31 protein-coding genes and 7 tRNA genes (1 of these 38 running past the window's edge) are annotated in these 43,038 nt (G+C 49.3%); 34 read left to right on the top strand and 4 right to left on the bottom strand.

The features are described from left to right. Positions 1-30 precede the first annotated feature (30 nt). From A7975_RS29195 to A7975_RS29155, 9 genes are all read left to right on the top strand, one after another. Positions 31-121: transfer RNA gene (locus tag A7975_RS29195), tRNA-Ser, on the top strand. A 106-nt stretch (positions 122-227) separates the two neighbouring features. Next, a tRNA-Glu gene (locus tag A7975_RS29190) sits at positions 228-302 on the top strand. A 49-nt stretch (positions 303-351) separates the two neighbouring features. Beyond that, positions 352-427: transfer RNA gene (locus tag A7975_RS29185), tRNA-Lys, on the top strand. Between the two features lie 54 nt (positions 428-481). Next, positions 482-566, top strand: a tRNA-Leu gene (locus tag A7975_RS29180). 178 nt (positions 567-744) lie between these two features. Next, positions 745-1,059: a hypothetical protein gene (locus A7975_RS29175; protein ID WP_053372193.1), complete on the top strand. Its 315-nt coding sequence runs from the start codon at positions 745-747 to the stop codon at positions 1,057-1,059. A 102-nt stretch (positions 1,060-1,161) separates the two neighbouring features. Next, positions 1,162-1,236, top strand: a tRNA-Glu gene (locus tag A7975_RS29170). 50 nt (positions 1,237-1,286) lie between these two features. After that, a tRNA-Lys gene (locus tag A7975_RS29165) sits at positions 1,287-1,362 on the top strand. A gap of 58 nt (positions 1,363-1,420) precedes the next feature. Then, a tRNA-Leu gene (locus A7975_RS29160) sits at positions 1,421-1,505 on the top strand. A gap of 156 nt (positions 1,506-1,661) precedes the next feature. Beyond that, positions 1,662-2,813, top strand: a complete 1,152-nt coding sequence (locus A7975_RS29155; protein ID WP_065387463.1) for a Gfo/Idh/MocA family protein — start codon at positions 1,662-1,664, stop codon at positions 2,811-2,813. A 6-nt stretch (positions 2,814-2,819) separates the two neighbouring features. Here the strand turns inward: A7975_RS29155 and A7975_RS29150 are convergent, their stop codons facing one another. After that, positions 2,820-3,719, bottom strand: coding sequence for an AraC family transcriptional regulator (locus tag A7975_RS29150; RefSeq protein WP_255314603.1), 900 nt, complete (start codon positions 3,717-3,719; stop codon positions 2,820-2,822). Positions 3,720-3,802: 83 nt separating this feature from the next. Next, positions 3,803-4,141, bottom strand: a complete 339-nt coding sequence (locus A7975_RS29145; protein ID WP_065387462.1) for a L,D-transpeptidase — start codon at positions 4,139-4,141, stop codon at positions 3,803-3,805. A gap of 157 nt (positions 4,142-4,298) precedes the next feature. Between A7975_RS29145 and A7975_RS29140 the strand changes: the two genes are divergently transcribed. The 21 genes from A7975_RS29140 (at position 4,299) to A7975_RS29040 (ending at position 34,283) form a co-directional block, all read left to right on the top strand. After that, entirely contained in the window at positions 4,299-5,438 is a 1,140-nt protein-coding gene (locus A7975_RS29140) for a GntR family transcriptional regulator (protein ID WP_053372189.1), read from the top strand. Between the two features lie 225 nt (positions 5,439-5,663). Continuing rightward, on the top strand, positions 5,664-7,220 hold the full coding sequence (locus A7975_RS29135) for an S-layer protein (RefSeq protein WP_065387461.1): 1,557 nt from the start codon (positions 5,664-5,666) through the stop codon (positions 7,218-7,220). Between the two features lie 165 nt (positions 7,221-7,385). After that, a complete protein-coding gene (locus A7975_RS29130; RefSeq protein WP_065387460.1) occupies positions 7,386-8,357 on the top strand; it encodes a carbohydrate ABC transporter permease in 972 nt (323 codons plus the stop codon). Then, positions 8,354-9,268 carry a carbohydrate ABC transporter permease gene (locus tag A7975_RS29125; RefSeq protein ID WP_065387459.1) on the top strand — a complete coding sequence of 305 codons (915 nt, stop codon included), beginning with the start codon at positions 8,354-8,356 and terminating at the stop codon, positions 9,266-9,268. The genes A7975_RS29130 and A7975_RS29125 overlap by 4 nt, the downstream gene beginning before the upstream one ends. A gap of 38 nt (positions 9,269-9,306) precedes the next feature. Further along, positions 9,307-10,692 (top strand): extracellular solute-binding protein, encoded by a 1,386-nt coding sequence (locus tag A7975_RS29120; protein WP_082198522.1) that lies wholly within the window; start codon positions 9,307-9,309, stop codon positions 10,690-10,692. A gap of 32 nt (positions 10,693-10,724) precedes the next feature. Continuing rightward, on the top strand, positions 10,725-12,953 hold the full coding sequence (locus A7975_RS29115; RefSeq protein ID WP_065387458.1) for a GH92 family glycosyl hydrolase: 2,229 nt from the start codon (positions 10,725-10,727) through the stop codon (positions 12,951-12,953). Then, complete coding sequence (locus tag A7975_RS29110; protein WP_065387457.1) at positions 12,950-15,052, top strand: GxGYxYP domain-containing protein; 2,103 nt, start codon at positions 12,950-12,952, stop codon at positions 15,050-15,052. Before A7975_RS29115 ends, A7975_RS29110 begins: the two co-directional genes overlap by 4 nt. Before the next feature lie 87 nt (positions 15,053-15,139). Beyond that, complete coding sequence (locus A7975_RS29105; protein ID WP_065387456.1) at positions 15,140-16,681, top strand: GxGYxYP domain-containing protein; 1,542 nt, start codon at positions 15,140-15,142, stop codon at positions 16,679-16,681. Positions 16,682-17,098: 417 nt separating this feature from the next. Continuing rightward, entirely contained in the window at positions 17,099-18,391 is a 1,293-nt protein-coding gene (locus tag A7975_RS29100) for an ABC transporter substrate-binding protein (protein WP_053372181.1), read from the top strand. A gap of 80 nt (positions 18,392-18,471) precedes the next feature. Beyond that, positions 18,472-19,371, top strand: a complete 900-nt coding sequence (locus A7975_RS29095) for a carbohydrate ABC transporter permease (protein ID WP_053372180.1) — start codon at positions 18,472-18,474, stop codon at positions 19,369-19,371. Positions 19,372-19,412: 41 nt separating this feature from the next. Next, positions 19,413-20,240: a carbohydrate ABC transporter permease gene (locus tag A7975_RS29090; RefSeq protein WP_053372179.1), complete on the top strand. Its 828-nt coding sequence runs from the start codon at positions 19,413-19,415 to the stop codon at positions 20,238-20,240. Between the two features lie 81 nt (positions 20,241-20,321). Then, positions 20,322-21,443, top strand: coding sequence for a GntR family transcriptional regulator (locus A7975_RS29085; protein WP_053372178.1), 1,122 nt, complete (start codon positions 20,322-20,324; stop codon positions 21,441-21,443). Between the two features lie 211 nt (positions 21,444-21,654). After that, positions 21,655-24,798 (top strand): alpha-mannosidase, encoded by a 3,144-nt coding sequence (locus A7975_RS29080; protein ID WP_065387455.1) that lies wholly within the window; start codon positions 21,655-21,657, stop codon positions 24,796-24,798. Between the two features lies 1 nt (position 24,799). After that, on the top strand, positions 24,800-26,083 hold the full coding sequence (locus tag A7975_RS29075) for a glycoside hydrolase family 125 protein (protein WP_065387454.1): 1,284 nt from the start codon (positions 24,800-24,802) through the stop codon (positions 26,081-26,083). A 16-nt stretch (positions 26,084-26,099) separates the two neighbouring features. Further along, on the top strand, positions 26,100-27,059 hold the full coding sequence (locus tag A7975_RS29070; protein ID WP_065387453.1) for an aldo/keto reductase: 960 nt from the start codon (positions 26,100-26,102) through the stop codon (positions 27,057-27,059). A gap of 20 nt (positions 27,060-27,079) precedes the next feature. Continuing rightward, positions 27,080-27,844, top strand: a complete 765-nt coding sequence (locus A7975_RS29065) for a sugar phosphate isomerase/epimerase family protein (protein WP_053372174.1) — start codon at positions 27,080-27,082, stop codon at positions 27,842-27,844. 103 nt (positions 27,845-27,947) lie between these two features. Further along, on the top strand, positions 27,948-29,813 hold the full coding sequence (gene iolD / locus A7975_RS29060) for a 3D-(3,5/4)-trihydroxycyclohexane-1,2-dione acylhydrolase (decyclizing) (protein WP_065387452.1): 1,866 nt from the start codon (positions 27,948-27,950) through the stop codon (positions 29,811-29,813). A gap of 42 nt (positions 29,814-29,855) precedes the next feature. Beyond that, positions 29,856-30,866, top strand: coding sequence for a 5-dehydro-2-deoxygluconokinase (gene iolC / locus A7975_RS29055; protein ID WP_065387451.1), 1,011 nt, complete (start codon positions 29,856-29,858; stop codon positions 30,864-30,866). Positions 30,867-30,897: 31 nt separating this feature from the next. Continuing rightward, positions 30,898-32,343, top strand: coding sequence for a CoA-acylating methylmalonate-semialdehyde dehydrogenase (locus tag A7975_RS29050; RefSeq protein ID WP_053372171.1), 1,446 nt, complete (start codon positions 30,898-30,900; stop codon positions 32,341-32,343). 123 nt (positions 32,344-32,466) lie between these two features. After that, positions 32,467-33,276, top strand: coding sequence for a 5-deoxy-glucuronate isomerase (iolB, locus tag A7975_RS29045; protein ID WP_065387450.1), 810 nt, complete (start codon positions 32,467-32,469; stop codon positions 33,274-33,276). A gap of 104 nt (positions 33,277-33,380) precedes the next feature. Next, positions 33,381-34,283 (top strand): metallophosphoesterase family protein, encoded by a 903-nt coding sequence (locus A7975_RS29040; protein ID WP_065387449.1) that lies wholly within the window; start codon positions 33,381-33,383, stop codon positions 34,281-34,283. Positions 34,284-34,626: 343 nt separating this feature from the next. Here the strand turns inward: A7975_RS29040 and A7975_RS29035 are convergent, their stop codons facing one another. Further along, on the bottom strand, positions 34,627-37,653 hold the full coding sequence (locus tag A7975_RS29035) for a glycoside hydrolase family 2 TIM barrel-domain containing protein (protein WP_065387448.1): 3,027 nt from the start codon (positions 37,651-37,653) through the stop codon (positions 34,627-34,629). A gap of 117 nt (positions 37,654-37,770) precedes the next feature. On the opposite strand from A7975_RS29035, the gene A7975_RS29030 reads away from it, so the two are divergent. Continuing rightward, positions 37,771-38,655 (top strand): AraC family transcriptional regulator, encoded by an 885-nt coding sequence (locus tag A7975_RS29030; protein ID WP_065387447.1) that lies wholly within the window; start codon positions 37,771-37,773, stop codon positions 38,653-38,655. Here the strand turns inward: A7975_RS29030 and A7975_RS29025 are convergent. Beyond that, entirely contained in the window at positions 38,652-40,346 is a 1,695-nt protein-coding gene (locus A7975_RS29025; protein WP_082198520.1) for a LamG-like jellyroll fold domain-containing protein, read from the bottom strand. The genes A7975_RS29030 and A7975_RS29025 overlap by 4 nt on opposite strands. A gap of 223 nt (positions 40,347-40,569) precedes the next feature. Here A7975_RS29025 and A7975_RS29020 point away from each other — a divergent pair, with 223 nt between their 5' ends. The 3 genes from A7975_RS29020 to A7975_RS29010 all read left to right on the top strand — a co-directional run. Further along, the gene (locus tag A7975_RS29020; RefSeq protein WP_053372167.1) at positions 40,570-41,364 is read left to right on the top strand and encodes a DeoR/GlpR family DNA-binding transcription regulator; all 795 of its coding nucleotides are present in this window, start codon (positions 40,570-40,572) and stop codon (positions 41,362-41,364) included. A gap of 348 nt (positions 41,365-41,712) precedes the next feature. Then, the gene (gene hisJ / locus A7975_RS29015) at positions 41,713-42,570 is read left to right on the top strand and encodes a histidinol-phosphatase HisJ (protein ID WP_065387446.1); all 858 of its coding nucleotides are present in this window, start codon (positions 41,713-41,715) and stop codon (positions 42,568-42,570) included. A 10-nt stretch (positions 42,571-42,580) separates the two neighbouring features. Next, positions 42,581-43,038: the start of an ABC transporter permease gene (locus A7975_RS29010; protein WP_065387445.1), read on the top strand. Its footprint extends 466 nt past the window's final position; the window shows 458 of its 924 coding nt (coding positions 1-458); it begins with the start codon at positions 42,581-42,583; its stop codon lies beyond the right edge, outside the window.

The raw sequence follows: 43,038 nt of genomic DNA, 5'->3' as shown, positions 1-43,038 counted from the left end.
GGTTCGAGTCCTGTTCGGGGAGCCAGATTTGGAGAGATACCCAAGTGGCTCAAGGGGACCCTCTGCTAAGGGGTTAGACTGCGTAAGTGGTGCGAGGGTTCGAATCCCTCTCTCTCCGCCACATTTTTTTCACAAGTGCTGTAACGGGAAGACCGTTCATCCGGTCTTTTTTATTTGCCGCTTAAGGTTGCGACATTGTGAGAAGCTATTATTGATGTGACACATACGGCCCGTTGGTCAAGTGGTTAAGACACCTCCCTTTCACGGAGGTAACAGGGGTTCGAGTCCCCTACGGGTCACCAATTTCCTCAAAGTGTACCAGCTCTAAGGAGCTCGATTCATTCACAGCGAGAGCCATTAGCTCAGTTGGTAGAGCACCTGACTTTTAATCAGGGTGTCGAAGGTTCGAGTCCTTCATGGCTCACCATTTTCTTAGCAAGTTTGAGGGAATGTGAGCGAAGGATGTTCGACTTATAAATGTGCGGTAGTGGTGGAACGGCAGACACGCTATCTTGAGGGGGTAGTGTCCCATGGACGTGCAGGTTCAAATCCTGTCTACCGCACCATAACTTACTCTTTGCCGATGTATATAGGTGAACTTAGAAGGTGTCATAACGCACTTTTCTGATAGATGATGCCACTTTATATTCAGATCATAAAAATCTGACTAGAGAGTGGTTTTTTCGTTATAAGTTACTCGAACCGTCCAAACAGATGCATCATTAGAGATGAGGAGCTGTAAACATGAAAATAAACTTAAACTTTACGAACAAGGGACAAGCGGCGATTGGGAAATTTAATAACGAGGAATTGCTTGAGATTTTTGGCCGTTACAGCAACACGTTAATGAAGAAATATTCCATTGAGGTAACGGTGCCTGCTGAAGGCAACGAAGCGATTATCGAAAAAGGCACGCTTTCGGTTTATGTAGACAAAATCGAATGTGATGTTGAGACGTTCTTCAAGGAATTGGGCAGAGATGTTAAGGTGCCTTTGAAGAAAAGACTTACTCCTGAAGACAAGTTGGACAACGTGTTTAAAGCGGAGACGATTGAATAATCGCGCTCAAATATTTTTTGAAAAAAATGCTTGTACTTCAGCTAAATAGCTGATATAATCATTTTTGTTGTCTCAGACAGCATTTGATTTCAAGTTATAAACGGCCCGTTGGTCAAGTGGTTAAGACACCTCCCTTTCACGGAGGTAACAGGGGTTCGAGTCCCCTACGGGTCACCATTTTCCTCAAAGTGTATCAGCTCTTGAGAGCCTCTATACAGTCACATTGAGAGCCATTAGCTCAGTTGGTAGAGCACCTGACTTTTAATCAGGGTGTCGAAGGTTCGAGTCCTTCATGGCTCACCATTTTCTTAGCTAGTTTAAGGGAATGCGAGCGAAGGAACGACATTCAAACTTAAAATGTGCGGTAGTGGTGGAACGGCAGACACGCTATCTTGAGGGGGTAGTGTCCCATGGACGTGCAGGTTCAAATCCTGTCTACCGCACCATATCAAATACATTCAAGTCCTTGCGGAAGCAAGGGCTTTTTTTATTTATGCGTCGCGGAAAACCGCAAAGTAGCGTTATTTTCGCACAAGGTAAACATACATTTGAAATCGCATGCTTGGTAAGCTGATTGCAACATGCTTAAGGGGGATTCCATTATGCTAAAAGTTGCGATTATAGGTGCAGGTGCGATTTCGACTGCTCATATTGAAACGTATTTAAAGTTCCCGGAGCGCTGCCAGGTGGTGGCGATCAGCGATATTTATGCCGAGAAGGCGGAGGCTCGCATCCGGCAGCATCAGTTGGAAGCCAAAGCGGTTTCAGACTATACGGAGCTGCTAGGGCAGGATATCGACCTTGTATCGATTTGTACGCCGCCTTACACGCATGCGGAGCTTGCTGTCGCATTTCTAGAGGCTGGCGTGCATGTGCTCGTAGAGAAGCCTATGGCTTCCTCCTTAGAGGAGTGCGACCTGATGAACGAAGCGGCTAGTAGGAGCGGAAAGCTATTGTCAGTTGTCGCTCAGAACCGCTTCAAGACGCCTATGATGAGACTGAAGTCGATACTGGAGAGCGGCCTGATGGGGGATATTGTACATGCCCAGGTCGACTCCCTCTGGTGGCGCGGCCACTGCTACTATGACTTATGGTGGAGAGGAACATGGGAGAAGGAAGGCGGAGGCTGCACGCTGAACCATGCGGTTCATCATATCGATGCTTGGTTGTGGATGATGGGGCAGCCGGCCGACGTGCAGGCGTTCATGACCAATACGTCCCATGACAATGCCGAGGTCGAGGATTTATCGGTTGGCATTTTTCGCTATAAGAGCGGTGCGCTCGCGCAGGTGACAAGCTCAACCGTGCATCATGGGCAGGAGCAGCAGCTGATTTTTCAAGGGACGAGAGCTCGTGTCTCCGCCCCATGGCAGGTGAAGGCGTCTACGGCGCTGACTAACGGCTTCCCGGAGGACAATCATGAGCTGGAGGCGGAGCTTCAGCGCTGCTATGAGGCGTTGCCAGAGGTCGTCTATGAGGGGCACGCCGGTCAAATCGATAATGTGCTCACTGCCATTGAGGGCGGCGGTCCTGTGCTTATAGATGGATTAAGCGGCCGCCAGACGCTGGAGGTTATCATCGGGATCTATAAGGCAGCCAGTACGGGATTGCTTGTGAAATTTCCGATACAAAAGGATGATCCGTATTATACGCGAAGCGGCATGCAGGCGAATGCGACTCATTTTTATGAGAAAAAAACCTCGGTGGCAAGCTTCGCCGACCTGAAGATTACGACGGGAAGCGACTACAAATAAAGCTTTTTAGCGCGGCAGCGGGTACAGCTTGCGATGGAACTGCTTGCGGTATTGATGCGGCGTGATGCCCATTTGCGCTTTGAACATTTTGCAAAAATAAGAGCTATTCGTAATGCCGACCTCCTCGCCAATTCGGGCAATCGACTGCTCGGAGGCGGTTAGGAGCATAATCGCTTGCTGCATTTTTTTGGCGGTAACGTAGTCGGAAATGCTGCTCCCCGTACAAGCCTTGAACAGATGGGAGAGGTGGTAGGGGGAGAGATGAAGCTCGCTTGCCATATGCTCCAGCCGAAGCGGCTCCTTGTAATGCTTATCCAGCCATTCCAGCATAAGTTCCGCCTGATGGGGCTTGCGCGATGCATTTCCACTATGGGGCGGTGCCGGCTGCTGCTCCCATAGCTGCTTGAACGTTCTCAGGAAACCTACGAGAAATAAAGAAAACTCCTCGAAATAATCGCCTTTGGCTAACTGCGGCAGAGTCTGCTCCCAGCTTCTCAGCAAGCTGTGCAGCAGCTCTGCATCTCCCGTATGATACAAGCAAGGCTCAGGTAAAACACCCGTATGAATACGCTTATAAAAAGCTTGCAACATAGGCCATTTGTCAAAATAGCTTTCGTATAAGCTTGGCTCAAAATGAACGATGGAGCGAATAAAGGGCGTCTCGGCGCTCAGTTCCACCTGAACGTGATGCAGCTGATAGGGCTGAAATATGCATAGCATCCCAGGAGAGAGCGAATAGCTTTTTTGCTCGATGATGAGCGTGACTTTGCCTTCATGGACGATCAATATTTCGACTCCTTGATGGGCATGAAAGGTCCCTTGATAGTGATCGGGCTCCTTGCTTGTGCGTTTATATGCAAAATAAAGCGGGACATCCCGCAAGTTAACGGTATGGATGTAAGACACCTCAAGCACATCCTCGCTAAAAAGTAGTTGCGCTCTATTAGTTTAACATAAGGGCACGGCTTTTTTTTGGAGGATGCGGAAGCTTATGGCCTGATTGTTACACGCGTGTTGAGGGGGACGATTCTGGACAGCGCGAGGACGTCGTCGTTATACATTCGGATACAGCCATGTGAAACGATATGACCGATAGACGAAGGGTCGTTAGTGCCATGTATGCCGTAATGAGGCTTCGAGAGTCCCATCCAGAAAGCGCCGAACGGACCGCCGGGGTTAGGCTGCTTGTTGATGATCGTATATTCGCCGACAGGCGTTTGGGTGAGCATTTTGCCAATGCCAACGGGATAGGCTTGCGTAACGATGTCGCTATCCAGCAAATACAGCTGACGATCGGAAAGATCGACGATAATGCGGTAGTCGGGCATAAGGGCTCCACTCCTTTTTCTCTTATGTTATGTAGAGCGGCGGAGCTTTGCTTCAATTGTTAATATTAAGGTTACTTCGCACATTTATTAATGCTATGTTATATTTATATATAATCATTATAGTAAACTTTAAATTTAGCCTTGGAGGCTTGGGAAGATGAGCGTAGATAGAGAACCTCTTTACATACAAATTCAGAACTATTTTAAAGAACTCATCAGCACGAGGCAGTTGAAGGAAGATGAAAAAATTCCGACGGAGAAAGAAATGATCGAGCAATTCAAAGTGAGCCGGATTACGGTAGCGAATGCGCTGAACGAGCTCGCGAGGGAAGGCTGGATTTACCGAATACCCGGCAGGGGAACCTTCGTTAAAGGGGTGCCTGAGCAGGAAATCACGCCAGAGAGAGCTGCTTCTGCTCCTGTTTTGGACAGCTCGATTAAAGCGGAACGACCTAAGATTGGTCTCATTTTTCCTTTTGTAGACGATTATTTTGCGATTCGGCTCATACGGGGAATTACAGACGCGCTGGAGGATAGCGAATATTCGCTGGTGATGATGTTCAGCTTTAACTCCAAGGAACGAGAGAAGGAAATTATCCGCGATTTAAAAAGCAAAGTCGAGGGCTTGATCATCTTTCCTGTTGATGCAGAGATCTATAACGAGGAAATTATAGCGCTCAAAATGTCGGAATATCCCTTTGTGCTTATTGATCGCTATCTTCCAGGCGTAGAGACGAATGCCGTATACTCAGACAGTCTGCTAGCGGCCAAGCTAGCGGTTGATCACCTATGGAGCCTAGGGCATCGAGAAATCGCAATTTGTTCGGATTCGCCGGTTCCTACTGTATCTGTTGACGATCGGATCAACGGCTACATGCAGGCTCTAAGGGAGCGTGGAGCGATGATAAACCCGGCTATGCTCCTAACGGATTTTGACTCCGATATGGATATGCTTGACCCGGAGCATCCATTGTTTCGTTATATTAAGAACCGCGTAGCTACCGCGTTTATTGCTTTGAACGGGAACTTGGGCTTCAAAATTTGGTCGATCGCCAAACGGGCTGGCATTAAGGTACCAGAAGAGCTGTCTATCGTAACGTTCGATAATCCTAGCCCAATGATGGAGGATCTCAGCCTGTTTACACATATTGACCAATCGGAAAGCGATATGGGCTTGAAGGCGGGAGCGCTGATTTTACAAATTTTGAAGGGCAGGCTGCTTTCGACTCAAAATATAAGGACAGTATTGGAACCTAAGCTTGTTATCAAGCAAACAACCGCAGCGATTAACGAATAGCAGTCATTGCAATATATCTGAATGCAGCATAGGCAATTCATTTTGGACCTGACCGAGCTAGGTTAGGTTTTTTTGCGTTGCGTTCGTATTTATCGCAATAAAAATGGCATTTAGTTATGATGAGAAATATTAATATTATCTATATTAAATATATCATTGTCAAAAACAGAAAATCGTTTTATACTGTAAGCGTTTACTAAATCTTAATATATGCTGGAGGGGTTCATGATGTCAAAGAAACGTGTATCCGTAATACTTGGGCTGACGCTTGCTGCAACGATTGCAGCGCAAGGCGCTTCTGCTTCAACGGACCAAAAAGAAGCCGTTAAAAACGGCAAATGGTTAACCGGTGAATATCATGTGCATACTTATCAATCCGATGACGCGCAGCATTCATTGACCTACTTGCTGGATCAAGGGTTTGAGAATTACGGCCTCGATTGGATGGGGTTTGCGGATCATCTGCGAATGGAATCGAGAGATGACAACGGGCAACCGCTGCCGAATGGATCAATCCCGTTCTCGCAAGGGATGCTGGAATATCAGGTTCCAAAAATCAAGCAGCTTCAACAGGCTGGCAAATACCCGGGCAAAATCATTTTCTCCGGCTTTGAGTGGGATATGCCGACCTATGAGCATGTTGGGATTGGAATTATTACGGACAAGCCGGGCTCCGAGCAGAGCTTGAAAGCGGCAAGTCAGTTCGAGTATTTGTTCACGAACCGCGAAGAGAAGTATTTTGATCCGGCCGATGCAGCCGAATGGACATCTAAGGACAGCCGGGCTTTTTCTACGCGCGAAGATGCGCGTACAGCATTGAATTGGCTGGAGACCAATTACAAGAAAACCAGCTTTGCAATGTTCAATCACCCATCGAGAAAAACGGTATACACAATATCGGATTTCCGCGATTTCAACAATATCGCTCCGACGGTTGCTTTCGGCTTTGAAGGCATGGTCGGCAATCAAATGGAGCCTGACCGCGGAGGCCTCAATTTAGCAACGCCGAAGAACCGGACATACGGCGGTGCGGACTACATGCTGGCTCAAAAAGGCGGCGCTTGGGATGCGCTTCTCGGAGAAGGGCGCCGGTTCTGGAATTTTGCCAATTCGGATACTCATTTCTTCATTAGCGACAATCGCCTTTATTCCAGCGGATACCGTCCGGGCGAATATTCGAAAAACTATACGTGGGTCAATGGCAGCGACTCGCTTGCTGTTCTGAACGGCATGCGTTCGGGCAAATCGTTCTCCGTATTCGGCGATTTGATCAATGCCCTTGATTTCAATATTACGAAGGGGAACAACAAGGCGGAAATGGGCGGGGAGCTGAAAGTGAAAAAGAACGAGCAGCTCACCGTAACGATTAAATTTAAAAGCCCGAAAAAAAATAACAATGGCGATGCCGTTAAAGTCGATCACGTGGATCTCATCTCAGGCGATGTGACAGGAAAAGCGCAGCCGGGTACTGCTGCGTACAACAAGGAAACAAACGATTCGACCAAGGTACTCAAGCGTTTTACGAGCAAAGAGTGGATAACGACGAAAGACGGTTACAATGTCATTACGTTCAAAGTAAAAGCTTCCGACAAAAATCAATACTTCCGGCTTAGAGGTACTAATTTGGGCGTTAATGTGCCTGGGGAAACACTGAACGGAGAGCCGTTGATGGATGAAAAGACGGATATCGAGGATAACGAGGCTCGGTTTGTCGAAATCAACAAAAGAAACTACAAAGATCTGTGGTTCTATTCCAACCCGATTTTTGTAAGTGTAAAATAATGACGGCAACACGGACATCGAAATAATAAAAGACTTCAATTAACGAAAACTGCAGCCGCTTGGCTGCAGTTTTTTTGTATGGTTTAATGACATAGAGCTATATTGACATATTTGCAATATTAAATATAATAAACATAGAACTACAAAGAACGGAGGCATCTTCTATTGATTTCATCCTCTAGACCGCAATTATTCGCTTCGGATAACAAAGTCAGTTTTAAAACGAAGCTGCGCCAATTTCGAAGGCGCAAGAGAGATCCGATCGCCGCTCTGCTTATTTTGGGACCGCTCGTGCTATGGTGGTTTGTCATTGGCGGCGTTCCGACACTGTTTGGCTTCTTGCTCGGCTTCTTTGACTGGGTTGGGCTCACGGCTAAGCCTGAGTTCATCGGGCTCGGAAACTACGTACAGTTTTTCACTGACCCAATCTATTATGAATCGCTGTTCCGGGCCGTATGGATGGGCATGCTTGGAACGGGCTTAACCATCCTATTCGGGTTTGGCGCTGCGCTGCTAATGAATTTGCCTTTAAGGGGCAGAGGCATTTACCGGACCATTTGGTATGTTCCTGTCGTTACTTCCACGGTAGCTACAACCCAGGTATTCAACATTTTTCTTGATCCGAGCAATGGCGTCATCAATAACGTGCTGGTCAGCATGGGGCTTCAGCCGATTTTGTGGGGATATTCCACATTCTGGGGCGTGTTCTGGATTATCGTGTATACGGTATGGAAAGGCATTGGAGGCACGGCGCTATTATGGCTGGCTGGGCTGCAGTCGATCGATAGGCAGCTGTACGAAGCGGCGCAGATGGACGGCGCAAATGCTTGGAAGCGATTTCTGCATGTGACGATGCCAGGCTTGAAGCCAATTACGACATATGTGATGATCACCGGCTTTATCGGAGCCGTTCAAATTTATGAACAAGTCATGTTCATAACGGGCGGCGGTCCTTACGGCACGACGGAGGTTCTTGTTTTCCGGATTCTTAGGGACGCTTTCTGGGACTTTAATTTAGGGATGGCGGGCGCTTCATCCGTCATACTTGCCGGGGTCGTCTTCCTGTTCACCGTCATTTATTTCCGAATGATGACCGAGAACGAGAGAACGAGCCGCAAAAGGAGGGAGAGAGGATGAGCCATATGATGTCGCCTAAACGGCGAAAGCCGCTTTATCTGTTAGGACATGCGTCCTTGCTGCTTGGCGGTTTGGTTCTTCTGTATCCGATTCTGTTTATCGTATTGGTCGGTTTCATGACGAAGGAGGAATATGCGTCGACCGTAATCGGTCTGTTCCCATTGCCGGAAGAAATGACGTTTAAAAATTATGCGACGCTCTTGTTCGGGTCTGCAGACAGCAATGTACAAACCTATTTCGCCAACTCGCTCCTTCGAACCGGCTATAACGTAGTCTGGGCTTGCCTGACATCATTGCTTGCGGGATATGTGTTTGCAAGATTGAAATTTGCTGGACGGGAAACGCTTTTCCTTGCTTTGCTGGCATCGCAAATGATTCCGGGTGTCGTGGGCCTGATTCCTACCTTTATTCAGTACGCAAGATGGCCTTATGCCGGAGGAAACGACGTATTTTTCGGCGGGCAAGGCATCTTGGATTCGTTCTGGGTGTACGTAATCGGCGGTCCAGCCATCAACATTATGGGAACCTTCCTAATGAAGCAATCGCTCGAGAAGCTGCCTTATGAGCTGGAGGAGGCAGCCAGAGTGGATGGGGCGAGCTTGGTTCGAATTATCTTTGGACTGGTGCTGCCGCTTCAAAAGCCGATCTTGGCATTTATTGCGATTACGACGGCAATTGGAACCTGGAATGATTGGTCGACGCCATTCTTCTTCACGAGCAGCGAAAGTCTCCAGACCTTGCCTGCCGCGATTACGAGGCTCAGCTCTATCGCCTCGAACCCGATGAGCATTCCTGATTATCCGCTCATCATTACGCTGGGCCTTGGCGTCACGCTGCCTGCTCTGCTCTTATTCTTTTTCTTTCAACGGTACATGGTGGAAGGGCTTGCGAACAGCGGGCTGAAAGGCTGATAACTGCTTTTGACAGACATACGCGGAGGTTGACTAACTTGAAAAAAATATGCAAAACAAAAATGCTGCTTGTCTTGCTCGTTATTATGGCTGTTCTCGGTACGGCTGCATGCTCGTCATCTAAAGGCAGCGGCAAGGAGGCGGCCGAGACCGATGGAGCTTCTGAAGCTGGCAATAGTCCGCTTGTCGTACTTGCCGACGGAGCAATTAATCTAGGAACAGGCAGCGGAGATGAAGTTGTAGCACGCAGAAAGAACGATATGCTGACAACCGAGTACGGAAATGACGGTAAATTTCAATATGAATGGACCTCAACTATCAATGAAGAGATGAAGAAGCAAGGCGTTGCTCTCAGATATGAAGATTGGGGCTGGGCAGAGCCATTGATCCAGAAGCAATCCACTGCCATCCTCTCTGACCAAGGGCCGGATATTATGATCGGCGAGACGCAGTCACCGGGGTTTGCGGCTCAAGGGGTATTCGAGCCTTTCCCGGAGTGGCTTGATCAAGAAATTCGCGAAAACATCGTAGAAGGCGCTTGGAAGCCAATGGAGGTTGACGGCAAAATATACGGCGTTGCGGTGCAGCCGGGAGTCAGCAATTTGTATTGGAACAAGGAGCTTTTCCGGCAGGCCGGCCTGGATCCGGAGAAGCCTCCTGCTACTTGGAGCGAATGGACCCAGATGTCCAAACAAATCGCCGAAGCGGGTAAAGGGAAGTTTTTTGCAGGAGGCGTCTATGCGGGTCCGAATTTCGGAGGCGTGCTGCGGTTCGGCTCATTGTTAATGGTAAGCGGCGGCGGATTCGTAGACGGAGAGAACAAAGCGGCGTTCAACCAGCCGAGCAATGCTGCGGCCTTCGAGCTTATTCGCGAGCTGGCCAAATACAACAACAAAGGCGCATTGGTATCGAATGCGGAAGCTCCGTTCTGGGATGGATTTCAGAAAGGGCAATTGGCTTTCGCGGTGGACGGGCCTTGGCGGGCTCAAATTTGCAAGGATTTGAAGATGGATTGCGGCATTGCGCCGCTGCCGATTCCTGAGGGCGGCAAAGTAGGGAATCTGACGATCGGAGCAGCGTTCCTATCGGTTCCGGCTTACTCGAAGAATAAGGAAAATGCGTTCAAGTACATTCAAGCGGCAATCAGCCCGGCATCGCAGGAAATCGTCAAAAAATTCAACATTCGTCCCGTTATACGCAAAGATATCGGTGAAAGCGAAGGCTATCGTACCGAGCATCCTGAGCTCTACCAGGTTTATCAGGGGTTGAAGGAAAACGTGCAAGGGCTGCCGACATTTGACAAAGCCAGCTCCAAAGTATGGCAGGCCTTTCAGGAAGCGGTGGCTAAGACGTTCATGACGGAAGAGCCGATCGATAAGCTGTTGAACGAAGCGCAAGACAAAGCGGAGAAGCTGACCCGCTAACGCGCTATCACGAATAAGGGAGACTAGATCAAATGAAACTTTTGGATTTCGTTAATCCGCTGCAAGGTACCGCATCCGTCATGAAATTCTCAAATGGCAATACGCTGCCCCTCATTACACGTCCGTTCGGCATGGCATCATGGAGTCCGCAGACGGATGAGGCGGGCGAAAGATGGTTTTTCCATCCTTCCCACCGCAGCCTGCAAGGCATCCGCCTTACTCATCAGCCAAGCCCATGGATGGCTGATTATGGACATTTGCTGCTAATGCCCCAAGCAGGTCCGTTATATTTGTCCCCATTTGATTGGGCGTCTTCTTTCAGGCCTGAGGAAACAATCATCAAGCCCGATTATTACCGGGTCCGGCTCCTTCGCTACAGAGCGACGCTGGAGCTTGCGCCAACCGTACGCTGCGCCGTCATTCGAATCCGCTTCGAGGAGCGGGACGGCGCTCGGTTTCTCGTATCGCCATTTGAGGGAGAGTCTTCCATTCAGATCAACTCGGCTGCCCGCCTTGTGACGGGCTTCACCAGAGCGAACAGCGAAAATCTCGTACCGGAAAATTTTGCCCAGTACTTTGCTATTTCATTCGATTGCGATATTAATGACGGGCAAAGCGGAACATTCGATAAGGAATTTGCTCAAAATGATTCTATGGCTGCGAGCGGTAACCGTGTCGGCGCGTATGTCGGTTTGGAAGTTCCGGAAACGGGCTATGTGCAGGCAAGGGTCGCGACTTCGTTTATCAGCGTCGAGCAGGCTCTTCTTAATATGAAAAATGAGATCGGCGAACGCAGCTTTGATGAGGTTAGAACTGAAGCGGCTGAAGAGTGGGAGACTACGCTCGGCAAAATCCAAGTTGAGGACAAGGACGACGAAAAACTAAAAACGTTTTATACGAGCCTGTATCGCACCTCGTTGTTCCCGAGGGTTTGGTATGAGTATGACGATAATGGCGATCAAGTCCACTACAGCGCATTCAGCGGCAATGTAGAGTCAGGCCCTATGTATTCGGACAATGGCTTCTGGGATACGTTTCGTACGGAGTATCCGCTGCTCTCGATTCTCTCGCCAACGCTCGTAAGCGAAATGCTGCAAGCTTGGGTGAACGTGTATAAGGAAGGCGGCTGGATGCCGAAGTGGGTGTCGCCAGGGGAGAGAAGCTTAATGCCTGGCACGCTGATCGATGCGGTATTTGCAGACGCTTATGTCAAAGGCGTTCGCGGCTTCGACGTTGAGGCCGCCTATGAAGGCTTGATAAAGCATGCAACCGTGGATTCCGGGAAAGAAGGCATTGGGCGCAAAGGTTTGGCCGATTATGTGAAATATGGATTTATGCCAAGCGACAAGTACCACGAAAGCGTAAGCAACGCACTCGATTATTATTATGGCGATTTCTGTATCGCCCAGCTTGCTGAAGGGTTAGGGAAGCAGGAGGAGAGCCGGCAAATGCTGGAACGATCTAAAAATTATGCTCGGCTTTACGATCCGCAGGCCGGCTTTATGCGCGGGCTAAAGGCAGACGGAAGCAGGGAGGACGAGTTCGATCCCTTCGCTTGGGGCGGCGATTATTGCGAAGGCGGCCCGTGGCAGACAAGCTGGGCGGTGCAGCATGACTTGCTGGGGCTCGCTAAGCTTATGGGCGGAAGAGAGAAGATGTATAACCGTTTGCTCGAGCTGTTTGCGACGCCGCCGCACTTCCGTATCGGTTCGTACTCTTTTGAGATTCACGAAATGTCGGAGATGGCCGCTGTTGATTTTGGACAATTCGCGATCAGCAACCAGCCAAGCTTTCACATTCCTTACCTATTTACAGCCATCGGTTATCCGTCGGAAACGCAGTATTGGGTAAGAAAAACGATGGAGGAATTGTTCAGCTCGCATCCAGACGGTCTGCCTGGCGATGAAGACAATGGAAGCATGAGCGCTTGGTACATTTTTGGAGCACTCGGCATCTATCCGTTATCTCCGGGAACGCCGGAATATGTATGGGGCAGTCCGCTATTCAAAAAAGCGGTGCTGACTTTGGAGAGCGGTGTGCAGCTTACCATCGAATCGGAAAATAACAGTACGGAAAATGTTTACGTTCATGCCATTTACGTGAACGACGAGCTTCAGGATGGCTTGTCAATTCCTCATGAGACGATTATGGCCGGCGGTACGATCCGATTTGTAATGACGGACCGCCCTGCAAATAAAGAGTATGCCGAAGAGCAGCTGCCATTCTCGCTCAGCAGCTGCATGAAGGAGAGTTTGCTATGACCAAAACAAGGAAGAGAGCCTCGAGCGCAATAGCCTTATTGCTGGCAGCAATGATCATTTTGTCAGGCTGCCAGAAGACAGCTTCGGAATCGGAATCCATATTTCCTCAATTAACGATAGCCAAGCATCTTTATGTCATTAAGGGCGATGATCTTAAAGAAGAAGAGTGGGTGCTTGCCGAAACGCTTCAAGGCATCGTGGCGCAGGAGCAAGCGGAAATCTATATCGACAACGGCAACGCATATACCGTATGGCTGGAAGATATGAAAGCAAGCTATGGCATTACCTACGAGTATGTTCAGTCTGTCTGGGATCTCGTGGACAAATTCAAAGGCAAGCTAAATGAAAATGGATTCGTGCAGTTCAAAAGAAGCAATACTTCTACTGTCAATGCAGCCTCTACGGTCAGTGGCGCGATGAAGTATGTGGCGGTGGAAGAGTCGCTTGCGGATGCAGCTGTCCAGCACGGGCTAGTCCAGAAGCTTGATGTAAGCGACAAGGATGAAATGTGGGCTTTAACCGAATATGGGGACAAGCTGAATAAAGATTTTATATTCAAACAGGCGTACAGCTTGAACTCCCTTCGGGATTACGGGGCTGCGGTAAAAGGTTTATACATGTACGATGCCAGCCTCGCGGAAATGAAGGAAGCGTTCGATTGGACGAATCCGAACAGTGCCATTATGGGATGGCATTCGGATGAGCTGTCTGGCGTCGATACGGCTTCTCGTCTGGGCAAAATGACGATCGCATCAGACCATGCGCATAATCTGTCGGTCTTCTCAGCGCTTCCGCGCGAGCAATTGAAGCAGAAAAAAACAAAGAAGAACGCAAGAGACGGCGAGAAGGTTCACTACGTTACTTTCATTATGAGCGATGGCGATAATGTGCAATGGTATGTGAACGGAGCGCCGCTCGCTTCCAAGATGCAAGGCCATAAGGACAAGGGGAAGGTTCCGTTTGGCTGGTCAATTGCGCCGAGCTTAGCGGATCTTGCACCGAACCTTATGAAATACAGCTATGAGAAGGCGACGGAGAATGATTATTTTGTAGCTGCCGTATCCGGCATCGGCTACATCAACCCGTCGCTCTATCCCGAAGAGACATTGAAAAGATTTATGAAGGATACCAACGCTTTCATGAAGAGAGCTGATTTGAAATATGTCTCGATTCTTGATAATGAAATCTCACAAGACGTGATTGACCAATATGCCGCTCAGGATCAGATCGAAGGCGGATTCTACTTCATGGGCTACAAATACGGAGATGGAAAAGGAGCGCTCTCTTGGTCGAACGGAAAGCCGTTTATAGCAGCGCGTGAAACGCTTTGGGAGACGGAGCCGCTAGAGATGGCCGTACGTTTGAACAGCTACAAAAAAGACCCTAGCGTAATAGAGGGCTACACCATGGTTAATGTGCATCCGTGGTCCCACAACTATCAGGACGTCTTGGACATCACGGCTAATCTTGGCCCAGATGTCGTTGTCGTAACGCCTGATGAGTTCATGGAGCTGATTAAAAAAAATGTGAAGCAGGAAAATGTAAGCGAGCTGGACGATGTGACCTCCTTTGATTATTCCGCTGTGAAGAAGAAATTAGACGAGGGAATCATTGATTTGGACGAGGTCGCTAATATGGCAGCCGATACGAAGTATATATATACCTTTGATAAGGACTCGGAAGGCTGGGAAGCGGTCGATGCCGGCAAAGAATACGATAAGGCGGGCTGGTTCGAGCAAGACGGCAACGGGTTTTTGCAGATGGACGGATCCGACCTTGGCAAAAAGGATCTGAAGCCGAATGGTTATTTCTATAAGAAGCTCTTATTGCCGACAGGCAAGGTGACGATGAGCTTCGACATCAAGTCGAAGAGCTCGGATCACGACGGGGATTTTCAAATTGAGATTATTCAGGAGGATCAGTCGATTACGACCTTGGCGCCGTGGGAGACGATCAAAACCGGGGAGTGGACGGCCAAGACCGTTGATTTGAGCGCGTTTGCCGGTAAGGCGGTTACGATTCTTCTGGAGCAGTCCGACAGTGGGCAAGGAGACGGCGAGTATATTCATTTGGACAATCTAAAAATTACAAGCAACTAACGATCGATCTATGTTAAGCCAAGGCCAAGCATCCTTCTGAGTAAGGGGCTCTGGCCTTATGGCATGACGACACGGGGGAGTGAGAAAATGATGAAACTTGCTAAATGGCTGGGGATAGCGATTTTTGTACTTATTTTGGCCGGTTGCAGCGGTGCGAATGCAAAGACCTTTAGTTATTTTCCGAAAATTGAAGCACCTGAGCATTTATACGTCATTCAAAAATCGTCCTTAAGCCCGGAGGAGCTTGTCCTGGTGGGGACGCTGCAAGGGGTCTTGGCTCAAGACAAACCAGAAATTTATATTACAGACGATGCTTACGATGATTGGCTGGAAGAGCTGAGAGCGAAGCATGGCGTGAAGACCGAGGAGGTAAAAGATGCTTGGACACTGATGGAGAAGTTTAAAGATCGTATCCAAGGTTTTTACGCCTACGAGAACAATACGCCATCCGTGAACGTGGCCACCTCGCTGGCCGGGCTGAAACAAGCCGTTGCAGCCGAGAAAGCATTGTCCTCCAAAATGGAGTCCATCGGCTTGAAGCAATTGGAGGATGTAAGCGATAAGGATGACATGTGGCTGTTTAAGCAATACGGCGACCAATTTAACAAGGATATTATCGTGCAGCTGCATCCGGAAAGAGGGGAGCTGCGTGATTATGGCGTGGCGCTTAAAGCGATGTACATCTACGACAGCGTAAACGATGAAGAGCTGCCTGAAATCTACAAATCATTGAACCCTGACGCGATTCGCCTCGGCTGGGGGAAAGGGAGCGAATCTGAGCATATCGCGCCAGCGAGCCTGCAAGGCGTTGCTGCGATTCCTTCGGATTGGGCGATGAATTTGACCGCTTTATCAGCTGTGAAGCCCCAAAAGGCATTCAAGCAGCCTTATCATGTCAAAGCGGGAGAGGCAGATGCGAGAGCGCATTATGTGTCGTTTGTAATGAGCGATGGGGATAATGTGCAATGGCTTCTGAATGATTTTGTTAAAAATAATAAATATTATGGAAGCAGCGAGCGCGGGCAGTTTCCGATGGGCTGGCAGATGGCTCCGACACTCGCCGACTTGGCGCCGGACGCGCTATCGTTGATTTACGAAAAGGCGAAGAAGGATCATTTTGTGGTCGCGGTCTCAGGTACGGGCTATTTCTTTCCCAGCGAGTATCCCGAGGAGGCTCTCAAGGAAAATGTCAAACGGCTTGACGCTTATATGAAAAAAACAGACATGCAGCTGGCGGTGCTTCTGGATTGGAATAGTCCGGAGAAAGCATCCATCGAGCAATTCGCTTCGGTTCCCTCCTTAAAAGGAGGCATTCTCGCATATGGAGAAAAATACGTAGGAGGAGCAGGCAAGGTGTGGTGGGCGAAGGACAAGCCGTTCGTTAGCGTAAGAGAGACACTGTGGGATGCCGATCCCGTAAAGATGGCGGAGCGCATTAACGGCTATACGACCGACCCGACAAAGGAAGAGGGCTATACGATTATTAACGTGCATCCATGGAGTCGGACGATGAGCGATGTGCGGAGCGTAATCGACCATTTGGATGCCCACGTGAAGGTTGTGTCGCCGGAAGAGCTGTTTGACCGTATCGTTCGGGACGTGAAGGCGAGGACGCCGCTTGCGGAGTAATCGCACCTGCAAATTTTACCGATAGACTTTATTGCTGGAACGTTTACTATAAGTGTAGAGGGGGATGTATAACAAATATATTATTAGGTATATAAATATGTGAATGTTAAGCGGTACCATTAAAATAAGATATATAAATTAAATATATTTATGGGAAAAACCTCTTGATTTTCAATCCATGATGATATATCATCTTATTACACCACTACGGGATGTTTACACAATAAGTTATACCAAATGTGGTGAGATTCATTTTAGATACGATTTGTAAGCGTTTTTTTGAAAATGGCAGTCACAGAGGTGATTCCCATTACGATTGAGGGGGTCTGCACGAATTGATGTTATGACAGCGCTCTATTTATTGCTTCCGCTCCATGATGCAGTGCTTTGAATAATTCATACAGGGGGAACCAAGACATGAACAAAAAACTAACGTATTTGTTTGTACTTACACTGATTACTGCTATTTTTCTCTCGGCTTGCAGCGGAGGGAACGGAAATAAAGGAGAAAACAGTCCGAATAACGGGGGCTCCTCTTCAGAAGGCGGAAAAGTAAAATTAACGTTATGGTATTGGAATGGCGCGATTTCGGATTCGACGATCGAAGAAGCAAAGACAAAATTTCCGAACATTGAGCTGAATGCACAAAAGCTGCCTCCTGGCGGCGAGTACATGACTAAGCTGAAAACGTCGCTAGCCGGCGGCGCTGGCGGTCCGGATATAACGGCAATGGACAGCTGGATTACAGAATTGATTCAATACAGCGACAAATTCGTTAATTTGAACGAATATGGCGCGGCTGATCTGAAGGATCAGTACTTGGAGTGGAAATGGAATATAGCATCGGCTGACGAAGGCAAGGTTCAAATGGCGTTGCCGATCGACGTCGCGCCGACGGTTATGTTCTACCGCGAGGATCTGTTCAAGCAAGCCGGTGTTCCATCTACTCCGGAAGAGCTTAAAGCTCAGGTGAAGACATGGGATGACTACATTGCGTTATCCAAGACGGTTCATGAAAAAACAAAAGGCGGCATGGGTACGATCGTGGATATCTACCGCAACGTTATCGGACAATTGCCAACTCGCTACTTCGATGAAACAGGTAAATTCATTGGCGAAGATGGTCATGTGAAGCAAGCTTGGGACACTGCGGTCAAAGCTTATCAATCGGGCGCAACGTTCGGCATGTCGTCGAGCTCGGAGAGCAATGCGGCGCTTAACAACGGCACGATGGCATCCATTATCGGTGCTTCTTGGATGAAAGGCGACATCATTGCTGCAGCTCCGGATACGAAAGGCAAATGGCGGATTGCTTACCCAGCAGGCGGTGTAGGCAACCAAGGCGGTTCCTTCTTCGGTGCTCTGAAAACAACGAAACATCCGAAAGAAGCAGCTGAGCTTATTAAGTTCCTGACGAGCACGGACAGCCTTAAAAAAGGATTTATGGAATTCGGAAACTATCCTTCAACGCCAGGCATCTATGAAGATGAAGACATGAAGCAGCCGGACGAGTTCTTCGGCGGGCAGGCTGTCGGCGTTGTGTTCGGCGAAGCGGCGAAGGATGTTGTAATCTCGCATTCCGATCCAAAAGACGGCAAGGTAGAGGACGCTATTATTGAACAGCTCGGCTTGGTTGATACAAGCAAAAAAGATCCGGAAGCAGCTTGGAAAGAAGCTATGGAAAACGTAAAAAGAGAATTGAGCCGTTAAAACGGTAATGAGGAAGGGCGATGGCCTCTTGGTCTCGTCCTTCTTTCACCCATGCATCGAGACGTTAGGAGGTTGGCAATATGGGTACTAATGTAAGGCATACGTGGAAAGAAGTCCTTAAAAATAAGACGCTGTATCTGTTTATTTCTCCCTTTTATCTTTTGTTTTTAGTTTTTGGTCTGTTCCCTATCTTGTTCTCAGCCTATCTTGCGGTTAACAAATGGGATGGGATCGGGGATTTGGAGTATGTAGGATTTTCGCAATTCCAGTTTCTGTTTAAAGACCCCAAATTTTACGATGCCGTACAAAACACGTTCACGATCTGGGCGATGGCTAATATTCCGCTATTATGCAGCGCGCTCGTGTTCGCCTTTTTAATTAATTTGAGTATCGTTCGATTTAAGGATTTTTATCGTATTGCCTTCTATCTTCCAAACGTAACCGCAATGGTCGCTGTTGTTATTATCTTTCAATCCTTTTTTGGAAACCATTACGGCTTTGCAAACTACCTTTTGCAAAAAATCGGCCTGAATGAAGTGGCTTGGCTGAATCACAAAATAAGCGTGCAATTCATTATCGCGACGATGATTTATTGGAGATTCCTTGGCTATAATATGATCATTTATTTGGCTGGTCTTCAGAAAATTCCAAATGATCTTTATGAAGCTGCTAAAATTGACGGTGCAACCATGTATGATACTTTTTCAAAAATTACGATACCGATGCTTCGGCCGATTATTTTGTTCACAGTTATGATGTCGACAATCGGCGGCTTGCAAATTTTCACGGAGCCTCAAGTGCTCGCAACGCTCACATCACCTTATCCAGGTTCTGAAACGATTGTGCTCTACTTGTTCCGAGAAGCATTCAAGTATAACAACTATGGCTACGCAGCAGCAGTTTCTTGGGTAATGTTCGCGATCATTATGGTCATCTCATTCCTGAACTGGAAACTATTCAAGCCTGCGGATGATCGTTAACCCGGTGATAGATACGACAAACCTTTCGTGAGGTGCAGGACATGCCAAAAGAAATAATTAAAAAACTGACGATTCATCTGGTCTTGATGATCGGAGTTGTTATATCCATTTTCCCGTTTTATTGGTTGTTCGTGATGTCAACAAACACAACCAGCGCCGTATTCGCGTTCCCGCCAAAGCTCGTTGTCGGCGATCAATTATGGGTAAACATTCGCAGCGTGCTCGATACTATTGATTTTGGCCGCGCGTTTATGAATACCGTATTTGTTGCTGTCGTTACGACTGTCTTGCGATTGTTTCTCGAATCGCTTGCAGGCTTCGCATTTGCGAAATTCAAGTTTCCCGGCAGCAAAATATTGTTTGTCCTGCTGCTTGCGACGATGATGATTCCAGGGCAGCTGTCGCTTGTACCGCAATTCATGATTATGAAGGAGCTAGGCTGGCTAGGGGATTACAAAGCGTTAATCATACCTGGTCTAGCTGGCGCGTTCGGCATCTTCTGGATTCGCCAATTCGCTCAGGACGCGATTCATGACGAGCTTTTGGAAGCGGGACGGATAGACGGCTGCAACAATTTCAGGCTTTATTTCAACGTTGCGCTTCCGGTTCTGCGGCCGGCACTCGCTTTCCTTGGCATTACTTCCTTTATGGCAACGTGGGAAGATTACTTGTGGCCGTTAGTCGTATTGACCGATTCATCGAAATTTACGCTGATGGTTGCGCTCGCATCAATGAAAACAACACATACCGCGAACTATGCTATGCTTATGGCTGGGACGCTGCTGGCAACGCTGCCGCTCATCGTTTTTTTCCTAATCGTCAGCCGTCAATTTATTGCCGGGCTTTCTGACGGGGCGGTTAAAAGCTAATTTATTGGTATGCAAGCCTTACAGCCTCTGGTAAAATGGACATAACATTTAGATTAAAATGAACAGGGTGGCGGAGTGCTGATGCAAGGTAGCAAGCCCTTATATCTTCGGATTATGGAAGATTTGCAGCAGCAAATCAAAGACGGAGTTTACAGAGATAATGATAAATTGCCAACGGAAATAGATCTTGCGAACCAGTACGGCGTTAGTCGCATTACGTCTAAGCGGGCGCTAATTGAGCTTGAAAAGCAGGGTCTTGTGTATAGGAAGCGCGGGAGCGGGAGCTATGTACGCAACCATGAGGATACGGCAGGAATGGTGAAAGCTTCGGCTTCTTTCCGTACTCCGATCATCTCAATGATTCTTCCTTGGTCCTCGACTGGCCGGCTTGATTACATTCAAGGAGCCAATGATTACTTGGACCCTAGAGGCTATTTCCTAAGTATCCATATTTCAAACTGGAACGTGGAGAAAGAAAAAGAGCTGCTGCTCAAAATGTACAATAGCGGCCATAGCGGCATCATTCTCTACCCGTCGAGTTCTTCTCATAATATCGCAACGGTAAACACGCTTTTCATGAACGATTTCCCGATTGTGCTGATCGACCAGCATTATGAGGGCTTTCCAATCAGTAATGTCGTGTCTGACAATAAAACCGGCGGTTATATGGCAGCCGACCATTTGATACGCAAAGGGCATACCCGCATTGCTTTCCTAACCGCTATCGAGGTTGATCTTCGCAGCACGATTAGGGAGCGGTTTATCGGTTATTGCTCAGCGCATAAGGATCACCGGATTCCAATCCAGAGCGATTTTATCGTTTCGGAGGTTTATAAAGGAATCGCGGATGAGGAACGTATCGCAAAATTAACGACACTGGTTGAGGAATTGGTCGAACAGAATATTACCGCTATTCAAGCCGAGCATGATGATCTGGCGATTGATTTACTCAAGGCTTGTCATCATGCGGGCATATCGGTACCGGAGCAATTGTCCATTGTTGGGTTCGATAATGAGGAGAATGTCGGGTACGCGCAGGTTCCTTTGACGACGGTTGCCCAAAATTACTACGAAATTGGACAAAACGCTGCCAGCTTTATCGTTGATTTTATCGAAAAGAAAAACATGGATTTCCGGCAGAAGCTCATCCCCGTTAATTTGGTGGAAAGAGATAGCGTTAAAGAGTTGGTTGAAGAAGAATAGTCTGTTTTTGGAGTCAACATGCAGAACGAAGCCCCTGGGTATCCCAGGGGCTTTTTTTATATCCGCTTCGGATGCGGGTATAACATATTCCAAATATAAGCATACCAAATTCGACTATTTTTTAATAATTAGTAATATTATTTTATTTACATCATATTTCATTAGATATATAATTGGTATATTACAACATGGTGTCAGGGGGGGCTTATGCATGTTCTTTTTGGAAGACAAGATTAAGGCAAGATTAGACGAAATGGAGCCCTTGCGTTATCGCGATGGGGTAAAAATACCGGAATTCCGCTTTTTAGAAGATGAAAAGGGAGAAATAGGCACTTTTCCTCCCAATGATGAGGAAGCTTGGTCGATCATCGAAACAGGTTCCCGTTGGGAAGGCAGAGATAAGTATGCATGGCTTTCTTGCGAGGTTGATATACCTAAATGCTGGACAGGAAAAAAACTAGTTGGCAGATTCGACTTTGGCAAAACCGATGAAGGAACCAATTCAGGGTTCGAGTCGCTTCTATTTCTGCACGGACAGCCTTACCAAGGCGTAGATGCCAACCACAAGGAAGTGTTTTTGCCCGTTCAGGAAGCCGGTAACAAGCTTCGACTGGATTTCCGCCTTTGGTCCGGCCTGGAAGGCGGTGGCCCCAAAACCGTTCAAGCCCACCGCTTGAAAATGGCGGAAATAAGCTGGCTTGATGAAAGCGCGGATGACTATTATTATACGGTCAAAGCAGCATTGGAAACGGTTCTTGTCCTGCCTGCCGTCCAGCCGGAGCGACATCAGCTTCTCAAAGCGATCGATCGTTCCTTGCGCGAGGTAGAGTGGCAAAACAGGGAAAGCGAAGACTTTTACCGTTCGATCGACGCGGCACTTACAATCTTGAAGGAAGAGCTCGGCCGAATCGAGAAGCATTCGCGCATAACGGTCACTTGTGTCGGACATACCCATATCGACGTCGCTTGGTTATGGAGGCTTAAGCATACGCGCGAGAAGATCGCCCGCTCGTTCTCAACCGTCCTTCGGCTCATGGAGCAATACCCGGATTACGTGTTTTTGCAAACGCAGCCACAATTGTATGCCTACATCAAAGAGGATTATCCCGAGATTTACGCGCGCATTCGCGAGCGGGTGGCGGAGGGCAGATGGGAGGCGGCTGGCGGCATGTGGCTTGAAGCCGACTGCAATATTCCTTCAGGGGAGTCGCTCGTTCGGCAAGTATTGTTCGGTACACGCTTTCTGGAGGACGAGTTCGGAAAGGCATGCACTTATTTATGGCTGCCGGACGTATTTGGCTACAGCTGGGCGCTTCCGCAAATTTTGAAAAAATCGGGAATCGATCGGTTCATGACGACGAAGATCAGCTGGAACCAATTCAACCGTATTCCGCATGACACGTTTACATGGCGCGGGATGGACGGATCGGAGATCATGGCGCATTTCATTACGACTCCCGAGCCTGGCCACGGCAAAGATTCTTGGATGTACACTTATAACGGCAGACTAACAGCCTATGAGGCTTATCATATTTGGGATAATTACAGGGATAAAGAAATAAATGAAGAGCTTCTGCTCTCATACGGCTATGGCGATGGCGGTGGCGGCGTCAACCGCGAGATGCTGGAGATGCGGCGCAGGCTTGATGAAATGCCGGGACTTCCGCATGTGAAGACAGGTACGGCAGGCGATTATTTTGAGCGGCTTAAAGAGACGATCGATGAAACAACGCAATATGTTCATACCTGGGACGGAGAGCTGTACCTGGAGTATCATCGTGGAACCTATACAAGCCAAGCGAATGTGAAACGGATGAATCGCAAGCTTGAGCTCGGATACCGCGAGGGCGAATGGTTAAGCGCATTCGCAAGCCTGCTCGAAGGAAATTGGGGCAAATACGCTCAGCAGCAAATTAATGACGGCTGGAGAATCATTCTTCGCAATCAATTCCATGATATTATTCCGGGCTCTTCCATCCAAGAGGTATATGAGGATGCTGCGGCGGAATACGGAGAAGCGCAAGCCTTGATTTCGGATGTCCGATCGGAAGCGTTAAGACTGATGACAGATGCGGACGCAAACAGCTATACCGTATTTAACGGTTCGACTTGGGAGCGGGAAGATCTGCTTGAAATAGAAAGTCCGGCTCACGGCAGCGGCGTTTGGATCGATCAGGAAGGCAAAGAGCTTGCTGCTCATAAAGGGCAGGAGGGATGGTCGGTGCTGGTGAAGGTGCCGGCGATGGGGTATACGCAGATCCGGTTTATCCCCAAGCCAGCGGAAGGCTCCCAAACAACTTGCTTTGCGTTTACGGAGAGCGGGCTAGAGACCCCATTTTACAAAATGGCATGGAACGAACAAGGCCAACTGACGAACATTTGGGATAAGGAGCTTCGCCGCAATGTTTTGAAGAAGGACGGCCGAGGCAATGTCTTGCGCGTATTTGAAGACAAACCGCTCGCATTTGATGCATGGGATATTGATATTTTCTACAAGGAAAAGATGAAGGAAGTAACGGCGCTGGAATCGGCTGAGCTGCTGGAATCCGGTCCGCTATATGCAATCGTACGTTTCCGCTGGACTTATAACCGTTCTTCTCTCGTTCAAGATATGAAGGTGTACAGCCAAAATCGAAGAATCGACTTTGTGACGAACGTGGATTGGCAGGAACAAAGCCAACTGCTGAAGGCTGCATTCGAGGTTGATGTTCGCTCGACCGAAGCGACATACGATATCCAGTATGGGAACGTCAAACGTCCGACGCACTGGAATACGAGCTGGGACTTAGCGAGATTCGAGGTTGTTGGGCACCAGTGGGCGGATCTCTCGGAGCGCGGATTCGGAGTCAGCTTGCTTAATGATTGCAAATACGGCTATGACATCAAGGACAACGTGCTCAGCTTGTCGCTAATCAAATCGGCTAATTTCCCTGACCCGGAGCAGGATATCGGCTTGCATCAGTTCACTTATTCTTTGCTGCCGCATAAAGGCGATTGGTATGAAGGAGGCACCGTTGCCGCGGCATGGAACTTGAACAATCCGCTGACAAGCCATCCAGGAACAGCTTCCCACACGCCAAAATCGTTGTTCAAGCTTTCGGCTGACGGCGTAATGATCGATGCGGTTAAAAAAGCGGAAGATGAAGATATGGTTATTATCCGGCTGCATGACTACTCGGGAAGCCGCAGTGAAATGACAATCGAAAGCGACCTTGACATCGTCTCGTGGCAGGAATGCAATCTGATGGAAAAACCGATTGGAGAGCTGAATTTGGGTCCTGCTATTGCAACGGCGTTTACGCCTTACGAAATTAAGACATTTGCAGTCGTCTTTAAAGAAAGGAACGATTCCTAAAATGAAACTGACCGATCAAATGAGCCATTTTGTCGAACAAACGATTAGCAAGCTGGAGCGGCATCCTGAGCTGGAAAAGCTCGCCCCGATGTTTGGCCCATGCTTTGCGAGTACGTTTGAGACGACTTTAGAGCGATTAGAGGACGGAACAACCTTCGTCATTACAGGCGATATTCCAGCTATGTGGCTGCGTGACTCTTCTGCACAAGTGAAACATTATCTCCCGCTCGCAGCATCGGATGAGACGCTGCAGCAAATGATCGAAGGTTTGATTCGCAGGCAGTTGAAATATATCGGAATCGACCCTTACGCTAACGCCTTTAATGTAGAGGATAACGATAACCGCATTGACATAGATGAGACCGAACTTAATCCGTGGGTTTGGGAGCGGAAATATGAGATCGATTCCTTGTGTTATCCGATATGGCTAAGCTACTTATATTGGAAAGAGACGGGGATAACGAGCTTGTTCGATGACTCCTTCCGAGCTGCCGTGCACCAAATTATCGATCTTTGGCGGCTGGAGCAGCGGCATACCGAGCAATCGCCCTATCAATTCATTCGGCGGGATTGCCCGCCGACCGATACGCTTAGAAATAACGGGAAGGGCATGCCGGTCAATTATACCGGTATGACCTGGTCAGGCTTCCGTCCAAGCGACGATGCTTGCACGCATGGATATTTGATCCCATCGAACATGTTTGCGGCTGTCGTTCTGAGGTACGTGGAGGAAATTGCGGACTCGATCTATAAGGACAGCGATTTAAATGGCAAAGCGGCTGCCTTGAGGGAAGAAATCGAATACGGCATTGAAACCTACGGCGTGATCAACCATCCCAAATACGGCAAAATGTATGCCTATGAAACGGATGGATTCGGAAACTACAATCTGATGGATGACGCCAATGTGCCGAGCCTGCTGTCAATTCCTTATCTCGGTTACAGGGCGAAGGACGATGAGGTTTACCAGAACACAAGGCGGTTTATTCTCAGTGAAGACAATCCGTACTACTTTGAAGGAACGGCAGCCAGAGGGATTGGCAGCCCGCATACGCCGCAATCCTATATTTGGCATATCGCGCTGAGCATGCAGGGACTGACTTCAATTGACGAGCAGGAGAAACGCGACATTCTGTCGATGCTGTCGTCCACCCATGCGGGAACCGGATTTATGCATGAAGGCTTCCATAAAGACGATCCATCTACTTTTACGAGACCATGGTTTGCATGGGCAAACAGCTTATTTGCAGAATACGTCTCTCTAATAGCCGAACAAACATCTTAAGAATGGACGGGATAACATGAAAACAATTCAAATTCAAGCAAGCCAAAACGGGCAGCCGATCGTTAAATCATGCTCACAGCTTATTATGGGCTCTACTAACTTTTTGCGTGCAGACGATATGGACTACATTCACGAGATGTTTGGCGCTTACCTCGCGGCGGGCGGCAATACGTTCGATACGGCACACCAGTACGATGATTGCGAGCAGAAAATAGGCAGATGGCTGGAGGAGACAGGCAAGCGCGAGCAGGTCAACATTATGACAAAGGGCGCGCATCCGGACGACGGCGAGCCTGGCAATCGGGTGAATGCAAAGGCGATTAACAAGGATGTGCTTGAGAGCTTAGAGCGGCTTCGCACTTCTTACATTGACCTTTACGCGCTGCACCGCGACGATCCTTCCGTCGAAGTTGGGCCGATTATGGAGGCGCTGAACGCGCATGTGGAAGCGGGACGCATTCATGCGATCGGGGCATCGAACTGGAGCCACGAAAGAATTCAAGAGGCTAACGACTATGCCAAAACGCATGGCTTAATCGGATTCACATTCAGCAGCCCGAACCTCAGCTTGGCAAAATGCCGCATCCCGCGTTGGCCGGGCAGCATATCGGCTGGGCAAGAGATGATCGAATGGCATCAGAGTAATAATTTGCCGCTTCTGTCCTGGTCCTCGCAGGCTGGCGGGTTTTTCTCAGGACGTTATACGCCTGACAATTTGGAAGATGAAGAAATGGTTGACGTTTATTATACAGCGGACAACTGGGAGCGTTATCGCCGCGCGACTGAGCTAGCTAACAGCAAAGGCGCGTCAGCTATTCAAATCGCGCTTGCTTACGTGCTGCACCAGACGTATCCGACGGCAGCGCTCATCGGTCCCGAGAGACTGCCTGAATTGCAATCATCCCTTCAAGGAATGAGCATTCCGCTTACAGAAAACGAGATTAAATGGCTGGATTTGGTTACAGACCGCATTTAACATAGAGAGGAGCAACAATAATGGAACATAAATTTGCCGCTCAGCTATATACACTTAGGAACGAGCTTAAGAAGGATTTCTATGAAACGCTTCGCACGCTGAGCAAGATGGGCTGGAAAGCCGTTCAAATCGACGGCTTGCATGATTATCCGGCAGTCGAAATCGCCGCTGTCCTGAAGGAGACGGGATTATCCGTTGCAGGCATGCATGTCGGTTTGGACCGGATGACGCAGGAGCTTGATGTCGTGCTGGAAGAGGCGCGGCTGTTCGGTACGACGGACTTCTTTAATCATTATTTGGAGGGCGAATTGCAAAATGAGGCAGGTTACCGCCTTGCGAAGCGCCAGTTGCTTGAAATCTCCGACAAAGTAAAGCCGCTCGGCTTCCGCGTCGGCTATCACCATCACGAATTCGAGTTCGAAACGGAAGTCGACGGGAAGCCGGCGCTGGATTTCGTGCTGGAGCCTGAGGGCGACCGCTTCATTTATCCGGAAATTGATACCTATTGGGTAAGCTTTGCAAACCGTGACCCTCTTTCATACATGTCCAAATTCCCGAACAAAATACCGATTCTGCATTTGAAGGATATGTCCGCAGATGAAAGCAGAACGTTCACGGAAATCGGTAACGGCGTCATTGATTTTGAGCCGATTTTGAAGTGGGGCGAGCAAAGCGGCGTTGAATGGTATTGCGTGGAGCAGGATTACTGCCCAGGCAGCCCGTTCGACAGCTTGGAGATTAGCTTTAACTATTTGAAAGAAATGACAGCCAAATGGAACAAGTAGATTAGCGGTGGAAATAGGTGGAGTGAGCTTCTTTACAACTCGCTCCCTTTTTTCTTCTCATAAAGGTTGGCTCACATGGATATTAAGGGAGGCCTTGAAACGAATGACGACGATTCGGCTTACGATGGCGCAAGCGCTGCTGCGTTTTCTGGATAACCAGTACGTATCGGTAGACGGCATAGAGACAAAGTTTATAAAAGGCGTTATGGGTATTTTCGGGCATGGCAACGTAACGGGCATCGGCGAAGCTTTAGAGAGAAGCGCCGGTGATCTGGTATATGTGCAGGGGAAAAACGAACAAGGGATGGTGCATGCGGCAGCCGCATTTGCGAAACAAAGCAACCGCAAGCAAATATTTGCCTGCACTTCCTCTATCGGTCCCGGCGCTCTGAATATGATAACGGCAGCGGCGACCGCAACCGTGAACCGCATACCGGTACTGCTGCTTCCGGGCGACAACTTTGCAAGCAGGCAGCCGGACCCGGTGCTTCAGCAGCTTGAGGTAAGCAGCGACTACACAATTTCGGCGAACGAGCCGTTTAAAGCGGTAAGCAAATATTGGGACCGCATCGTGCGGCCGGAGCAGCTGATGTCGGCATGCGCGAATGCGATGCGCGTATTGCTTGATCCCGCAGAGACAGGAGCCGTTACGCTTGCCCTGCCGCAGGACGTTCAAGCGGAAGCGTACGATTACCCGTCTGGTTTTTTCGCGCGCAAGGTTCATTATATCGATCGGCGCCCGGCAGCAGCCGATGCCGTTCAACGCGCCGCTGCTGTAATCAAAAATAAGAAGAAACCGCTAATCATCGCAGGAGGCGGCGTGCTGTACGCCGATGCGATGAAGGAGCTTGAGGTGTTTGCTGAAGCCTTCGGCATTCCCGTATCGGAGACGCAGGCCGGCAAAAGCGCTTTGCCGTGGAATCACCCGTTAAACGTTGGGGCGATAGGCGTTACGGGGACTCTGGCAGCCAATAAGCTGGCAAGGGAAGCGGATGTAATCATCGGTATCGGCACTCGGTATTCCGATTTTACGACATCATCCAAATCGGCATTCGGCAACCCGGATGTCCAGTTCGTGAACGTAAATGTAAGCAGCTTCGATTCCTCTAAGCTAAATGGCGCCGCTATTACGGCTGATGCCAAAGAAGGGCTGAAGGCTCTGCATGCTGCACTGGGTCAAATCGGTTACCTCAGCTCGCATGACCCGTCCGTCATCGCAGCTTTGAAGCAGGAATGGGACAGCGAGGTCGACCGGCTTTACGCGGCTGAGCATGAAGCGGGCTTTGCCCAAACGAGGGCGCTTGGCGTTATTCAAGAAACGCTTGATCCATCCTCGGTCATCGTATGCGCGGCAGGCAGTCTGCCAGGCGATCTTCATAGGCTTTGGAGGCCTGCCCAGCCGAAGACCTATCATATGGAATACGGCTTCTCTTGTATGGGCTATGAAATAGCGGGCGCGTTTGGCGCAGCCTTAGCAGAGCCGGGTCGCGAGGTATATGCTGTCGTTGGGGACGGAAGCTACTTGATGCTTCATTCTGAAATGGTAACGAGCCTCCAGGAGGGGCGTAAAATAACGATTTTATTGTTTGATAACCACGGCTTCCAATGCATTCACAATTTGCAGCGCGGTCATGGCAGCGACGGATTCGGCAACGAGTTCCGCTATCGCTCCCAGGAGACGGGCAAGCTGTCCGGCTCTTATATGCCGATCGATTTTGCAGCGCATGCCCGCAGCTTGGGGGCGAAGGCTTACAAAGCCGGCAATGCAGAGCAATTAAAAGAAGCGCTGCAGCTCGCTAAGCAAGAAACGGTGACGACGTTAATTGAAATTCCTGTCGTGCCGGGCACGAATACGGGAGGTTATGAGTCTTGGTGGAACGTGGGCGTTCCCGAGGTATCCGTCAGCGATGTAGTCGTTAGGGCGGGCAAAGAGATGAATGCCAAAATTCAATCCGTCACCCTCCGCTAACGGCCGAGTAAGTAAAGTCCAAAGAAAGCAGGGAGCTCACAAATGACTTATATCTCTTTTTCAAATAATAAAAAGTTTGATTTTACCGCTATCGGCAGGCTTTGCATCGATTTGAACGCGAATGAAATTAACCGTCCGATGGAAGAGACGATGACGTTCACGAAGTATGTCGGCGGCTCCCCCGCCAATATTGCAATCGGCATGTCCCGCCTCGGCCGAAAGACCGCTTTTATCGGCAAAATCGCGGATGACCAAATGGGACGTTTTATCGCCGATTATTTGAAGCGGGGCGGCATCGACGCTTCAAATGTGGTGACCGATCACACCGGCGCGGTGACAGGTCTCGCTTTTACGGAAATAAAGAGCCCTTCTGATTGCAGCATCCTTATGTATCGCGATAACGTCGCTGATCTTATGCTGGAAGCGGGAGAAGTAAGCGAGCAGTTGATCGCCGATTCGAAAATGCTTCTGATTTCCGGGACGGCACTTGCCAAGAGCCCTTCGCGGGAAGCGGTGTTCCAAGCGCTGCACTATGCCAAGAAACATCGGACCGTCATCGCGTTTGATCTCGATTATCGCCCTTATACATGGACTTCCAAAGAAGAGACGGCTGTCTATTACAATCTTGCCGCTGAAAAATGCGACATTATTCTAGGTACGCGCGAAGAGTTCGATATGATGGAGGCGTTCGAGCAAAACCCGGATCACAGCGATCATTTTACGGCGTCCAAATGGTTCGATTACTCCGCTAAAATCGTCATCATCAAACACGGCAAGGAAGGCTCCATCGCCTACACGGCCGACGGAACGACGCATCGCGCCAAAAGCTTCCCGGCGAAAGTCATCAAAACCTTCGGAGCGGGAGATTCTTATGCAGCGGGCTTTCTATATGGCATTATGGAAGGCTGGACGCTCGAGAAAAGCATGGAGTTCGGAAGCGCAGCGGCCTGCATCGTCATTTCAAGCCATAGCTGCTCCGATGCGATGCCAACAAGCTCGCAAGTCCATCAATATATTGAAGACTGCAACAATGGCAAAATAACGATCTCATAGTCATCCATAGATTTGAAAGGGGCTAACGACAATGACGCAAGTACTGAATAACTGGATTGGCGGAGCTTGGGTTCCATCAACATCTGCGACAACTGAAGAAGTATATAATCCCGCAACGGAAGAGGTGCTGGCGCTTGTTCCGCTTTCTACGCGCGAAGACCTAGACCTCGCCGTTCAAACGGCGAAGGAAGCGTTCAAAACATGGAGCCGCACGCCGGTTCCGCGCCGCGCACGGATTCTTTTTAAATACCAGCAGCTTCTGGTTGAAAATTGGAGTGAGCTCGCGCGCCTCGTTACGCTGGAGAACGGTAAAAGCTACAGCGAAGCTTATGGCGAAGTGCAGCGCGGCATTGAATGCGTCGAGTTTGCCGCTGGCGCTCCTACGCTTATGATGGGCAAGCAGCTCCCGGATATCGCTACGAATCTGGAGTCCGCGATGTACCGGTATCCGATTGGGGTTGTTGGGGGCATTACGCCGTTCAACTTCCCGATGATGGTGCCGTGCTGGATGTTCCCGCTTGCGATCGCCTGCGGCAACACCTTTGTCTTAAAACCTTCGGAGCGTACGCCGCTGCTGGCTAATCGCCTTGCGGAGCTCTTTACGGAAGCAGGCCTGCCGGACGGCGTGTTCAATATCGTCCATGGCGCGCATGATGTCGTTAACGGCATTCTTGAGCATAAGGATGTTATTGCCATTTCCTTCGTCGGCTCGCAGCCGGTAGCGGAGTATGTCTATAAAACGGGAACCGCACATGGCAAACGCGTTCAAGCGCTTGCGGGCGCGAAGAACCACTCTATCGTTATGCCGGATGCAGACATGGACATAACGGTCAAAGAAATTATTAATGCCGCATTCGGCTCCGCGGGCGAGCGCTGCATGGCATGCTCCGTAGTAGTAGCTGTCGGCGAGGTAGCGGATACGCTCGTGAGCAAGCTGATGGAAGCGGCGGACCGCATCACGATCGGCAACGGCGCGGAGGAAGGCATTTTCCTCGGTCCGGTCATTCGCGGCCCGCATAAGGAGCGCACGCTTAAATATATCGAGATCGGGGAGAACGAAGGCGCGATTCTTCTGCGTGACGGACGCAAAGATGCTGCCTGCGAGGGCAAGGGTTACTTTGTCGGGCCGACGATCTTTGATAACGTGCAAGGCGGGATGAAAATTTGGGAGGACGAGATTTTTGCCCCTGTGCTGTCGATTATGAGAGTGGATACGCTTGAGGAAGCGATTGAGCTTGCCAACGCATCGGACTTTGCGAACGGCGCATGCCTGTTTACGAAGAGCGGAGGTTATGTTCGCCAATTCCGCGAGACGATTGAGGCTGGCATGCTCGGCGTAAATTTAGGCGTTCCTGCCCCTATGGCGTTTTTCCCGTTCTCGGGCTGGAAAAAGTCGTTCTACGGCGATCTTCATGCCAACGGCACCGACGGCGTAGAGTTCTATACGCGCAAAAAAATGATAACGACGCGTTGGTAAGAATCAAACCGGAAGGCAAGCAGCCGCTGCGCTTGTAATTTGAGGCGAAGCGGCTTGCCTGATGAGCGCGAAAAAACGCGGCTGCTCGGCAGCTCCGGCAAAGCGTAAAGGAGGAAATAAAACATGTCCAAACTAATCGTAGCTCCATCGGCTGAACCCAATCATGAAGGCAGCCTTATGCAAATTACACCCGAATCAGCGGAGTGGCAGTATGTTGGCTTTGAATTCATTCGACTCGCTAAGGGGCAAGACTTACGCAGGGAAACCGCCGATAAGGAAGTATGTCTCGTCTTGCTGAGCGGGAAAGCGGATGTGACAACCGCGGAGCAGAAGTGGCAGGCAATTGGCGAGCGGATGAATGTGTTCGAGCAAATCCCTCCTTATTCGGTGTATGTTCCAAACGGCGATCGTTATCACGTCCACGCGCTTACTGAGCTTGAGGTAGCCGTATGCTCGGCGCCAGGATACGGAAACCACAAGGCGAGATTGATTGCGCCTGCGCAGGTAGGCACCGAAACGCGCGGCTATGGAAACATCGAACGTCGGATTCATAATATTTTGCCAGAGCAGGAGCCTGCGGATAGTTTGCTTGTTGTTGAGGTGTTTACGCCTAACGGACATTGGTCAAGCTATCCACCGCATAAGCACGATCAGGATAATCTTCCATCGGAGTCGCTTTTGGAGGAAACTTATTATTTCCGGGTCCAGCCTGAGCAAGGGTTTGCGATCCAGCGTGTCTATACCGATGACCGATCGCTCGATGAAACGTTGGTCGTGAAAAACGGGCATGCCGTCATGGTGCCGCGCGGCTATCATCCGGTATCTGCCCCTCCGGGCTATGATTGCTATTATTTGAATGTGATGGCTGGCCCGACCCGCATCTGGAAGTTTCATAATGACAAAGACCATGAATGGATCATGACGAAACCTTAAGATGACAGTTGATGAGGCTACGGCTTATGATGATTGTAGAGGCTCGTTAAGCATAGATACCGCATCGAATAAGCAGACCGATGAAGATCAATGGAGGGAAAAGGATGTCCGCCAGCCTAAAATTTCGTGAAGACGGCACTTTTAAAATTTTGCAATTTACCGATATGCATCTTGGAGACGGCAAAGAGGAAGAGCGTGAGAGGGACGAGAAAACGGCAGATTTAGTTAGCGGCATCATTGCAGCCGAGAAGCCGGATCTGGTCGTACTAACGGGTGACATGATATGGAGCGACGGCGTTGCCGATCCGAAAGCTTCTTTTCGCAGGGCGATAGCGCCTGTAGTGGAGTCAGGTGTTCCTTGGGCCGCTGTGTTCGGCAATCATGATGCGGAGGCAGGCGTAACCAGGGAGGAGCTTCTGGCTATTCAGCAGGAGGATGAAAAATGTCTTTCTGAAGCAGGGCCTCATGACATCAACGGGATTGGCAACTTTATGCTCAAGGTTGGAAATGCTAACGGAACCAAGGACGAGGCAGCGCTTTATTTCTTCGACTCCGGCATCAATGCTCCGGAACCAATTGGCGGCTATGCATGGATTCACCCGGATCAAATCCAGTGGTATACCGGGCAATCCAGGCAGCTTACCGCTCAAAACGGCGGTCCGGTTCGATCACTGGCCTTTTTCCATATTCCGATTCCCGAATACGACGCGGCGTGGCGCGGAGAGCAAGTGACGGGCACACGTGAGGAAAATGTAGAGTGTCCCAAAGTAAATACAGGCTTGTTCGGGGCGATGGTACAATCAGGCGATGTGGTTGGCACATTTGCCGGCCATGACCATGACAACGACTATTGCGGCACTTTGCACGGTATTCGTCTTTGTTACGGACGGGTAACCGGATATAATTGCTACGGAAAGCTGCCGAGAGGCGCCAGAGTCATTCGACTCGAGGAAGGGAAACGGGAGTTCGAAACGTGGATCGTTCAAGAGGATCAAGTGACAGGTTAATCTTGGTTTAAATATCATGAGCGCAGGCAGGGACTGTTAGACATCAGGCTCTCCTAACCGGGATAGAACTAGAAACTAGCTCTATTTTGTAAAAAATGACCTTAAGCGAGGAAATAAGGCTAGAAAATAGTCTTAATGCATCCGCACACTCCGCCAATTGGCGATTATCGCACCATTTCTTCAAGAATAGAGCTAGAATGTAGATCTATAATGATCAAACGGGCTACTTTTCCAGAAATAAGTCTAGAAAATAGTCTTAACGGAGCGCAAACCTCACCAACTGGCGATGATCAGGCAATTAAAAAGGACAGAGCAGCTATCATACGCTGCTCCGTCCTTTTGTTTATTCGTCTTCGCTTAACACGGGTTTGATATGAAGCTCGAAGCGGAACTGCTTCTCATTCAAGCGATACTGATCCAGCAGCTCCGGTCCGCAAGAATTGGAGCCGACGCCGCTCATTTTGTAATCCAGATGAACGATAGTTTCCTTCCGCGCCTTCAATTCATGATCATGGGCAGCGATTGTAAGGTCAAGCGGCGTATAGTGCGACGCGTTGAACGAGAACGGCTCCGGCGAGGCAAACTTTAAGCCCATCCCTTGCTCGTTCGATATGACCGCCCAATGAGTGCCATAACGCGAGCCGTTTTCCTGCGGCATAATATAAGGCTCAAACATTTCGTCCACGGTCGTAACATATCTGCTTTTGCGCACGCTTTGGCGTTTATCAACGTAACTCTCATGCGGCCCGTAGCCAAAGTATTCGACTTGTTCATTTCCGCTTGGCATAGTAAGCTGCAGCCCGAAGCGAGGCAAGTAAGCTGCAGATTCCCTTACTTTCACTTGGACGTCAAGCTTGATTTCCCCAGCCGCGTCAACCTGCCAGCTGGCTTCGCCGTGCAGAATCGGATTCTGCGTATACCCGCCTAAAGAGAATGCAGCGCGAACTTCTATTGTGGACTCGCTCAGACGCGTCCATTCACAGCTGTAAACCTTCATAACAGCACGGTCGTATCCTTGCAGCTCCCATTGCTTGCGGATATGCATATCGTTGTCGAGTGGCGCCCGCCAGATGTTGAAGCCCATCGGCTGCTCTACCATTACGATGCCATTGCGGGCAAGCTCCACGAACAATCCTTTGTCCAAATCAAAGGCGTAGCGGAAATCGTAGCCTTCGATGGACAATACGCGATCATTCTCGGCTGCATGCAAGGAGGCAGCGGATAGGTTTGCCGGTTCATCGGAATATTCAGCCTCAAGCAGGGTGAACTGCTTGAACGCAACTTCGTAACCCATCTCCGCCCATGAAGTTTCCTTGTTCATCCAAAAGGATAAGTTGAGCGTATAATAAGCATCCTTAGTTGATGGCCATGCATAAGGCAAAGTTATGAGCTGGTGCTCATGCGCAGCGGCATCGAGCTGCCAGATTTGGCCTTGTTCGATTGTTTGGCCATCCTTCTCTATTTTCCAGTGAAGGCCGAGATGGGATAGATCGATAAAATCATGCAAATTGTTGATCCTGAGCTTGCCGCCTGTTAAGTCAACCGCTTCTATATGAACCGGCGCTATAACCTGCTTTAGCTCAAGCAGGCCCGTATGCGGCCTGCGATCCGGATAAACGAGTCCGTCGATGCAGAAGTTGCCGTCATTCGGCTTGTCTCCGAAATCGCCGCCGTAAGCGAAGAACGGCTGGCCTTCCGTCGTTTCGGTCTTGATGCCATGGTCGCACCATTCCCAAACACAGCCGCCCATAAGCTTCGGATACTGATGGATAACGTCCCAATAATCCTTCAAATCGCCGGGGCCATTGCCCATGGCATGACTGTACTCGCAAAGGAACAGCGGCTTTTTATTCGATTCTTCCTTAGCATATTCCTCGATATACTGGACGGACGAGTACATGCGGCTCTCTACGTCGAGAGATTCGATATTCTCATGCCCTTCGTAATGGGGGGCCGCACCCTCGTAATGCACAAGTCTGGAGTCATCTCTTTGCTGAATCCATTCCGCCATGGCGATGTGGTTAAGTCCGTATCCGGCTTCATTCCCAAGCGACCACATGACGATGCAAGGCTGGTTTTTGTCTCTTTCCACCATCCGGGCTGCCCGCTCTACGTAAGCTGCTTGCCATGTAGGATCAGTAGCGAGCTTGTGCGCAGACCCGCCAGCTCCATCGTCCGGCACGCCCATGCCATGTGATTCCAAATCCGCCTCATCTACAACATAAAATCCATACTCGTTGCACAATTCATAAAAACGAGCGTCGTTCGGGTAATGGGAGGTACGGATGGTGTTCACGTTATGGCGCTTCATTAGCTTCAAATCTTGAATCATATGGTCCACGGGAATCGTCTGCCCAAGCTCGGGATGGGAATCGTGACGATTGACGCCGCGGAGCTTCACTGCTTGTCCATTGACTTGGAATACGCCGTCATTAATTTCGACCTTGCGGAAACCGACATGGAATCTAATGACTTCTTCGCCGGCATACAAATAAAGCTCGTAAAGGTAAGGGGCTTCCGCATTCCACAATATAGGCTTCTGTATATCCAGAGTGACCGTGCCTTGGTTCGCAATGACGGCTTGTGTGGCCGCGATAAGCTGATGTGTGGAATCCCGCAGCTCGGCTTTGACTTCAAGCGTTCCCGAAGTTTCGATTTCTGTTTGCAGAGACGCCTGCTGGAAATCGTCTGCGAATACTGTTTTATTAAAAACATCGCGGATATGCGTCTCATCGCGGCCTAGCAAATAAACGTCCCGGAAGATACCGGAAAAACGCCATGCGTCTTGATCTTCCAAATAAGTGCCGTCGCACCACTTCAATACCATTACGGCAATGCGGTTCTGCCCTGGGCGAAGGTAAGGAGAAATAAGAAACTCAGCAGGCATGCGGCTGCCTTGGCTGTAACCGACAAATGCGCCGTTCACCCAAAGGTAGAAGCAGGAATTGACGCCCTCAAATACGGCATATTTCTCCTTGCCTGCCCAGTTGTCCGGCAAATGAAAGTCTCTGACGTATAGACCGGCGGGATTGTCATCCGGTACGAACGGCGGGTCACAAGGGATCGGATAATTGAAGTTTGTATATTGCAGCTGGTCGTATCCGTTTGTCTGCCAGCAAGATGGCACGATCAAATCATCCCAAGCGCTAACATCGGTTTCCTCTTCATAGAAAGCATCCTTTACTTGCTGGACGCTTGGGTAATAGTTGAACTTCCAGCTACCGTTAAGCGTCTCATAATAAGGGGAACGTCCTCTTTGGCGTTCTTTGGCCGCAGCAGTATCGGCATATGGAATATAGTAAGCGCGCGGAGCCTCGCGGTTCACGTGCAGCTTCTCCGGGTTTTCCCAAAATTTATCAATTTTGATCATCGGTCACTCATCCTCTCGGTCTTGGCTTGACTTCATTATAAACGTTAGATAGGATGGTTGTTCAGGAGACAAAACAGACAACTTATAGGACAAAATGGACATTTTGGAGGAAATGCATTGGAACTGCTCAGCTTGCGAAGCAACAGCTTATACCAAATAGATGAAGCGCTTCCGTTTGCGGTTTATACGGCAGGAACGGAGATCCAGACGCCAATTACCCGCTTGGGAGGATTCTCGGCGAACCAACTGTTTTTAACCTTTTCGGGCAGGGGTAGATTTCGTATGCCTGGGCAGGATAAATGGGACATCCTACAGCCGCATATGCTGCTGTATATACCGGCCGGCAGGCCGCATGAGTATATGCCGGAGGGCGATGAGCCTTGGTATGTCGGATATGTAACCTTCGTTGAGAAGGAGGCTGGGCTGCTGGCTGGCTGGGGTTTCGGGGGTGATTCGTTTCATTGCCCATTCAAGGAGAAAGAGCGATTATATGAGCTTTTGAAAAAAATATGGTCTTTATCAGGGCCGCAGCATGATGATTGGGCCGCGACGGAGTTTTTATTTGCCTTTTGTCTAGAGCTGAAGAAGCAGCTTCAGCCTAATTCGAAGGTACCTATATCAACGCTCACAGGTCAAACGGAAGGTGCTGCCCATCCCATCGTTGATGTTACCGTTCGATTTTTGCATGATCATCTGGAGCGCCATATTACGATGGATGAGCTTGCCGCACATGTCGGTTATTCGCAGAAGCATCTCACCCGTCTGTTTAGAAATTCGCTGCAAATGACACCGCTGCAATATTTGCAGCAATTACGTCTAAGCACAGCCGCGTTACTGCTCGCCGAGCAGCCGAATCTGACGATCCGGCAGGCGGCGTCTTATATTGGAATGGAGCCGGTTTATTTTACTCGATTGTTCCGCAGGGTTTACGGGATAACGCCTTCCGAGTCACGTACAGCATCGGACAAGGAGAGGGAAGGGGGCGCAAGCGCAGCCGATTAACGAAAATTAAACCTGCTTTGAAAATGCCACGATACTTCGAAATGGTCGTATTCGCCGGTCAGATATTTGAAGTCCGGGTAGGCTAATGGACGCTTGGCAAATTGCTCGACCCATGGCGAATAAGTGCGAAAGGATATCCGGCCGGCGGCTTCGTCGAATTCCGCCAACCGCATCCAGCCATTCCCGCCGCGATATTCACTCTGGTAGTTGACCAGCAATTGAATGACATCATGCCCGTACCGATTCTGCTTGATGCGATGAGCCGTGTTGAAGTAATGGCCGTTAACCGTCATAAAAATCTGATCATGGCTGTCCACGAGCTGCTGCCAGATGAAGCTGCCGGTCTCGGAGTCAACCGGCAGCCTCCGTCCGCCGCTCATCGTCCAGTCCAACATATCATGCGAGACGAGAATGGTTGGGAGCTTGCTGTTCTCGCTTAGCATATGCTTCGCCCAGTCTAAATCCTCTTTGACATGAAGCATGTCCAGCATGAGGAAAACATATTCATAGGAGCCGGCGGCAATGACCGCACACGAGCTGTAGCGTGAGGGAGAGAAGCCTTTGCAGTACTTTTTATGAGCGAACCTTTCAGGACCGTAATAATGAAGATAAGGGTCTCCGATTCCGTAATCATGATTGCCGGCTGTCATCATATAGGGCATATCGCTCTCATCGAGCAAGGAAATTGCTTCATGGGATCTTTGCCACTGCGCAGCATCACTGCTGCCGTCAACGATATCGCCTACGAAGGCGGTCATCGCGATTCGTTTGCCGCCGCCATGCTCCGCAGCCCAAGCCATCTGGGCAGTGAACATTTCCGCGTTGTACTGTACCATTTTTTGAGCGTCGGGAATAAACAGAAATTGATAGCTTGCGTCTCCAGAGAGGAGCGGGATCGCATCATTGGTTCCTTGCAGATGCTGCATTTCTACAGGACCAGTCAGCCACTCCTGCGGGGACAGCGCTCTCCCTGTTATGCGTATCTCCTTCAAGCTTCCGGCAAAGCACTGCTCAATCTCATTCGCCCATTCGGATGCCCCGACGTTCCAGCCTTTTCCCGCAACCGCTGCGATTCCATTCGTGATTTGATCGGTAAGCCGGAAATCACGAATGCCATTTACATATAGAGAGGTTAATTGCCCGTCATTCACTGCTGCGACATGCAGCCACTGGCTGCTTTCTATGCACCGCGACCAATGCGTGATCGGATAGGAGGAGCGAGAGTCGAAGCTGACCCATTGAAATTCCTTATTGTTCGATACCGACAATGTAGCAAGCAGGCCGTTCTCTCCTTGTCTGCCTAGCTCAGCGCCTTGTCCCTGCCTCGTTAGAATGCCCATCCAGCTGTGCTGTTGCTCGTCGAAATGCTCAGGCAGCTTCAAAATGACCTCGATCGTGTAGCCTTCCTCGAATACAGCCTCATTCAAAGGAGAGCCGCTGGCCGTTTGAAAATAATGCCGCACAGCATTGTCTTTCCGATTGTTGAATTGGAGCGAACCGCCATCGGATGACCACTGCAAGATATCGCGGGCATAAGGCTTAGTCTGATCGCCGATAGAGGCGAGCTGCAAAGCATTCCCGTTGCCGCTTAAATCCTCTAGTATTAGGCTGGCGTCTTCTATCGAACCGGAATTAATGCGCGATTGGGCAAATTGCCAATGGGCAAGTGCTTCTATAGGGAAACTCTTCATATTAATCACTCCTATAATCGATAATGCAACAAAATCAAACATAAACTCACTGCAACCAATCATATAGCTGTACTGTTTTCTTGATGTTAAAACAAGGGCTATCAATTGTAAATAATGCGTTTATTAGTTTACAAGCGGTCTGCTCGTGCGTTAAAATTAAAAACGGAAATCCACAAAAATCCACAATATAAAAACTAATAATCGATAAATGAGGTGCGTACGAGTGTCGGTCCTGGCGGAAGAGCGCAAGCAAACGATTATCAATCTATTGAATTCGGAAGGGAAGGTCAGAGTCGTTCCACTCGCGGAGCAATTTAACGTATCACCCGAAACGATTCGAAGGGATTTGGACGTTCTAGAGAAGGACGGGCTGCTGCGCCGCGTATACGGAGGAGCGACAAAGCCGCTGTTCCAGACATCCGAAGCGCCTTTTACGCAAAGGCAATTTAAGCTGGTCAAAGAAAAGGAAGCGATCGGACGCTGCGCGGCAGCGTTGATCGAAGATGGAGATACGATTGCGATTGACGTTGGGACGACAGCGCTTGAGCTGGTCAAGGCGATTACGGGAAGAAGACGGCTGACGGTGCTGACGAACAGCGTATCCGTCGCGATCGGTCTGATGGACGGCGTAAACCAAGGCAGGTTTAGCGGAAAGATCATTTTGCTCGGCGGGGAGCTTAATCCGGAGCAGCAGTCAATCAGCGGCTCCATTTGCGAGAGGACGATGCAGCAGTTCCGCGTCAGCAAAGCGTTTTTGTCGTCAGGCGGCGTTTCGATGCCCGGCGGCATCAGCGATTACGATCCGGACGAGGCATCGATGTCGCGTATTTTCGCGCAGACGGCGGAGCGGGTTTATGTATTGGCGGACCACTCCAAGCTTGGCGTCATCTCGTTCACTCATATGCTTTCCTTTGAGGAAGTTGACTCGGTCATATCCGACAGTCCTTGCCCTGAGGGCTGGGCAGAGCATCTTGCGGAAAACGAAGTCGAATGGATAGAAGCTCCCGTAATCGATTAATGGTTTTAATAAAATAGATGGAATAAACAGAAAGAGCCGTACGGCGCATAACGATGCGCGTATGGCTCTTTTTTTAATGTGAGATCAAACATTAATAACAGGTAAACAGACATTTTTACATTTGCGAAAGATAAGAGGAAATGTTTGGTCGACGTTGACCGAACGTTGATAAAACGTTGATAAATCAATGAATTTTAACGCTGGCTTAACAAAACATAGATTGTTTATTGAGATTGTGTTAATGTTTGATCAAACATATTGTCAAATGACAACTAACATTATACGATGTGATTGTCTCTCGTATGCGAGGCCAGCAGATGGGCAGACAACACCAAAAGGAGCAGAAAAATGGTATTAAAATGGGATGGACACACACACACGAATTTTTGCCGCCACGGCAGCAGCTCGAGCATGGAGGAGTATTTGGAGCAGGCGATCCGGCTCGGATTTCAGCGATACACATTCAGTGAGCATCCCCCGCTGCCAGCAGGATACATCGACGATCTTCCGCTGATGAATCAGCTGGCGATGAAAGAAGAAGAACTGCCGCTCTATTTTGACCAAGCAAGAAAAGCAAAGGAGCGCTATGAAGGCAGAATCGAGACGACGATTGGGCTCGAGCTGGATTATTTGCCTGAAGACCCTGATTTTGCATTACGGTTGGTCGACAAATACGGAGAGCGGCTAGAGGATGTTGTATTTTCGGTTCATTACTTGCCTGGAATCGGAGGCAACCAGTGCATCGACTACACGCCTGAGACGTTCATGGACAAGCTGATCAAGTATTACGGCTCAATGGACAAGGCTGCAGAAGAGTATTACAACCATGTCGAAGCGGCTATTGAATGGGCAGCGGACCTGCCGTGCCGCAAAAGAATCGGACATATCAATCTGATTGAGAAATTCCGCCTTGCATTGCCGGAACTGGACGAGACACTAGTCACGCGCAGACTAAACGGCATTTTGCCGAAGCTTGCAGCTGCTGGAGCTGGCGTAGACGTGAACACGGCAGGATTCCGAAAGCCAACCTGTGAAAGAGCTTATGTGCCGGAATGGTTCATGGGCGAATGCTTGCAGCGCGGCATCCCGCTCGTATTCGGCTCGGATTCCCATAAGCCGGAAGAGGTTGGGTCAGGTTGGGATTGGTTTGAGAAAACAGTGGCACAAGCGAGTAAACGAATGGGTGAAAATTTAGAGAAGAGGTGACTGCACCCTCATGAACGCGAGTTTGGCAGCCAAGCAGCTAAGAAGAATTGCTACTCATCGTTATTTGTACATCATGGTTCTGCCTTGCCTGTTGTTTTTTGCAATATTTAATTACATCCCGATGGCGGGACTTCTTCTCGCATTTAAAGAGTACAAGTTCAACACGACCATTTTTAACAGCCCATGGGTCGGAATGGAATATTTCAAAAGGTTTTTTGACGATTATCAAAGCGGGCAGCTCATTCGCAATACGCTCGTTATCAGCTGCATGAAGCTTTTGCTTGGGATGCCTTTTCCGATATTGCTGGCGCTCATGTTCAATGAAGTGAGAAGCAAGTGGTTTAGGGGACTGACGCAAAGCATCATGTACTTGCCGCATTTTCTGTCTTGGGTCATTATCGTTGGTTTGATGCAGCGGATTTTTGCGCCGGAGATCGGAATCGTTAATGAAGTGATCAAATGGTTCGG

Source organism: Bacillus sp. FJAT-26390 (genome assembly GCF_001682865.1).
Taxonomy (GTDB): Bacteria; Bacillota; Bacilli; order Paenibacillales; family Paenibacillaceae; genus Pristimantibacillus.
This window is presented reverse-complemented; position numbering and strand designations above follow the sequence as displayed.

Excerpts from the sequence above, each read along its gene's own strand:
- A7975_RS29175 (WP_053372193.1), top strand. The coding sequence starts at position 745 with ATGAAAATAAACTTAAACTTTACGAACAAGGGACAAGCGGCGATTGGG.
- A7975_RS29155 (WP_065387463.1), top strand. The coding sequence starts at position 1,662 with ATGCTAAAAGTTGCGATTATAGGTGCAGGTGCGATTTCGACTGCTCAT.
- A7975_RS29145 (WP_065387462.1), bottom strand. The coding sequence starts at position 4,141 with ATGCCCGACTACCGCATTATCGTCGATCTTTCCGATCGTCAGCTGTAT.
- A7975_RS29140 (WP_053372189.1), top strand. The coding sequence starts at position 4,299 with ATGAGCGTAGATAGAGAACCTCTTTACATACAAATTCAGAACTATTTT.
- A7975_RS29135 (WP_065387461.1), top strand. The coding sequence starts at position 5,664 with ATGATGTCAAAGAAACGTGTATCCGTAATACTTGGGCTGACGCTTGCT.
- A7975_RS29125 (WP_065387459.1), top strand. The coding sequence starts at position 8,354 with ATGAGCCATATGATGTCGCCTAAACGGCGAAAGCCGCTTTATCTGTTA.
- A7975_RS29115 (WP_065387458.1), top strand. The coding sequence starts at position 10,725 with ATGAAACTTTTGGATTTCGTTAATCCGCTGCAAGGTACCGCATCCGTC.
- A7975_RS29110 (WP_065387457.1), top strand. The coding sequence starts at position 12,950 with ATGACCAAAACAAGGAAGAGAGCCTCGAGCGCAATAGCCTTATTGCTG.
- A7975_RS29105 (WP_065387456.1), top strand. The coding sequence starts at position 15,140 with ATGATGAAACTTGCTAAATGGCTGGGGATAGCGATTTTTGTACTTATT.
- A7975_RS29100 (WP_053372181.1), top strand. The coding sequence starts at position 17,099 with ATGAACAAAAAACTAACGTATTTGTTTGTACTTACACTGATTACTGCT.
- A7975_RS29095 (WP_053372180.1), top strand. The coding sequence starts at position 18,472 with ATGGGTACTAATGTAAGGCATACGTGGAAAGAAGTCCTTAAAAATAAG.
- A7975_RS29090 (WP_053372179.1), top strand. The coding sequence starts at position 19,413 with ATGCCAAAAGAAATAATTAAAAAACTGACGATTCATCTGGTCTTGATG.
- A7975_RS29085 (WP_053372178.1), top strand. The coding sequence starts at position 20,322 with ATGCAAGGTAGCAAGCCCTTATATCTTCGGATTATGGAAGATTTGCAG.
- A7975_RS29080 (WP_065387455.1), top strand. The coding sequence starts at position 21,655 with ATGTTCTTTTTGGAAGACAAGATTAAGGCAAGATTAGACGAAATGGAG.
- A7975_RS29075 (WP_065387454.1), top strand. The coding sequence starts at position 24,800 with ATGAAACTGACCGATCAAATGAGCCATTTTGTCGAACAAACGATTAGC.
- A7975_RS29070 (WP_065387453.1), top strand. The coding sequence starts at position 26,100 with ATGAAAACAATTCAAATTCAAGCAAGCCAAAACGGGCAGCCGATCGTT.
- A7975_RS29065 (WP_053372174.1), top strand. The coding sequence starts at position 27,080 with ATGGAACATAAATTTGCCGCTCAGCTATATACACTTAGGAACGAGCTT.
- iolD (WP_065387452.1), top strand. The coding sequence starts at position 27,948 with ATGACGACGATTCGGCTTACGATGGCGCAAGCGCTGCTGCGTTTTCTG.
- iolC (WP_065387451.1), top strand. The coding sequence starts at position 29,856 with ATGACTTATATCTCTTTTTCAAATAATAAAAAGTTTGATTTTACCGCT.
- A7975_RS29050 (WP_053372171.1), top strand. The coding sequence starts at position 30,898 with ATGACGCAAGTACTGAATAACTGGATTGGCGGAGCTTGGGTTCCATCA.
- iolB (WP_065387450.1), top strand. The coding sequence starts at position 32,467 with ATGTCCAAACTAATCGTAGCTCCATCGGCTGAACCCAATCATGAAGGC.
- A7975_RS29040 (WP_065387449.1), top strand. The coding sequence starts at position 33,381 with ATGTCCGCCAGCCTAAAATTTCGTGAAGACGGCACTTTTAAAATTTTG.
- A7975_RS29035 (WP_065387448.1), bottom strand. The coding sequence starts at position 37,653 with ATGATCAAAATTGATAAATTTTGGGAAAACCCGGAGAAGCTGCACGTG.
- A7975_RS29025 (WP_082198520.1), bottom strand. The coding sequence starts at position 40,346 with ATGAAGAGTTTCCCTATAGAAGCACTTGCCCATTGGCAATTTGCCCAA.
- hisJ (WP_065387446.1), top strand. The coding sequence starts at position 41,713 with ATGGTATTAAAATGGGATGGACACACACACACGAATTTTTGCCGCCAC.